The sequence below is a fragment of the Ascidiimonas aurantiaca genome, from assembly GCF_037646345.1.
Lineage (GTDB): Bacteria > Bacteroidota > Bacteroidia > Flavobacteriales > Flavobacteriaceae > Ascidiimonas > Ascidiimonas aurantiaca.
In genome coordinates this window covers 173,015-222,246 of the sequence record NZ_JBBEWR010000009.1, presented here as the reverse complement: position 1 = coordinate 222,246, position 49,232 = coordinate 173,015, and the positions used below count along the sequence as shown (strand labels likewise).

The following is a 49,232-nucleotide window of genomic DNA, read 5'->3' as shown; positions in this document are numbered from 1 at the left end:
CCCTACGTAAAAGGTACTATTGAGAACCCGGTATATTATTTTAGGAACGTAACCCAAAAAAAACTCTATGAGCTCGACCTGTTGTTACTAACACAAGGCTGGAGTAAATATGACTGGAATGTGATTACCTCCCAATCGCCCGAACAAAAATATGCGTTTGAAAGAGGTGTCTTTCTAAGAGGAGGTATGAATATAGACGTCAACTCCCAGATCATTATGCATGCCAGCCGAAACCATTCTTCGCAAACTATTGATGTAACCAAACCCGATAACACCTTTATTATTAAAGAATTCTTTCCGGAAAACGGAGAAATGTTATCATTTTCTACATCTAAAAAGAATGGTGATCTCGTACAACCTAATATGTACATAAATCTGAAATCTGAAAATCAAAAAGACCGGTTACAAAACACCTGGGAATACACAGATCTGTACAGTGATCTGCCTGCTAAAAGCAATGAAAAAAAAGATACTATTTTCACATTAGTTTTACCGAACAAAACTATTGAACTGGATGAAGTGATAGTCACCGAAGATAAGTGGCAAAAGGAACAGGAAGACGATAGTTTTGTTCCAAAATTTTATAGAAAAAAGCTTTTAAAAGTAACTAAAAATACTGTTTTTCAGTATCCTCTTGTTACAGATCTCATTCAATCCCGGGGGTATGAGGTATTTATTGGCCCGTTGGGTGTAGATATTTTAAACAGACTTACCCAATCGGTCAACCTGGGCCCGGGAGGCAGGGCCCGACCCATCATTTATTTTGATGACGTCCCACTATTAGGTGACTTCTCTATTTTGTTTAACCTTCCCACTTCACAGATACACGGTATTTTTATTGATAAATCAGGTGCCAGCGAAGGCTTGAGGGGAGCCGGAGGGGTCATAAGAATATATACCAATCGCGGCAAAGAGATCCTTCCTTTTGCGTATGATGGAGATAAAAAAAGACCTGTATTTACTTATGAAGTAAAAAACGGGTTTGAACAAAGTAAAAAGTACTACGCTCCCAAATATACAAGTTACCAGAGCCGGGTATTTAAAGAATACGGGGTAGTGTATTGGTTGCCCGAAATAATTACGAATGAAAAAGGAGAAGCTTCTTTTACCATTCCTAATACAGGTGTAGAAAATATCACGTTTTTTATTGAAGGTATGGGAGATGATGGAAGCCTTTATTCAACTGTAAAAACACTTCGCATACCTTCTAAAAGTATGGTTCCCTGAAAAGGAACAGATCGCGCTGAAATTAAAAAATGCGGTTTTCAAGTTGAAAACCGCATTTTTTACGTTAACAGTTCTGCAAATACTATTTTATAGTTGTAAATGCGAAAGGGATATCCCAGATCTCCACAACATTGTCATTTGCAATTCACCACACCAATACCACATGAATCTTCTTTCCGTTTTCATTGAGTACAAGCAAATTTTGTGTATGCATAGCCAAAAGTTCATTACCTGCAGGCTTTATCATAAAAGGGTTATCAACAAAAAACCCTTTGGGGGTTAGCTACAACTGACGTATTAAAAAATACCAGATAACATCTTCCGAAAGCACATCTTAAGCTTGCGATATGTTTCCTGGTTCTATTTTCTTTAATAATACAATATTTGGATGTTTCTATTGCATATGTGATATCTACGGTTTATTTAAAAACACTATGATCTCTTTTAATGATATTCCCCGTTTCTACAAATTAAAGTACGCAATAAGTCGTTCAAGTATTTTGTCAAAAAGCACCTATTTGAAAACTTCACCATGTATATATAATAGTATTTATTGAGGCTTTATTAAACACTATATTTGAGATAAAAACTATGGTTTATATAAACCAAAAGAGGGGCCTCTTTAAAAAAGACAGCCCCCCCCTCTCATTTAACCAAAGGATGAAAGTTCTTATTATTGTTTTATCTTCCAATTGTTACTTTATCAACAGTGAATGCATGGTTTAAAAGACTTTGTTCAAGAGTAAATTCAAAAGTATCGGTATGGGAAGCTACCTGGATAACAGAAATAAGTTGCTCCTCTGGTCATCATAAATTCATTCGGGATACTAGCTAAGCTTCAGGGATACCCTAGTGAATAGTCCAAAAAGGTATCCCCAAAAGCATAAAGAGCTACATTGTAACCGGAAGAATATAGCGAAGGTTATTATTCTTCACTGTCATCTTCTACAATGATTACATCTACTACGGAAAAAGCAGAGCCTCCACCCAACCCAACAGCTGTATCAGCAGAAGAAAGTGTAATTTCCAGTTCACTGTCACCCTCTACTTCATCATTGTCAATAGGTTGTATGAAATAAGAAGCGCTTAATTCTCCCACGGGTATAGTGATCTCCGTACCCGGGCTTAGGGTGAAGGTTCCCGCAGGCGCATCGGTTTCAATGTTTATGGAAACAGTTACCCCATTAGGATTACTATCTGCCGCCAGTAAAACACGTACTTCTAATGCTTCTGTTGAGTTCTCAGGTATGCTCAATGCTTCTGAGGCAAATTGCACCCATATATCGTCTCCTGCACCAAACCTTTGGGTTTCAATCTCGTCATCGCTCTCGCAGGAAATAAAAGCAATGCCCATTAATAATATAAAAATTCTTAGTGCTTTCATATGTATTGTATATTAACCGGCATAACCGGGAGCCTGGGTTATATTTCTATTATTATTAACTTCTTCAACAGGAACAGGGAAAAGCCAAAAGTTGGAAGATGCCGGAACGGTAAATTCACAGTTGGCGCCGGAACAATTCTCATCCTGTATCCTTACCATATCTAAATTCCATCTTTTCAGATCATGCCAGTAATGTCCTTCAAAGGCAAGTTCTCTACGTCGCTCTGCACGAATTTCATCGCGTAAAGCTATACCTGATAATGAAATGGTTGATAATCCTCTGCTGCCTCTTAGCAAATTCAGATCAGAAAGTGCCTGTGCCTGCTGACCGTTCTCATAATAGGCTTCGGCTCTGTTTAAAATAACCTCTGCGTAGCGTAAAGGCATGATCTCTACTACTCCTGCCAAACCTATAGCAGGATTATCAGGATATTTAACCACTGTTGTGCGTACTTGTCCGTCTGCGCCAGAAGAAGCCAGATCTGCATAGTACACATCAGATCTAAAATCGTTTACTTCATAAGTAGAAAGAAATTCTGCCGTAGGTATATAATCCTGCCGGTTTCCGTTCACTCCAAAATTATATATCCAGCCAAATGGAGTTCCTACGTCATCAACTTCTGTAGTGGCAATTTTAAATATAAGTTCAGGTCCTTCAGAGTTTAACCAAAAGTCTCTAAAGTCTGATTCGTTGTTTATTAAAGAATATCCACTAACCCTATTAGCTGCTGCAATGGCATTCTCATAATCTGCCCGGTACAGATACACACGTGACAGAAGGGCATTTACGGCATTGGTATTAAAACGAGCGGTATTACTGTTGTCTTCATCCATAAGTGTTAATGCCGTATTGAGGTCATTTAATATATATTCATATACTTCATTTACGGAGCTTCTGGGTAATTCTGCAGTAAAATCGGGATTAACCAATGTTGCAGGTATGGGTACTCCAAACTCTGAATTACTGGTAAAACGATCTCCATACACACGCATAAGATCGAAAAAAGCCAGTGCTCTTATAGCATACGCCTCACCCAACACCTGATCCTTTTCCTCAATATCAGGATCTTCTATATTATCGTATTCAGGCATAGCCGCGATAATAGGGTTTACGCTTCCAATAATAGAATAGCAACGAATCCATATATCGTTTACATCCTGAGTAGTTGAGTTATAATCATACCGGTACATGAAAGCAAATCTTCCAGTATTTACAGCAGTAATAGATGCATTACCGGTCATAATATCTCCCAACCCTGTGAGGGTTCCTGTATAGTAAAGATCGTCTAATAATCGGCTATAGGCCCCAAAAAGCGTAGCACGAGCATTACGCACATTGGCAACCGCTTCCTCATTGGGTATTTGATCTGAGGGCTTCGTGTTCAAAACATCCTCATTACAAGAGAAAAGAACCAATGAAACCACTACTAATACTATTTTTTTCATTATGCTTCGTTTCATAGTTTTTTAAAGTTTAAAGTTTACTCCGAAAAGGAATGAAGTTACTACCGGATACTCATAACCGTCAAACCGGTCGTTAAGTTCGGGATCGAAACCTTTATAATTGGTCCAGGTGATCAGGTTCTGGCCCTGTGCATATATTCTTAAGCTTTTAAAAGGGGTTCTGTCAAGAAACCTTTGTGGGAAATTATAGGAAAGCGTTACAGACCTTAAACGTAGAAAAGAAGCATTTTCCAGGTAACGCGTATCAAATTGTGAACCTATCCCGTTTCTGGGTACATCGGTAACATCTCCCGGCTGTTGCCAAATGTTCAACTGTGTAACGGATTGATTAAATCCGGGAAAATTAGTATTTTCATTAAAAAACCGCGAGTTATTAAGTATGTACTTATCAAATTGATACGAAAAACGCGCATCAAGATCAAAACCTTTGTATTTAAAAATACCATAAAAACCACCATTAATAGGTGCAAAAGGTGATTTTCCAGATAAGATCACTGCATTGTTATCTTCATCAAATGTATTGGTCAGATTTCCGTTGGCATCGTACCAAAGAGCATCTCCATTAGCAGGATTAACACCTGCATACCGTACAAGATACCATGTTCCGTTCAATTCACCATCACCAAACCACTCATTACCAGCATTTACATTAGGGCGCCCTTCACCTTCAATGGTATTACGGTTATATGAAAAGTTACCTCCAATAGTGATCCCTTCCTGGGCATTCCCTAAAACATTATAAGAAAGATCTACTTCAATACCTTTGTTAACTACGCTGTAATCATCGGTATTGGTAAGTATCTGGCCATCTTCGGGCTCACCTCCAGCAATGGTAGTACTGGGGGGTAAAGGGCGTTGAAAAGTTAACTCGGTGGTTTCTTTATAATACGCTTCCACAGTACCTTTTACCTTTTTAAAGAGCTCAAAATCAACTCCTACGTTATAACCCGTTACCACTTCCCAACCTACGCTGGGGTCATTTAGGTTAGAAACACTCAATAAAGCAGCATTTCTGTTGTATTGGTCAATGGTAAGGAAGTTACCACTGGCATAGAGGTCAGCACTTTGGTTGTTACCGGTTACCCCATAAGAAGTTCTCAATTTCAGATAATCAATCACTTTTGAATCTTTAAGAAAACCTTCTTTTGATAATAACCATGAAAAACCAAAACTGTAAAAAGCATCAAAACGCTCTAATGCATTAAAATCACTATCTGCGCCATATGAGAATGACCCTGTAAAGAAGTATTTATCATTTAAAGCATAGTCAGCATTAAAAAAGTAATTTATAAAGGTAGCATTGTCTCTTTGTCCGGTAATGGAGTTAAAGTTGGTACCTGCATCAGGAACACCTAATGGGAAATCGAAGTTTTGTACTTCAACATCCAAATCTGTGTCTCTAAAACGCTCAAACTCCATACCTGCTAAAAGTGTAAGCTTATTATTTTCATTGATTTCAAGATCATATGTAAACTTACTATTGTGATAAAAAGTAGCATCTACGTCTCCGGCAATAATCAATCTTCCATTATCTCCCTGATTACCCAGGTTAGTACCTGGCCTGAAAAAGCGATCTCTTCGGGTATTGTTGTAATCCATACCCAAACTTAATTCATATCCGAGGTTTTCTGAAAAGCGAACTTTGGCAAATATGTTACCTACTATCTTGAGGTCTGAACGGTCATCACTGTTTATACGGGTTTGTTCTAAAGCGTTAAAACCGAGAGTCTGAGCAGTATTAATCGTGCCATCCGGATTAAAAGCAGGAGTATCTGGCCTATTTACATATGCCTGAAGAATAGGGCTATTGGTATTTACACCAAAGTCGTCTGCCAGTTTTTCGGTAGCATATCCTAAAGTTAAATTGGTTCCAATAGTTAACCATTCTTTCACATCTCCGGAAACGTTTACACGCAAGGTAGTTCTTTCAAGGCCTGACCTTTCTATAATACCATCCTGGTTAAAATAAGAACCTGAAATAAAATAGGACATCTTTTCAGATCCCCCGGTAAATGAAAGTTGATGATTGGTAGTGGTTGGGTTCCTTAAAAATACATCAAACCAATCTGTTGAACTATTTCTCGCTTCTTCGATCTCGGTATCGGTAAATGTACCTGGAGAAAGTATGTTCCGGTACCTCCTGTATTGTTCAGCATTCATTAACTGATAGTTTGGATTATCCTGTAATGCTGAAAAACCGGTAGTTCCTGAGTATTCAATGGTAGCTTCCTGGTTTCTTCTACCTTTTTTAGAAGTAATCAGGACGATCCCGTTTGCTCCCCGGGCTCCATATAGTGCTGCAGAAGCAGGATCTTTCAGGAAATTAATATCTTCAAAATCATTGGGGTTCAATGCACTAAAAATAGCAGAGGTTATTCGTACACCATCTAAGAGATAAATGGGTTCAGAACCTCCCGTAGGGCTGTTTACACCACGGATGAATACCTCAGACCGCGCACCGGGGTTACCGTTGGTTGCCGTGGCACTAATCCCGGCAACGTTCCCCTGAAATAACTGATCTAGTGAGGCCACGGGCACCTGTTCTATTAGTTTTGTATCTACGGCATCAGTAGCTCCGGTTACTGCCTCTTTTTTCTGTACACGAAAGGCAACCACTACTTCTTCCAGTTGTGACACCATAGGAATCATGTTTACGACAAAACTTTCGCGGTTGCCTACAGGCATTTCTTTCGTTTCGAAACCCTGATAACTAAACACAAGGGTTTGGTCACTGTTTACCTTTAAAAGAAACTTTCCGTCAAAATCGGTTTGTGTTCCTCTAACGGTTCCTTTAATAATAACATTCGCGCCAGGCAATGGTAATCCCTGATCATCGTAAACTATTCCCCTTACAGTTTTCTCCTGTCCAAAGGCTTGAATAGACAGAAAACACATAAGAAATAATGTAAATGTAATTTTCATAAAATGTTAAGACGTTAGTTAGTAATAATTGAAATCCAACCGTAGTTGGTAAAGAGATTGCTAATAAAGAGTCTTTTTGTTAACTTTGAGTTCTTCTCGATCGAGGAGAACTATTTTAACAAAAGAAGGGGGCGAAAGTTAATGAGTGACTAAATCAATTAACTAAATATGAAATGTGTAGTATATGCCCCCCTCAATTTACTTTTAGGGAAAATAGTTTTCTTCCTTTCTTTTGGTAGATCTGCGATACTGTAAAGGTGTCTTTCCAGTGGCCCTTTTAAAAGCATTGTAGAAACTGGATTTGCTAACGAATCCCACCTCGTACATAATTGTTTTTATATTGAGCCTTTCTTGGTTTTCTATAAGTCGCTTACTCTCTTCTATACGACAACAATTGATCAACTGATAAAAATTTTTATTAAACTCCATATTAATTGCCTGGGAAACCTTATGACGGTTGCTATTCAGTCTATCAGCCAATTCCTGTAGTGACAGATTTTCATTCTTATAAATCTTCACATCATACAAAAGCACCTGAATAGCTTCAATTAATTGCTGAAATTCCTTTTTCTTAAGATTGGAGTTTTTATATTTTGAAAACTTACCATCTTTCATAATCTGCATAAATTCATTTTAAAGAATAACTACGGCATATTGAAATGAATCAGAAAGCTTAAGTTTCCCCAAAGATCCCTCTGTATTCAAGTGGATAAGCCTGTAGCTATTTCGATCTGCAATTTCTTTCAACATTCACATCCTCAACGGCTAAAATGAGGCAAAATTCTTCCTGATCCAGACCTTGTTATTATAGTCCTCACCAGTTTGTACTGTAAAATGGCATTGGCAATACGGGTGTTCACACTACACTTTTACAATACGGTTCACCGTAAACTATTCTCCTTATGAACCTGTCTTTTTAAGGTAAATTTTCGAAAGAAAAAACACCAAAAACAGCACAAATAATACATTTATACGTTTCAAGACATTAGCTAATAAAGGCTAACATTTAATTCTAAATTGATAAATGGGAATACTAAGAAAAAGTGTTTTTACCAACTTTAGGTTCATCTCGATCGAGAAGAACTACTTTGTGAAAAAGTATGTAAATACTACCTGACTGATGCGCCAGAAGATTAGAACAAAAACAAAGAGTAAATACTATTTTAAAAACAAACTATAGAAAATAATTAACAATAGTTGAACGCTTTTTTCTATAATTTAAGAGTGAAATTACGAATAATACTATCCTTTACTTATTTACAGAAAGAAGCTTTTCTTTATGGTTTATAAAACCGTAATTTCTTATTACAAATGTATTTTAATATAGATTTTGATCTCCCTTAAGAGAACGTTAACTCCAAATGTTTTGCGTAATCACTGAGCATATCGTGACAATATAAAGTTGATTACTAATTAAACTTAATCTTAGTTGAGGACGATTGTTATCTGTAAACATGGTCAGATAACAATCCAAATATAATTAAAGAAACTTAATAATATTCTGTTAATTATCTGATTTTTTAGACAAAATTTCATTTTAAGTGTTAATAGTAAGAATAATCTGCAATTAAATATCATATAAATACTTTTTTATCATGGGCCATCTTCATAACAAAATTGCATAAACAAGGATATTAGCGAACACCATATTGGTAATTTATAGAGCTTCGAGGTTACTTTTCGTGCCAAAAAAAGTTATACGTTAAGGTTAGATGTATGAAGATGGGTCTTTTTTACAGATAAACCTGTAGTGTAAGAACAGCTATAAAGATTTTATCCTGCTTTTACATAAAGTATTTTAATATGAATGTTATAATGAAATATATTAGTAAACCTATATTATGATTACCACCTACATTTTATGTCTCTACTTTGGTGAATGAAATGGAAAGAATACTAAGAAGGGAGCACAAAATTAATTAGTAATCTAAATCAGCTAACTAAATATAAAATGCGTATTCATTGTACACCCTTCTTTTTCGTGTACAAAAGATAATGCTACTTATTTTTAACCAGGTTTCGGTACTCTAAGGGTGTTTTTCCTGTAAGACCTTTAAAAGCAGCATAAAAACTAGATTTGCTAACAAAACCCACCTCGTACATAATGGTTTTTACAGAAAGTTCTTTTTCATTTTCAATTAATTCTTTACTCTCTTCTATGCGGCAACTATTAATAAGCTGATAAAAACTTTTATCAAATGCCGTATTAATAGCCTGAGAAGCTTTATGGCGATTTGTATTCAGTTTATCTGCCAGCTCTTGTAGTGACAGATCTTCATTGGGTATATTTTCATGTCATTCAAAAGCATTTTTATGGTTACTATTAAATCATCATACTCTGTTTTTTTCAGATTGGAATTTTTATATTTCAAAAATTTCTTATCCAGCATAGATTCATACAATTATTTTAAAAAAGAATGACTTCGGGAACTCTCCAAAATTAGTATCATAAGAAGGTGTCTCCCTGTAACATCTTGCTATTTTAATTGCTTCATACCAAAAAAATGCTGTTTGACTGTGCTGTTCATCCTTTTATAGGATAGGCTGGTATCATTGGTTCTACTTGTGCATTTATAAAAATTTGTTAATAGCAAGAATGCACAATAAAACAAGAAGTTATTCACTAATTTAGTCTGCATGGAAAAGCTTGGAATCAAAGAATTATACAAAGGGAATTTTGGTAGCATTCGGGAGTCTAACCTTTATGATTTTGAAATGGCATTTCAAAGAAAAGAGGCTATTAGTATAAAAGGAGTTTATGAAGGAAGCGAAAACTATCAGATCAATAACCGCTACTATAAGGTAACTCCTCACTATTTACTCCTTTTTAATGAAGGGTTTCGCTATATTGCCCAGAATAACAGCCAGGCCAGCGGTGTTTGTATTGACCTGAACCCTTCTTTAGTGGCATCTGCAGAAAAGGACATTTTTGAAGAAGAAAAGCTTTTCGATCTTTCACAGGAGTTTAGTGTTTTAAAGATCCCTGTGGATCAATACGGTTTACAGTCTGGCCTATTATATCTTAAAAACACAGGCACTCACTTATCCAAACTACAGTTAGAAGAAAGTTTTTCTCCTTTTTTGGAAGCGCTTCTTCTTATGGAGTCTGACTTTAACCAAAAAATACATGCGCTTCCGGCTTTAAAAGCAAGTGTAAAAAAAGAGTTATTTCGCAAACTCCTCCTGGCAAGAAACTATATTCATGACCATAGATTTTCTAATCTTTCCCTTCATGAAATTGCCTATGCAGCAGGATTGTCTAAGTTTTATTTTCAACGCCTGTTTAAAAAGGCATTTAAAACATCTCCGGGGCAGTATCTGGAAAATCTGAAAATGCAGGAAGCTCAGGGGCTTCTCAGGAAAAACACACTCAATATTACAGAAGTTGCCTATTTTTTAGGATACAATGATGTTCAATATTTCTCGAATCGTTTTAAGAAATATTATGGTATGAGTCCTTCGTTTTGCCAAACGAATTTGCAGAAAGGTGATGAATAACATTTCTGCTTATAAAAAGATAAGGTGAGCCACACGGTTATGGCCTTACACTAATTTCTAAGTTTACTTCTTTATTAAAACTCTTTCGAAATAAGGATTATTTGATATTATCCAATATAGACTGCATCCAGTTTGTAAGCATTTCGGGATATGCCTTATTAAATTGTTCCGTAGCTATTTTTAGGTATGTTCCCTGCTTTTTGTGACGAACACCATTTGCTTTTGAGCCTGTTTGAATAAGTGCATGATCGGTGCCTTCAATGAGTTTGAAGATTGCTTTACCCGGATGATCATTATTTACGATACGTACTATCCTGTTTGCACCGCTGGCATCCAGAGCCTCTATATCTGCTTCCCCATACATAGCAAGGACAGGACAGGCCACTGCAGACCAGTTGTGAGCTATATTTTGCGAATTCAGATCCTGCCAGAATTGATAATGCCTGCCAAATATATGGTCTCTCCCATCGTATTTTAGAATATGTGTAAAAAAGTTGCGTGCATCTGGTTGGTTTTGAACAATCTCAAAAGGAGTATTTTTAGCTATAAAAAAGTCAAACAGTGCTTGTCTGTTACTTTTTAAAAGACTTTCTGCATCTGTATATGAAATACCAAATAATGGCAGTTGTTGAATAATGAGTTTACTTATGTAATCATACCAGGACTGCCCACTTACACCGTAAACCATAATTCCCGAAGGTTGAAATGTCTCTACCAGTAAAGGGGCATGTGCTCCACCCAAAGAATGCCCGTAAATAAACACTTTTGAAGTATCAACTTCTCTGAGCTTTAAAAGCTGTTGGTATCCCGCTTTAAAAGCTTCTGATTCTTTACCAAATGAAATTTGATCGCAGGGTTCGCGGTTAACACTATCGCCCATGCCCGGTTTTTCTATTTTATACACTATAAAACCATGGCGCACCCAAAAATCTGTCAACTTTTTAAAAGGATTGCTGTCATTAGGGTATTCTACGGAACTACACGGATATCCCTGTATATAATAAACAACAGGAAAAGGCCCTTTTCCTTTGGGAATGTGTACTATGCTTCTTAAATACCCTCCATCAAAAGACACTTCGGTATAGTCTACCCTACTACCCACTGTATTTTCAAAGGGCCTACTCTGTATGATACCCTTGAGAACTTCAAAACGGTTTTCTCTAAATACGGTAAAATGAATAGAATCCCCTCCCCTCAGGCGTTGTGAAAATTCTTTAAGATCTGCCGCGTTTTGTATAGCGGTTCCGTTTAAACGTACTACTATATCATGTACCTTAACACCTGCATTTTCTGCGGTGGCACCAGTTACCAATTGCTGTACCTGCGCTCCCCTTATACTTTGAGAAATACCGGTACTTAAAGAGTCTTTTTTAAAATCAGAAGGGTAGATCCCCAGGTATCCTTTACGAGCCAGATGTTGTCCGTTTAAGTGTATATGGGCAACCACACATAGCAGAACGTACACGTAATAACTTCGTTTCATAAAATAGTTTTATGCAATATGAGAAAGTGCAACATCCCCGGCTTGTGATATCTTGCTATTTTTAGGGAGTTTTAAAATTAAGAAGGAAGCCTTCATGTTTTTATACTACTGAATATGCGACAAAAGTATATTTTGTAAAGTTATAACGGTTTGTGCTAAAATATCTTTTTTATAACATGGTAGTCCAGTCTCTGAGGTAAAACGCAAAGAAAAAGAAAGTGTCTCAATACTTCTTTAACCTCCCTGAGATCTGAATATTTGAGAACCGTTCTCCGAGGAGTTCGAGAAAAAAAGAAAAGAAGCCGTTTCAATGAGTTTTGAGACGGCTTCTTGTTGCAAACTATGTAAAGCGTTATAATATAAGAATGTTTAACTTAAAACAATACTAGCTCTGAGTAGATGCCGAATAATTTAATTGAGGAGCAACGCCACCCGTTTCACAAGGGCTTTGATTTTGGATCCTCACAATGTTTGGGTTATCCTGTGTCGGGACAATTACTGATTTTGAATTTCCTTTGGATAAGGTATCTGAACTTATCATATCTCCGGTCAAATTATTATAAATTGCATATGTAACACTGTTATAGCTCATATTAGTTAAGGCTATAAACAGGGCAGTGCGAGGATCTGTACCAATAGGTGGAGCAGCACTTTGACAATTAATAACGCCTGAGACGACAGCATGGGAACTTATGCCCAAAAAATCTTTACTTAAAGTTTCTGTACTCATAATTGTAAATAATTAAGTTTATCCTACTCTTTTAGGGTTTTTCGGATACGCCTTTGTAATCAAAACAATGGTAGCTACATATTTAATGATTTTTCAAATTTATGAAAATAAAATCTTATATTTAAAGGTAAAAAAACCTGTATTTATGATCGTATAAATACCTGATTTCATATAAAAAACTGTTGTAATGTAAAGTGTGGTGTCCCTACTTATGCCTAGAAGATCAAAAATTAAAAGCAACCGATCTATTTTTGGGACTTTTTGACAAATGTAATTCCATTATATTATCTGGTCTTACCCTACAGGTATTTACTGAAAAATTTTAGAATAAAACCTTTATTAATGTCGCTGCCTTTATTGAAAAATGGAATACCAAAAACCGGAGCACCAACTATATTTTGGCTTTTAACGGCCAAAATAGCTTTAAAATACCCTAAAAAACAGGGTCTAGCGCTAAAAAATTTTAAAAAAACAATTGGTTTGATCTTCAAAAAGATAAAGAAATCAAGCAACAGCTTATCGGCTAATATATATTTCTTATCAACCGGTACTCAACGAAATTTTGAGATTAATTATACAAAATCAAAAAAGGGCTTTTATCTTTAAAGCATTAAGAAATTCAAAAAAAGTAAGCGTATCACCTTTTTTCAAACCAAATGGAATATATAATAGCTACAGAGTTTGGTCGCGTACAGATTTCTGTTGCAGGTAATGGAAAACCCATACTATTCCTTCACGGAGGCCATTCCAGTTGTAACGAGACTTTATTTCACAAAGGATATGACACCCGTCATTATCAGTTAATAACCCCTTCCCGCCCGGGGTATGGGGGTACACCTTTACAAAACAAAAAAAAGCCCGAAGAAGCCGCGCAACTTATGGCTGCATTGCTCCAAAAACTGGCTATTAAAAACGTGATTGTTATTGGTATTTCTGCTGGCGGATTAACCGCACTGGCACTGGCTGCTTTGTATCCTGAAAAAGTAGAAAAGTTAATTCTCATTTCAGCAGTAACCAAGAGGTGGCTGCTGCCTTTTGATGCTATGTATATAAAAGGAAAAAAACTATTTTCTCCCCGCAGAGAAAAAATGAGTTGGGCCCTGTTTCGTTTTTTCTTTCATCTCTTCCCCGGTATCATGGCACGTATGCTTTTTAAGCAATTGTCAACAAAAAAAAATGCCCGTATTACCCGGGAAGAAATTCTTGAAATTAAAGATATGACTTTCCGGCAACGCTCGGGAGAAGGTTTTGTAACCGATCTGGATCAACAACTGGATGAACACCTTATCAGTCAAATTCAATGCCCCGTACTTATACTCCACAGCAAAAATGACAAATCAGTTTCTCCTGAAATGGCTACTTACGCCCGTCAAAAAATAAAAAACGCCACTTTAAAAATGTATGATAATACCTGGGGGCATTTGCTTTGGGTAGGCGAAGAAAGTAAATACCCTCAGGCAGATGTAAACAGCTTTATACAATCGTAAGCCTCTTTTAAAGAAATTTCTCTTAAAATCATAAAACAACCTGCATTTTGACTTCTTAATTAAAGATCTAACCATTTATTTTTTAAGTATATATACATATGAAAAGTTGTTTTACGTGTTTACTTTTTATACTCTTTTTAGCACCTTGCCTATCTGCACAAATAGCAGCATACCCTTCACACTGTAATACTCCCTAATACTTAAATTCATGTTTATTTTACATATCCAGAGAAAAAGTTTATACAAGGGGTCACGGGGAAATAAGACACATGTAAACGGGGAGCATCTCACATAGCTAATCTGCCACTTTTGCCGGATTTGGTGTACGGGCTACCAGTTTAGTTTAATCCCTCCGTTTACCACAAAACCATCGACGGGTGCATAAATATCCCGAAACTGCGGATCGTTGATATCACCGGTAAAAATTGTATCAAACCCGGTTTGTCGTGTATCCAGGAAGTTCTCAAAATTCACAAAAACCGAAAAATGATCCCCAAATTTCTTCTCGGTCATCAACCCTGTGATCCAGTAAGCCTGGCCGGTACTGCCGTCACTTAGTTGCTGCGGACTAAAATAATAAGCTTCCAGGCCAATCCAGAAGTTCCCGTGTTTTTCATACATCAGTACATTGTTAAGCCGGTGTTCTGCCACTAAGGGAAAAGTGGTTCGCTCCCCATCGTAATGTTCCAGAACACGTGCATGGGTGTATCCTATAAACAATTTAAAATCGCCATAGCTCCATTTCATGTTTACTTCAGCTCCTTTGGTGTCAACAAAACCATCTGGTTGTAAAAAAGCAAAACCATTACCGGTATCGGTCAGCAATAACGGATCACGGATCTGGGTATAAAAAAACAGCACGTTGGCAGAAAGCGTCAGGGCATCGCCGACCGCTGTACGATAATTGATGTCAAAATTCCCTCCAAAAGAGCGTTCGGCTTCACGTTCATCAGGGTCTATAGGCAGTATATTGCGAAACTGCAGGCGCTCTGCCTCTTCAGAAAAAGTAGTAGGGGTTTTATAGCCCAGTCCGCCGCCTAAACGAAACGTAACCGCATCGGTAGCTTTGTATAGTAATGAAAAACGAGGCAATGCAAAAACACCGTATTCATTTTGGTAATCCAGTCGAAAACCGGTTTCCAGTGTCCATTTAGGCTGTACATTCCAGGTATTTTGAACAAAAGCACCTATCGTATTTTCAGAAAAGCCCAGATCCTGGCCTGTGGTGCCCACATCCTGTGTAAACTGGTCGGTCCACAGGTTGAGTCCTGCGATCCATTCCATTTTTTGGGTAGTGCGGTTTATGTTAAGCTCTGTAAAGGAAGAAAGCTGATTTCCGGAGAAATTAAAATCGGGGATCTCTATGGCGCGTTCAAAGAGGTTAAAACTGTTTTTAAACTGTAGGGTAGTCGTACTGTCTATTTGGTGTGTAAACTGTAGTTGGGTAGATATTCTATCGGTATTGTTTCTTTCAAAATAGGCATTCTCAACTGTTTCACCCTTTACAAAATCAATATTACCTCCCAGGCGTTTTTCGGTTACCATATTCACCCCGGCATTTAAGGTGGTTTTTTCACTTAAATAGAGAAAAAGGCGCGGATTAAGGGTAAACCGGTCAAATTCGGGAATGGCCGTAAGCCCTATATCTGCGGGATCATAGGCCGTACCCCGGTTGTATGATCCAAATACGGTGAGCCCTACTTTTTCATTGAATTTTTCGGAGTAAAAAATGCTGTTATCCAGCCCCAGGGCAGACGTACCGTTGAGCATAATGGCCAGCTCGGGCGATTCTTCGGGCGTTTTCGTGATAAGGTTTACCAAGCCCGCTATCGCTCCCCCTCCGTATAAGGTAGATGAAGCTCCTTTAATCACCTCTACCTGCTTCAGGTCTAAAGGTGCAATTTGCATAAGGCTCAAACCACCGGAAAAGCCCGAATATAGTGGTAACCCGTCTCTTAGTAACTGGGTATATTTACCATCCAGTCCCTGTATCCTGATACTTGAATTATAACTGGTAGCTGAGGTTTGCTGGGTCTGGATACCGGTACTTTCATTGAGTAGCATCCGTATGTCACCCGGTTTCATATTTCCCTTTTCGGCCAGTTCCTCCCCGGCAATAAACTCTACTCTGGTGGGAATATCTTCTATGGTACGGGTACTACGGGTAGAACGTATGATCACCTCGTCCATTTCTTCATGCGAATGATGCAGCTCAATACTTTGTCCCTGTTGCTGTGCAGAAAGCGGAAAACTTCTTTTAAGCCGCAGGGTCTCATAGCCTATATAGCTAAAAACAAGGGTATAGTTGCCGTTTGGTATGTTCTCAAGAGTTATGTTCCCGTTTACATCAGTAACCCCTCCCAGTGAAAGCGAAGCTATATACACACTTACACCCGCCAGGGGTTCATCAGACTCATGATCGGTTACGGTAGCTTTAAAGGTGTTTTGTGCCCATGCCAGGTATGATAACAGGAACGCACATCCTGTTAGTATGAATTTAATTTTCATCAATAGGTATTTAAGTTATTTTACAAATACAAGTTCACTGCCTGAGGAGGCAGTTAGGTGGCTATACTAAGCAGAAAGTACCGGTATGGGAGGTTTTAGAATAGGCCGTAAGTGCCCGACTGATTTTGGAAGGTGATAATATAGAGGAGTGGCTTCTTTAAAAATGTAAACTATGGCACCTGCGGTAACACTACCTGTATGTGAAACAAAACCGGTACAACTGTTACAGTTATAAAAAGGAGAACAGGGCGCATCTGTACAACACCCCTTTTCTTCATCGGGGTGGTCGTCACAACCAGTGTCGTGCATTTCATGTTTTACCGGGTCGTTCCCTTCAAAACACGGTACCAGTGACAGGCACAGTACCCAAAAAGATAATAAAACGGCTACATATTTCACGGGCATAAAGATACTGCATATTTTGTAAAAAAGAGATATTGGCTAAAGTACAGAGCCTGTAGTTACAAACCAGGTATATGCACCGGCTTCCAGAGTATGCTAAAATACTTTTCTTGCTTTAAAAATGGCAAGTTATTCTTTGGTTTCCCAAGTCACAAATATGGGATAAGGGTACTTCCAGGGCCTCGCTTATTCTAAACAAGGTGTGAATGGTGGTATTGGTTCTCCCCTGCTCTATTCTGGAAATATTGGTGGTGTCAATTCGTGCTTTAATTTTACCAACCAGATCTACCTGTGTTAACCCCTTTTCCAACTGAATTCTTTTTATGTTTTGTCCTATAATTTTTAAAACTTTTGATTTTTTCATGGTTGTGAGTAGTCAAGTTGGGGTCAGTAATATTATGTAAGGCTCTATTATTCCCAGATGTTATGGGTAGCGGCTTTTGTTCGTTATGGGTTGTCTTCTTTTATCAGCATATAGTTCGCAATCCATTGAAATGCTACAAATCCAAAAATAAATACAACTGCCATTGAGTTAAATATTTTACCGGTTATAAAAGTCAATCCTATGGCAATAAGACCTGCAACCGCCAGGGCAATAGTGTAAATTAAGAGTGCATATTTATTTTTTGAAGGAGAAAACATAGTGCTGAGCGGTAGCATCATTGCAAATCCGAACACAGCAATAGTCAGGAACCTCTCGTCTGATAAAACAAAGTATGCTAGCAATCCTGCTGTAAATACTGCTAAACTAGCAGCAACAAAGCTGGAACTCATTTTTTCGTTTTTGTTAAGTAACAACTGTCCGTATTGGCTAAATCTCAGGAATAAGTTACTAATTGGGCCAATTACCCAGGTTGAAAAGGCAATTAAAGCAAGGGCAATAATTAAAGGTGTTAAATAGGGCTTCAATGCTTCGTTATTGCTGGCTACTGTTTTTATTGCTCTAAAACCAAGATAAAAACCAATGATGACCCCCCATTGATATTTGGCAGTAAGATTGCTCATCCAAAATGAATACTTCAAAAATACCCGATACACAGGATTTGCTGCTTTTAAGGCTTCAAGCATCCCTGATTGTGCATACTCAAAAGTGGGGTCGTTTGATAGTGATTCTTTAAAATGTTCCAATGCTTTTTTATGGTCTCCTTTTTCCAATAGGCCCCATCCATAATTTGAATGAGTGTATGCATTATTTGGGTCTTCTCTTAATGCACCTTCAATAGTTTCAAAGGATTCTGCACTTCTGTTTAACTTGTTTAAGGCTATACTTCTTATATTTAAGGCCAACAGGTTTTCAGCATCTATTTCTAAAGCTTTATCTGCAATTTCAAGTGCTTCATTAAACTTCTTTTGCCCTAACCTGATATTTGCTAACAATGCAAAATGATCTGCATCATAAGGGTCTAAGGCAATTGCCTGATTTATGTTTTTCTCAGCTTCTTTTAAAAGGTCCTGTTGAATGGCAATACGGGACTTGGTATAAAACAAATGTGAGACATCGGGTGATAATCCAATGGCATTATCAATTAAGGTTGTAGCATTCTCAAGTTTGTCTTGTTGAAAATTTACTTCGGCAAGTAATGACAGAAAGTTAATGTTGTTTGGATCCTCTTTTAATAAATCTAGAAGAATTCTTTCGGCTTCCCGAAATTTCTTTTGTTGAATGAGAATTTCTACTTTCGAAAGTATGCTATTTTCTATCATATTACTTGTTACTTTTCAAATAGGTTAGAATGTCATCATAAAGTCCTGAATCATTGGCAAACATGGCAAAGTTTTTGGCTGTTGAAAACCACTCCTGGGTACTTGGTTTATGCTTCTTTAAAGCAATCATTAAATCACTTGTTTCCAGTGGCTTGGGAACTCCATCACTAAATGAGGATTCAAGTTTTTGCTCAATAGCAATATCAATGATTGCGTCAATATCTGCACCTGAATAATGTCTGGTTTTCCTGGCTATGGCTTGCAGATCAATATTTCCTGTGGGTTTGTTATTGAGTTTTAAACTTAAAATAGACTCTCTCGTGATCCTGTCAGGTGGAGAAACAAACACTATCCTGTCAAACCTTCCCGGGCGTCTGAATGCGGGGTCTAAATTCCAGGGGGTGTTTGTTGCCCCAATTATTAAAACACCATCGTTTGCACTATCTATTCCGTCAAGTTCTTGTAAAAACTGATTTATCAGATGTCTGCCGCTTGATTGTTTCATATCGCTTCTGCTAGCTCCTAAGGCATCTATTTCATCAATGAACAATACGCATGGTGTATGGTCACGTGCTAAATCAAAAATTTCATGTAAATTTTTTTCGCTGTTACCAATCCACATATCCAAAATGTCGTTGAGACTAACATTTATAAATTTAGCATTTATTTCACCGGCTGTCGCTTTGGCAATGAAGGTTTTACCACAGCCTGGTGGGCCATAAAGTAAAATCCCTCCTCCTGCTTTTTTACCATAGGCCCGGTAGAGTTCTGGGTGAAGAAGAGGCTTAATAATTTTTAACTCAATCTCTTTTTTTACTTCTTCCATACCACCCACGTCATTAAAATTAATGTTAGGTTTTTGCAAAAAACGATGGTCTGGTTCTTTTTCGTTGTTTGCTATCTCATTATTATTTCTTTGTCGCAATTGATGGTCAAGTTCTTCATCAAAGTAATTAGGATCGATAGCCAATACCTGTTTATAGGCTTCAATGGCTTTACCTATTGAATTTTCTTTTAAAAGGCCTTTTGCATAAAGTGTAAAAACCCCTATATCATTCGTCCCGTCATCAATTACCTCTTCTAAAATCACGTTACAGGCTGAAAAGTTATTCTTTTTAAAAAACACAGTGGCTAACCCTACTTTTGCCTTGCTGTCATTGGCAGATTTAAGAACTGTTGAATACTCTGACTCAGCCTCTTCAAGTTTATTAAGTGCCAGCAAATTATCAGCCAATAAAAGTCGTAAAGGGACATTATCAGGTGAATGTTTTAAAGCCTCACGTAAACTATTAATTGTATTATCATTCATATTTATAATATTACCTTACGGTGCTAAAATTACTGTTTTTCGAATGTTCCGCTATTCTATTTTTAAATAAGACTGCATGATTTTTAAAACTTTTGATTATTTATGGCTATCATCTTTAAGACTAAATGATCTCTATTATTGGTTATAACTTTTATGAATTAGGGCTTTTTTTCCTCGGCTCAACGGCCCATAAATATATCAATGTAGTAATAGGTTGTAAACAGAGTATCATCAATAAAGTCCATGTCCACTTGGTATTTGTTGATTCTGACCTGTTTTTCCATAATGATACCAATATGTAAACAAGTCCCATTAAATACAAAGTTTGGATTATAAGTGATGCTTTAAATATGATATCATATTCCTGCGCGTTTAGGTCGGCAAAGAAGTTGTATAGAACTACGAAGAGAATTAAAAATGAAGGTATGCTAAGGAGAATTTTCAGATTTTTATTCATATTAGTTTGATATTCTATACATAGAAAGCTTATAACTATTGCCTTTTACACTTGTATCTTAAAGCATTTATTCATGACTGTACCGTTCTACAATTTAAACTTATAAAAAAATACAGGGAGTACGTAACATTTTTGTTGAAATACCTGTTTTATGGAGCAAGATAAAAAACACGTTGTAAAATGTTTGCATAAATCTGTAAGTGTTTTTAGTAAAAGACACAATGGGTTATACAAAATGTACCTCTATTACTCCAATAAAGCCGCTACAAGGCCTTCCTGGAAGGATCTTATAATAAAAACTGAGTTGAAAAAAAGGTGATATTTTGACTTTAATTTTTACAGACAATTATTTTGTTTTACAAAACATTATATTATGAATATTTTGTCTTGATAGTTTACACCCTTTTACATTTCCATCCTTATCAAAATAGAAATCTATTTCTCCAAAGGCACTGTTCTGCGTGTAAAAAACAGTTCCCGAATACATGGTCAATTCCACATTATTAAAGACAGGGTGCTTCACAATCAGTTGACCGTTCATCAGTACCAGTTCAAACGAACTCTCATGTTGAGCATTTTTATAAGTACCTACGTACCTGCTCAGGTCAATATCCGGGTTTTTCAACACGGGTGGTATAACACGCCTGGCAGTATAGGTGAAATCTACAAATCGCAAATCAAAACTGTCCCGGTGAAATGTCAGTTTTGAAAAAGGCCATATAAAACTAAACGTATGCCTGCTTTTTTGTGGAAGGAATGTTTTTTCCTGTGTACGATAGGTACCAAAGTACAGAGAATCTTTCTCGGCCCAGACAGAAAGATAGAGACTGGAGTTCAATTTATATGTACCTTCGTAAGCGGTAAGATCAGCCGTTTTCAAAAACGGTTGTTCTTTTTCCATAAACGAATGCAACAATATCTCGAGTGAACTGTATATAATATCGTACCCGGCAATACCTCCGGTATTGGATAGAAAAACAAATGATAGTTTGTGTTTGGGCACATGTAATATATAGGAACGATAACTTTCGGTCCCGCCCCCGTGAAAAACTATATCAATACCTTTGTAGTTCTCAAACTGGATACCCATACCGTATTCTATGACTTTTCCTGAGGTTAACATGGTGGGTTCCTGCATCTTCTTTAAATGTCTCTTATAAGGATGATCGGTTTTTATAAAGTTTTGACACCATTTTATCAGATCATCCAGACTCGCATACACTCCCGAAGAACCCATTGTACTAAGCTTTACGGGATTGTTTGCATAACCCTCTCCTACAGGAACGTATGAATAGGCTTTATTTTGAATAACCTCAGTATAGTCTCCTACCGACTCACTATCGTTCATACCCAGTTTATCAAAGATCTTTTGCTGTAACTGTTCGTTATAAGGCTTTTTCCCTACACGTTCTATAATTTGTGAAAGCAGCACATAGCCGGTGTTACTATATTGATACGCACCCCCCGGGATAAAATTAAATTGCCTGATGTTAAACAGCATATTCAGCACCTCATTGTGCGTCATTCTGTTAATTCCTTTTATTTGGGCCAGTTCATCTACATTGGGCAACCCGTGGGTGTGGTTGGTTAACTGTTTAATGGTAATTTTATGGGGTAGATCCTTTAATTCCGGAAGATACATTCTAATATCGTCCTGAAGCGATAATTTACCTTCTTCTTCTAAAATCAGGGCCAATAAGGCAGTGAACTGTTTAGAATTGGAAGCGATATTAAAAACCGTTTTACCCGATGCCGGTACCCGGTGTTCTATATTGGCCAGCCCTGTAGTTTTCCTGAATATCACATCGCCGTTTTTAATTACGGCAAAAGCACCTGCGGCTATGTTGTCATTATAATGGGAAGTAAAAACAGAATCTACTTTTACCAACATCTTATTGGTAAGAGATTGTGTATAGACGTAAACGCATTGTGTAATGAGAAATAAAGCTGTCAAAATGTTTTTAATACTACTTTTCATCTGAATTGAATTTTTGTTTCAGGGCAAATTAAAAGTACCGTACGGGATAAAACGTTTGAGAAAAGAAAGTCGAACCTTTTTAGGGCTCAAAAATAGGTTTGAATAAAAGTCGAACCTGTATTTAACTATTTAACATTCTGTATTTTGAAGGTGTGGTAGCGGTATATTTTTTAAATGCTGTATTGAAGGACGACTTTGAGTTAAAGCCTACCTCATACATAATTTGCTGTATGTTGAGCTCCTTATTCTGCAACAGTATTTGGGCCTGTTGTATTCGGTAAGAATTAATGAAATCAAAAAAATGTTTCCCTATTATTTTATTGATGAGAAACGAAAGATGCTTTTCCGGAATTTCGGTTTTTTCAGCTAATTTCTGCAGGGTCAGATCTTCTTCTAAATAGGGTTTCTCATTAATCATGAAATTACGCAGGCTATCTACTTCTTCTTTGTATTTTACCTTTATTTCCTCCGAATCTTTTTCCGGAGGCCGGATGTGTTGGTCAACACCGGTAAATAAACCGGGGGTTCGCATGGTTTTGATAACAAACCAGCAAATAACCACTAATCCAAATAGAGAAATCCCTAAATTAAGCAACGGGAACCCCTTATAATCATACAGCTTCTCGAAAATAGTTCTGATAAGTACAAATGTGTTGCCAATAAGAAACAGAACTGAGGTGGTCATTAACCACATGTACATTTCACTCTGAAACGAATAGTTTTCAAGGTGCAGTTGTTTGTACTTTCTTAGTTCATAAAAAACACCAAAGATGTACACATAATACTGCACCTGCGAAATTATTTTATACCAAACGTAGCTTTGTCCGGACAGGTTGGTGATAAAAAATAAGATCAGAAAGCAAAAAAACGGAATGGCATGTAGTATTTGTTTTGCATCAAACCTGAAATTGTGATAGCATACAGCTTTTACATAAAAGTAAAATAAAGGCATTTGCAGTAAAACCGATGCTACTCTCAGGTAATTCAACGAAACATTGTTTCTGTATATCTCTCCCAAAAACAAAGCCGAAATATCAAGAGACGTAACTATGAGAAACCCTGCAAAATAAATGTTGGGGCGCTTATTCTTTGCCCGGGCCGTAAGTAAAAAAACAGAAAGGAGTATTAGTAAAAATACGGTAATAAGGCCTATATCATTCATTATATTCATTAGGTAAGCTTATCTAAAAGAATGCTGCGTTTTTATATTTTTAAGATATCAATTTCACATTAAAACTAACCTTTGAGCTAATAAAACATTCTGGTAGTTTATAAAATTTCCAGGGAAATATACCCCTTTTAGTCAGGATAGAAAAGCTCATGAGAATACAAATACGAATTTACTTAACAGTTTTAGTGAATTAACCTATAGGGGAGATTCTTTTGTGTCGTATCCCTGTGAAATTCATATAGGGTGGGTAAGAATATAAACTTATTGATTAGTTATTTGCTGGTCTATGTCGAGTTTTCTGAAAAGCTGATTTTTTGCTCTCGACTGTGAAACGAGAAGGCCGGTTATCCGTCCGTAGGTATCCCTTTGAAATTCTACATTTTTCGCAAAGAAACGGGTACTAAAAAAATCATCCTGCCATGCCGGCTCAAGCCTAATTTCTCCATTGTGTAAACTCCATAAATACAATTGCCCGTCTTTGATCTGTACTTTATACAGGGTATGGAGCTCTGCACTAAAATAATCGCCCGTGTAATCCTCAGCGTTTTTTAGCGTGTACACGATATGGTCGCTCACTTTCGGACAAACCATATCGTTATATACCAGATGAGTAACTTTATTACTTTCATTTTTGTAGAAACGCATCGTTCGGTTACCATACGCCTTTATAGAGAATACCGTATCTGACAATGAGGTCATAGGGAATTTCTTTTCATTGGTGGCCCGAGTCCATAATGTGCCGTCTTCTTTTGTTAAATGTACATACCAGCCTTTACCCAGTTTATAAGTTCCGGTATATTCATTTAATACACTTTGGCGTAGATCAACGGCTTTCCTTTTTTCTGCCTGGTCTTTTTTATTTTCAGTATTTGATTCGGGAACATAGAAAGATACAATGTTGCGGGCTATACGATAGGCATTCTTGCTATTATTATTAAGAACTACAACCGACAGATCGTATTCCGGCAGCATCACAAGGTAGGTCCTGAAGGAGGCCCAGGAGCCGGAATGAGCGATCCATGCAGTACCATGAAATTTGGAAACATCAATGCCATAGGCATAAGTATTTTTTTTTCCGTTGGTTAAAGTATCTGTTTGTAACATACGTTCTACCACTGGTTTTAACGTATCTGGCGGGTGCATGATATGGGTAACCCATTTGGAGAGATCATCGGTAGTGGCGTATAGGGAGCTGGAGCCCAACGCCGTTAAGTTATTGGGTGCACTGCGATACGGCACGTTTTCGGTTTGAAAATACCCCATTGCTCTGTTGGGTATAACTTCTCTGTGATTATCCAGAAAAAACGTATTTGGCATTTTGAGAGGTCGAAAAATATGTTGATTGGTCCAGGTTCGAAACGATACTCCGGTAACCCGCTGTACCAGTTCTGCCAGAATATTGTAGCCGGTATTGGAATAGTTGTACTCAGAACCGGGTTCAAAATTCAATGTTTTTTGCCGGTAGGCCATTCGTAGAATATGCTCAAAAGAGATCACATCTTCAAAAGACCTGCCGGCTAAACTTAAAGTACTGGTCCAATCGCGCAAACCACTGGTATGATGTAATAAATGTTTAATAGTAATGGTATGCTCAAACTCCGGAAATTCTGGAATATACTTTCGAATATCGTCATTTTCAGAAATTTTACCCTGCTCCACAAGTAAAGAAATGGCATATCCGGCAAATTGTTTTGAAAGGGAAGCGAGATCAAATACGGTTTTTGATGTAATAGGGATACCGTATTCCAGATTGGCCAGTCCGTACCCTATATTAAGAATGATTTCTTTGTTTTTTACCACCAGTACCGCAGAACCCGGAGCATTTTTTGCCATCCCCCCAAACATGGAATCTACTTTTTGTTGCAGGTCTGTTGATGTTATCTGGGCATTCACACCAATACCGATACATAAAAACAACATCCATATTACAGAAAAAATAGACGTATATAACTTTTTCATAATTGCTGGTTTGGTGTAAAGACCTCAAAAAAAGTAAATTGTTACACTGTTCTTAGTAGTAAGATACTGTTTTTACAAATTACCAGGAGCTTACTTACATGGGTTATTCTCCTTTTAATTAGAAGGCTTAAAAATGCCGCATACATACCATGATTGCCTTTTACCTCTTTTTATATTTGCGCATGCTCGTAATTCTCCCAAGCCCACACAATGAAATTCTTAAAAATATGTAGCCATTTCTCTTTTTGTGTTTCCACATTTTTAAAACCCCGGTCACAATTCACATATACATCAAAGAAAAGGGGTTCCAGCCAGGTCTTATAAACTCGAAAACCTGCTCACTAGCAGACCAAAAATATCAGGCCGAAAATTCACAGCATCCTGAGTTTGTTAAAGGGTGAATTTTCGGCCTGAATAAAACAATAATTAAAATGGTGATTAACGAAAATTAAGGCCTAAGTATATGATCAAAATCCTCTGCATGTGACTTATCGTGCTGCACTACTTTTCTTTCATGTCCGCCAAAACCATCTTCAATACATCGTATCACTACCACATTACAGCCCAGCCTGGTACATCCAACTTTAACCCGCTCACATCCCATGGTGATATCGTTGTTCTGGTAGGCCCAGACGGTATCAATTAAGCTCCCCTCTTCTATTTCGCTGGATTTCTTATAGGTAATAATATTGGCTCTTCTGGCTACATCGGTAGTTTCAATCAGTTCATAATTCAACTCTAAATCGGGTTTTCCTTTTTCAAAAAACTGCCTTTGTAGCACATACAATCCCAGTAAATGATCAACCCCTAACCGGGTTACTTCATTTTTAAAATCTTTAATAAAAGACTGGTTTGTTAAAATACGATGCGAATCATTTTTCATAGAGGGGTCTGATGAATACTCTAAAGGTATTAAGGTATCGGTAAGAGCCCAACTGTTGGGATAAAATCCTTTCCCTACATCTGAGAGTTTGGTAGCCTTTGTGGTTAAGCAATTCTCATTACGGTTTACTTCTTCCCGTTCAAGCATGATTTCATCTTTAGTGATCTGGTTGTGATTGTGTAACAGGCGTAACCCTACCACTTCCTGCAAATCGTGCTTTGCGATTACTTCTAATAACGGATCGAGAATAGTATCTCTACCCATTTTAGTTAACTCTTCATCTGCCTCAATAACATCTGGCAGAGCGTTGTAGTTTTCTGAATATACATTTTTCATAATTGGTTATTTAAATTTCATTAATGGTTTTTATTAGACATTTGAAAAAGGAGTGGTACTTTCCACCACTTTAAGATCTGAAGCTTTTGGAACAATAGAATCTTCTCTGTTAATTAAAGATTGCTCAAACGTTTTCAAAACCTCATCAGATACCAGTAAACTTCTATAATCATTTGATAATATCCCTAATTCCGACCTGATATTTGCAAGTCTGTTTTTCTTTTTTGATAATTCGTTGTTCCAGGCGGTGTCGGGAACCTGTTCTCTCCAGGAATGATCTATGGTTCCGTTACAGGCCGAGCAGGGCATAGATACGGTTCTGGTAACGGTCCTTGTTCTTGTGCTTTCAGGGGTCCAAACCAGCCACGGTTCATCATCTAGTACACTGCCGCTACGAATGTAGCTTTCATTAATGATGGCTTCTGCCTCGCGTGCCAGTGATGTAATGGCGTTTCCTACTATTTTATGCGATCGCTCAACTGCCACTTTTTTGTCTCGTATACCAGACAACACTGCATTAAATAATTTACCATCGGTGGTAGCCAATAAATATTCACCATACCTTGGAAGCTGATTGATTACCCAGGTCTTTTGCTCTTTGTCAATAAGGATATTCCAGGATTGTAATAAGTCTGTAAGCTCATCATGCGAAATAGCGTTTGGCCTGGTATGAAGACTCAGATACACCTGTATAGACGACTCTATACGTGTTCTTGAGATATATAGCGTTTGTTCGTCAATCAGATCTGAAACAATATCCGGAAGCCGTTCTACAAGCTCAAATGTATTTCTTGCTATTTCCAGTATTTCTTCCAGTTGTTTTGAAATTTCTACAAGCTGTTTCTTTATTTCTTCAAATTTTTTCTTATCCGAGAATATCCCCGGGGCAATACTTTCGAGTATTTTATAACCTACTTTTGAGATTACTCCCTTTGCCATTTTTTTGGCGATTACTGATGCTGTTACTGGTTCTGGCATAATTTTGTTTTTAAAGTTTTACTTAATGTATTTGCGAGAATGTACAAACCCTACTAATGATTTTGCTACAACCATATTGGTTAGATCGTAAGATTTGCTAACTTCTTTTTATAACTGACTACGCATATAAAAACCTGATTATCAAAATAAATTCTTCGTTTTTATACCCTGAAATTCAGATGAGTCAAGTTAAATTTTCCAGTTCTCGCAATCAATACCCAACAAGGGGTATAAATTAAGTACCGGCTTAGAAACAAAGCATACTTTATATTTTCTATTTATTTTAATTATGTATGTAGAGGAGGGGGAAGAATGCTATTTAAACCTACAAAAAAATACAGGTATTATCTAAAATTTCTGTTGAAATACACATTTTTTCGTGCAAGAGAAAACAATTTACGGAAATCCGTAAACACCTTATATACAGGCACAAAGAAATGCTGGTTCTTTAGCATGCCATAATAAATGTATACAAAAACAGTTCTTTGCAAAGTTTTTATGGGCTACCAGTTCTACAGAGGCACGCAGCGTTAACGATGAACAATGGCCACAATACGAAGTGGTGCCCCACTTCCGTTTTTAATTTTCATGGGCAGGGCTACTACTTCAAAACCGTTATCGGGTAATTTATTAAGGTTGGTAAGGTTTTCAAAAGCAGGAATATCTTCAGAAAGCAAAATAACATGGCTTTCAAAATATTCTGACTGCCCGTAATCAATACTCGGGGTATCAATACCAATAGCATTGATAGTACGTTCTTCAACAAGCCATTTGGCAGCTTCTTCGGAGAGCCCGGGAAAATGCAATTTTTTAACCGCGTCTTCTCCGCGTTCATCAGTACCCATGTATTTAATTTTATCAGGATAATACTGCGAAAATCCGGTTTCCAATAAAACAATACTTCCATCAGGGATTTTAGTATTTTCCCGGTTTTCCCATGCGGTAAGGTCATCTATTTGTATCTGGTAATCAGGGTTGGAAAGAGCTCTTTCGGAAACATCAATTTTAATAGCCTGTCCTATCAGTCTTTTAAGAGGGATCTCATCAACAGACTGACCATTCTCAGCAAAATGAATAGGTGCGTCTATATGGGTACCTCCATGTTCTGCAGTGCTAAAATTATTGGCACAATAGTAAAACCCTTTATCAGTTTGTCCCTTAAAAACCGTATCCAGTTTAAATTCTTCTGAGGTAACCCAATATACGGTCTCGTGTGAATAGGAATGAGAAAGATCTACCAGTTCCCTTTTGGGTACACCTGTTTCAACTGCACTTTCGATATCCTGTACAGTTTTTTGTTGGTTTACGCATGCCACTCCTGAAAAAAGAAAGGGTAGCACATAAAAAAATATCCTTTTCATCTGTCTGTATTTTAGGTTCCCGATGTTAGATTGTACGCAACGGTACTTTATAAAATGACTCTAAAAAAACCCCGTTTGAATTTTAACACCGTAACGTACCACCTATAAAGCTACTGATTTTTTCCGTAGTACTACCCGTTATAATTTATTGCATTCTTAAACTTTTTAGAGCCAGTACGGTTGTTCCTGTTCCGGAGAGAATAATACACTTAACCCGGTCATCTATTCGCGGGGGCGGATTGGGCGTAATCACTGCGCGGTGGGTAGAAAAATGTACCGGAAAAAGCATGTATAAAATGGTACCGGTTTCCAATTGCCCGCTGGTTCCAAAAAAGCTGACCCGTATTTGATCATCGCCCACATATTCTCTTTTATACACATCAAAATACTGTTTTGTTCTGGGTGTGTTCATCCCCACGTGTTCAAAATACAGGTGGGCCAGATCTTCTTTATACATGGGGTATTCTTCTAAAAACTTTTTCAGGTGATCATCAGAAATATTGTTTTGCGCAAAACCACTCAGAAACCCGAGTGCCATAAGAAAAAGAGTAAGGTAGTTTTTCATTGGTATATTATATTATTTATTCTTTAGAAACGTATAAGTTTATGCACCCCGAATTATCACCCAGCCCGCCTTCCTGCCAGTCATTAACCATCCAGTGTATTTGGGCTCCATTTCTTCCGGCATCATAGGAAAAACTTTTTGGAGCCAGTGTCCACTCCAAAGGTGCCCCGCTTTTAAAATTACAACACATGGTATGATAGCTGTATTGCCCATTTACTCTAACTCTAAAAATAACAGCCATGGCATTTTTATCTGGAAACGGATGTCTGCTATCGTAATGTTTCACACCTGTGGAAGGATAATAACTTCTATTCGATTTCCAGTTCTGATTGGCCTGTATCTTTACAGACTCATACGCATCGAGTGTCGTAACATAGTTCCATCCTTCATTGTTGGCGCAGGCTTCCACAATAAAATCATAAGGATCAATTTGAGGAAGTTGGGAATAGACAGAGGGTACCAGTATAACCGTTACCCATAAAACAAGAAATGCTTTCATGCTATAAACAGATTTGTGATCAAAGGTAACGGACCAATATTTGCCTTACCATACCCAATAACGGGTATAATGACCTGAGTGATGGTTTTGTTTATAACAGTAAGCCCGAGAAAGGAGATGCAGTTTAAATTATATTCCCATGATGAATTATTGCTTTAGTAGTAGTAATCAAAGTATAAAAAGTCTTTATGTATTACTTATTTTTTAAAGGCGGGTTAGTGTCGCCTTTGTCTTCGACAGGCTCAGACACCGGCTGCCCCTTGGTGGTTTCGACAGGCTCAACCACCTTTCTGGGAAACTGAGTATAATTTTTTTGACAATTCCGGTAATTGCCCACAAAAACCCTTAATTAACGCCTCCTTTATCCTGCGACTCCGGCCCTGTACCTGCTTTTCCCTGTAAAAGCCTCATCAATGCGTTGAAATTCTTCAAAGTACACTAAACTGACAGGTAATCGTTTTTTGGTATAGTTTGCCCCTTCCCCCGCCTGGTGCTGTGCTACTCTTAAGGCAAGATGGTAGTACTACCAGTATAATAGCTGCTATCTAAGCATTTTAATATATACATCCAGCCTTTCGATATGTTCACAGTATACTCCTTCATTCCAGTATTTGAGTTTTTATAAGATTAATTTTGGTTTTTAGAATTAATCAGCTTTTCAATTTCAGTTACTCGGCCAGATAAAGCCTTTAATTTCCTGTTTTCCTCTTCAAGTTTTTGGATCTTTTTTTCCTGTTGAATGGTATAAAGAGTTAATTCCTCAATTTTTTGTAACAATTTGGCATCCATTTCGCCTAAAAAGATCCCGTTTTCTTCGACTTCTTTAGCGCTCGGAATATCTTTTAAGTGCCCTTTTTCTTTAATATGGTTTTCTACCTCCTGTAACGTCGGCAATTTATAGTCATCATAGAAAACAAAATCAGACCATCCGGTTTCTACTTTAATTTCTTTAGCTCTTATATTTCCATTTACTGCCAGTTTCCAGCCATTAGTAAGATCTGAAGTGCCTATTCCCACGTTTCCATTAGCACTAAATCGCACTCTTTCATTGTAACCCATACCATCTGTATTACTTTGAAAAATCAGGTCGCCAGATCCCCATGTGCTTTTTCCCATTGACAATATCGTCCATAACTGATATCGGGCCTTGTTATCGGTCGCATAACCGGAAGAGCGAAAAATGATACTTGAAGAATTAACTATATTATTTGCCAGGCTTGCATCTTCAGAATTAAGAAGAAGGTTCCCTAATAGGTCCAGTTTTTGTTTTGGGTTTACGGTACCAATACCAACATTTCCGGTATCCGGAAAAACATTGGTCTGGCTATATGAATATACTGCTAATAAAATGCTGGTAAAAGCTGTTAAGATCTGTTTCATTTTTTGGTTATTATTGGTTAATGCTTACACTAGTTTATAACAAGAATATGCGGTTGTAAAAATTTATAGTAAAAATAGGATAATCAGTACTTTTTCTTGTTGAAAATATGCAATTTTTTGAAAAAACATAAATTGCACTAAACTCTTATTACCATCCATCGCTATATATCCTGCTGCGATTACAGCATTCGTAAACTAAAGGAGTTCTTTGTACATATATTTCAAGCGGTTATTAGATTAGCATTTATTTTTCTTTTTTAAAGGTTGGTTAATATTGCCTTTGTCTTCGACAGGCTCAGACATCGGCTGCCCCCTTGGTGATCGCCCCCTGTTGAGACTTTCATTGGTGTTACCGGTATAGTACCGGGAAATCACATTTTAAAGATACATGACAGAGATACCGTGGGAACACACGATAGGATTATTACATAAATAGAACTCTGATTTATGCCATATCGTAACTAATGCCTACTACTCCGAAACAGTTAAAACAGAACTAAATACATGCTTTAAAAGCCTATTTTACATACTGAAAACACCTGGTCTTAAGCACCGATTACCTGTAAAGTACTTTCCAACTCCTGTTGCAATTTTGTGATCCATGTATGGAGCCTTGCTTCTGTAAGATCGGATTGATTGTCTTCATCCAGTGCCAGGCCATAGAAGGTATTGTCATCCCGCAGTGCTTTAGATTCGGTAAAATCATAACCCTCTGTAGGCCAGGTTCCAATGATTTGGCCGTTATTCTCCAGTACTACCTCGGCTAACATCCCTATTCCGTCCACAAAATATTCATCATACCCGTATTGATCACCCAAGCCAAAAATAGCCACTTTTTTATGGGTAAAATCAATGGTCTTAAACGTTTCGTAGTACTCTTCCCAGTCACTTTGCAGATCGCCATCGTACCAGGTAGAAAGCCCCAGGATCATGAAGTCAAACTTTTGAAAAAAAGACACTTCTACCTTATCAACTTCCATAACTTCAATATCCCAAAAATCACATTTCTGTACAATGACCCGGGTAATCGCTTCGGTAATCCCCGTATCAGAACCATAAATAAGACCTACTTTGATCGCATCTGACCTGTCACGCTCTGTTTCCATTAGTTTAACTGCTTTTTAATTCGTAATCGTATAGTATTCTTTCCTTTTTGTATGTGTATCCTCTTTAGAGACTTTTTGTAAGGTTGCTACTAAAAACACTTTATCTGCTACGTCACCTTTTTTATTTTGAACACATTCGTTTCGGGTACGGATGTCTGCATTTTCAAATCCGCTTTCTACCAGTATATGGACGAATCTGGCGATATCGTACAATTGAAAAGAATCGTTTATGAAAGAAAGGTTCTTCATAAATGTGCCCTCCATAAAGGTTATCACACAAATACCGTTAGGCCTGAGTACCCTGTAAAGCTCTTTTAAAAAAGTGTTGGGGTTTTGCCAGAAATAAATAGTATTCACGGTTAAAATACGGTCAAAAGAATGGTCTGCATAGGGTACATGCAAGCCGTTGTATGGAAAGAAAAAAGCCTGATATCCTGCAATGACTGTGTTGTTTACATTTGTTACCTCATCAATTCTCCTTTGTGAAGTATCCAGTCCAAAATACTGTAACCCCGGAGCCTGCTTAAACACTACAGGAAGGTGTCTGGTACCACATACACCCAACTCCAGTATTTTAAGCTCTTTCTCAATATTCAAAGAAACTATTGATTCTGTGATCATGCCCTTACTGTGGTCGTACATAAGGTTTCCCAGGTTATACTCTTCTGCATTGGCAATATGTGGCTCTACTCCCGTAAAACCTAAAACTTCGGTACTGGTATTTCCAAAAATATTCATCAACCCTCCCGTATTACATTGTGTAACTCTAAAGTTTCATCAACATGCAAAGCGAACAGTGTTCCCTTTATCAGATCTTCAAACGTTTCGCGGTCAGGCCCTTCCAGTTTTAAACAGACATCGATAAGCGGACTTTTACACCATACTTTACTGCATCTTTGATTACCGCACTCTACACAGGAACATGGGTCATCCATCTTAGAAACGATCTTTAAAAGGTGTTTTACATCGGCTCTTGACATAAAAATACCTACGGTATCTACTATTAACTGTATCTCACATAACGGGTTCGGACTGTTTTTAACAAGGTAGGTCGCCCCGTAATTATTTTTATAAATGCATTCCATAAACAGATTTCTTTATATATGCTAAAATACTTATTATTTATATTTGATCTAAATAAATTTAATATAAAGTTTGCTGCAAAAAAATAATACCCGGAAATTCCTTTGTAAATGTTTTACACATACTGTATTACCTCAGTAAAACCGTTAAAAAACCGTTTACGTCGTATAACCGATATTCTTTTTTCAGAATCTATCCTTACATTTACAGAAATACTTAAAACAAACTATCAATACTTTAAAAACATAAATACATTATGAAAATACATGCCTATGCCGCCAGCGAACCAAAGGGCCAACTGACTTCTTTCACTTATGAATTAGACGAATTAGGACCCGAAGACGTAGATGTAAAAGTTGAATACTGCGGTATCTGCCATTCTGATCTGAGTATGATCAATAATGAGTGGGGAATGACACAATATCCCTTAGTTCCGGGCCATGAAATTATTGGCGAGGTTGTTGGCGTGGGAAGTCAGGTAAAAAATGTAAAACCCGGTGACAAAGTAGGTGTGGGCTGGCTGTCCTCATCCTGTATGAGCTGCCATGAATGTATGAGTGGCGACCATCACCTCTGTGCCGACAAAGGCGAGACCATAGTAGGCCGCCACGGGGGATTTGCAGATCATGTACGTGCGCACTGGTCCAGTGCCATACCACTTCCCAAAGGAATTGATCTTAGCAAGGCAGGCCCTCTGTTATGTGGGGGGATCACCGTTTTTAATCCTATCATACTCGCGGGCGTGAAACCTACTGATAAAGTAGGGGTTATTGGTATTGGCGGTCTGGGGCATATGGCACTCAAATTCCTAAAACACTGGGGATGTGAAGTGATTGCCTTTAGCTCCAATCCCGATAAAAAAGACCAGATCCTAGACATGGGAGCCTCAAGGGTAGTGAACTCCAGAGATCCTGAAGAACTGGAAAGTATTGCCGGGCAGCTAAACTTTATTCTCAATACCACTAATGTTACTCTGGACTGGAATGCCTATCTTACAACACTTGCGCCTAAAGGCCGGTTCCATAATGTAGGGGCCGTATTAGAACCCATGGCCATTCCTGCTTTTAGCTTAATCATGGGAGAAAAAAGCCTGGCGGGTAGTCCCATAGGGAGCCCCGAATTAACAAAAACCATGCTTGAGTTTTGCGTACGACACGATATCTATCCAACCGTAGAAGAGTTTTCTATGGAAAACATAAACGAAGCATTGCAACATCTGGAAGAAGGCAAGGCGCGCTACCGAATAGTGCTGAAAGCATAAAACCCATTAAGGGCATCAGTTGCCGGTACTCCTAAGGGAGCGCCGGCCCTTACCCATACCCTATTGCAAAATGAGAACCATGAAAAACAGTATTCTCACCATCACTTTGTTACTGTGCCAGTTTTTCCATGCACAGGAAATCAAAAACTTTGAACCGGTTTTTATTGTGAATGAGAAAATCGTATCCAAAGAGAAAGTAGAAGAATATGCGCGTAAAGGTGCTGTAAAAGCCATGCAAAACGGGATATCTGATGAAAAGTTTCGCGAACTCAAAAAAATACACGGCGATACACTTATCGCAAAAGAATTTGTACTGCTTATAGAAGTATATACCGAAGAAGAACTGAGTGCCAGGACTAAGAAAAGCACCAATGTAGTAAGTAAAAACACAGACAAAAAAACTAAAAAAGAGGATGGCTACCTTTTAAAGGCCGGTGATGCCGCTGCCGATTTTACCATACGTATGACCAGTGGTAAAACGGTGAAACTGTCAGACCTGAAGGGCAAAGTAATATTATTGAATTTCTGGGCCACCTGGTGTGCACCCTGTATTAGAGAGTTTTATGAACTTCCTTCTAAGATCCTGGAACCCTTTAAAGAAGAAGATTTTGTTTTCCTACCCATTGCTAAGGGAGAGGATTTTCAAAAGGTACAAAAAAAACTGGCAGCCCTTCAGGAAAAGGGAGTTATTTTTGATAGCGGCCTTGATCCCGATGAAATCATCTGGAACCAATATGCCCAAGGCGGTATTCCCAAAAACTTTATTATTGATAAAAACGGTATCATACAATATGTAGCTACAGGCAATACCGGAAAAAGTTTAGATACTCTTAAAGAAGAAGCAGAAAAATACCTTCGCGAATAGTAGTTCTAAATCAACATACTCCTATCCTCCTGACGAAAACAGGAAATAGTATAGTAATAAAAAAAAGAAGTTTGTAAAGAGTTAAACATAGATCACTTCTAATTATTTTAATACACCTAAACGAATAACAAGTCTTTACACCTGTTTTTTGTAGTATTATTCGTATTTTACAGAAAATACATTAACTCAAAATAATACTATCATGAAAAAGCATTTTTATTTATTTTTTGCAGTTGTCCTTGCTGTAGTAGCATTAAGCTTCTCGAAAGTAGGAACCGAAGAACTGGAGTATCCTGATTATTTTACACCGGAGCTTAAAGAAGCTTTTGTCTCACAGTATGAAAAAACGATCAGGAATGATGTTTTCTACGAAGCTATTGAAAACCAACTCTCCAGATTTTTTGACAAAGTGATCCGGGTAGATCTTCAATATTCAGAAGAAGGTGGTTTTTATTATCACGCGGTCTATGCAGAAAAGGACGGTGAAAAAATTATTCGCCTCCTAAAACTGGATCAACAGGAAGATTACACTCACGCAGTACTATCCAATTTAGGAGATTGCATACAGGCACCCCCTCCGGGTATATGCCCGAGCCCGGCATTTTGCTGTACAGGCAGGTGTGAAGCTGACAAGCCGGGACAGGAAAATCTGCTGTGTATGGTTTGCGAATGCTAAAGTTGCCATAACATGTGCGGTTTAAGTGAAAAAACCACTATCTAAAAAGAGCATTTTTTCTTTACTATTTGCATTTTTCAGGTTCCTAAAAAAGTAATATGGCTTATTGGCACTTTGCTTTTAAAGAAATTATATAAGCCCTGAAACCAAATGAAAAGAAAAAATGCTTCCTTATTGATTATTACTTTGGCAATGCTTATAATCCTTAAGCGCTGAGGCGAGTATCATACTCTTATCTAACGAGTATAAGGTTACACGCTTATAAACTGCCCTTTCTCTTTTTCACAGTACCAAAATTTACCAGAGCAACACCTCTCACTGTTTTAGCACTACAAAACACTGTAATTTTACATATTATATCTGTTTTCATAAGGTTTTTAATGAAAATTCTTTCAGAAGAAGATGTATTTAGTATATTTATGGAGCGGGCACCTTTCTGTATTCAGTAATAGCGCTGTGTATGAAGGCTGCCAGCCTGTCTGAACCAAAAACCAGCCATGCGTCATACTACCTATTCAACATCAGGAAATAAGAAACAGTCTGCTTTTTCTTCAACTGCTAAAAAACCATTGCATGACACGCCTGCCCTTTCTTTTTTAAACACCTCTCCACAGGCAGTGGTACAAACCAAAATGCAACAACTGGCCAATACAGCGGGAGTGGTAAAGCAGTTAAAGGCCTACCAGGATATGGCCAATACTTACCATAAGCATTCAAAAGCAGTACAATTACAGGCTGCTACCTCACCTACGACCGAACAGTTTCTCGTGCAAAGAAAAGAGAACCGCACCGGCCTACCCGATACGTTAAAATCAGGGATCGAGCAGCTCTCCGGCTATACAATGGATGATGTAAAAGTACATTATAATTCAGCCAAACCCGCCCAGTTACAGGCACATGCCTATGCTCAGGGCACTGATATTCACCTGGCAGCAGGACAGGAAAAGCACCTCCCACATGAAGCCTGGCACGTAGTACAACAAAAACAGGGACGCGTAAAACCAACATTACAACTAAAGGAAACCATTGGTGTTAATGATGACGCAGTGCTTGAAAGAGAAGCTGATGTAATGGGCAGACAGGCTGCACAGTTAAGACAGAAAAACAATTCTCATACACAACTCGCCTCCTTACAAAATTCTCCATTATTTGCAAATGCGCCTATACAACGTGTAATAGGCCCTGACATGCCCCGGGGTTCTAAAGTATTGGATACCAGAACCAAACATATCTATATTATAATTGGATATGATGCTGAGAAAGGATACAAGCTCATTCACTCTGCCATTGCCAGTGAACACCCAAGATTTGTTTTACCCAACAATGAAAATTATAATTTTTTTGCCGGCCCTGAGGTGGCTCCAAAAAAATCCGGTGGACTTTTCAGTATGTTGGGTGGTGGCGCTAAGGAACCACCCACCGTATCCGGTTCGTATGAAAAAGCGAGAAAAACAGAAATTGCTGAGAGATGGCCCAAAATAAAACCTGAGGTACAGGCAATAAAAACGCAGGCACTGGAGCTGGAAAAAGCCAAACCGGGATCAGTAGCGTTTTACAATGCTGCCGGTTTAGGAGCGCATACATTACACAGGGTCATTATGGCCATTTATGAAGTCGTACATGGCATGAATGTTCACAATCATGTATTTTTCAGAGCACCCGGTAATCCTCCGCGCCCCGAAGCTTCACAAGATCCACAAACATTTCTGGCCACACGATCCACTTCAGGCACCTGGAGCGATCATAAAGAAACCGATTCTATGGTGTCTGCCAATATTTCCCTGTCTGCCAACGTAGCCGATGGTGCCGAAAGCACTTTCGACATCTTACAAACCGGCGGATTGTTTGATATGGACGCTAAAAAGATTGTAACGATCGTTGGTAAAATGCTGGAAAGTATGCATATTACCGATGACCATGCTCGTATCATCTTACAGGAAGTTCATGATTTGGCCCGGATCATTGAAAAAATAAAAACAGAGAATCAGCATAGTGGCAAGCGGGAATCAGTTTTATACCAAACTTTTATCCCTAAAGGGCTCATACCAAAACTGGTGTATATTGCCCAAACCAACGGGCACCCCTTAGACTACCATATGTCTATGGTGGAGCCTGACAAGGTATTGGCAGGTATCGCCGCGGCAGGAAAAGAACTGAAAAATGGGGAAATGTTTTCTTTTGGGGCTACGCACGCGGCACAGTTGGAAAAAATGGGAGCCGAAGACAAAGAAAAATTGTTTCACAGCAGTAAGTTTACCCATTACGTGCTGGAAGCTGCTAAAGCCCCTTCATTCTGGGCGGCTATGGGTCACCTCCGTGACCCCCAGGCACGAATACTCATGCACCCTAAAGTATTTGCCGAACCTTCGGGCCTTGCAGAAACGGTAACGCATAACAACCTGTCCCGAAAAACATCAGGTACGTTAGATGAAGGTATGAGACGTATTAAAGGCGCTACTTTAAAAGTGCAGCTTATTAAAAGAATAGAAGATCAGTTTGCGATAGACGGAACTGTTTTTGCCCGTTTTGGCAAACTGGCACCCCGCCTGCCTGAAATGGATATACCAGAGCTAAGGCATCTTTTAGAGCGTACCTCTGCCATGTTGCGAGAAAATGAAGCTTTGGTACAGCACGAGGTATGGGATTTTATAGGAGCGCACCCACAAATTAAAGAAGCTATAGAGGCAGGTTTAAAGGTAGTGTGCCGTGGAAAATCGGTGCCTTTTGATATTGATGTCCCTGCACGTATGCTTCCGGATGAACTGCATACGCTTATAGCATTACTGCATGAGCTAAGTACTACATCCCAGGGGGGTGGCAGTAGTGGTAAAAAGGTTGAAGAAGTCAATTTGCTCGATCTGTAAAATGAGTAAAATTCATATTCCCTTTTTCTAATGAACAGGGGCTTTTACAGATTTATTCTTTGTAAAGGTAGAATGGGAAGGTTATTAAATTCAGTTTCTTTTACAAATTGTATTAAATACGCATAACTTACCGATGTAAATGCCTGTAGTACCTGCTCCAGATACTGTTGATGGATAACCACTTTACCCTCACTGTACCCAAGTGAGAAACGCTTTTTACTTTCTTCTTTTCCCATATAGGTCCAAACGGTTTGCGTTCTATAAGCTTCCGGTAAAAGGTGGGTAATCTCTACCCTGTCATAATTTCGCTCTCTCAGATCAAGAGATGGCAATCTGGCACTATCTATTTCAAATAAAATACCGTTAACCTTTTTTGAGGGATCAAAAACTACGTTTAAAAAGGCCACATATTTTTGGATACGCACACCATTTTCATCCATATAATACTTGTATGAGGGAAGATCTACCAAATTATCCATGGCTACGGACCAGTCTCTTCTTAACCCCTCAATGGTGATGTATTGAAACCGTGGGTTATTCTCTTTTACGTACTTTTTAAGAGTTTCAGGGCTCACAAGGGATCCATATCCAAAAACAAATGCCATAAATAATTAATCTTCAAAAGTGTCCCAACCCAGCCAGGAAGTTGGTTTCTGGTTATAATCCACATGTATGTCTGACCACCTGAATCGTTTTATATCTTTACCAATACTATAAGTTTTTCGCTCTGTAAACGAATTTCCCAATTGCGGAATATCGCCTTTAATGAGTACCCACAATTCATCATCGTAACTGCATTTTTCTCCCTGAATGGAAATAATAGAGAGCGTATCTTCCCCTTTATCTGTATTGAGATCGCGGGCATCAAGCTCTATAAATATGGTTCTGGGTACTTTGGGGATGGCAAAATCCCAGCGTTTGTCACATTGTATCGTACGGTTTATTAAATATGGAGCCCCATTTTTCTCTCGTATCCTCTTGAGCCTTACAATTACCTTAAATTCTAAAGAGGTTAAGTTAAGATTGGTAGCACTGTAGAACCGTATGCAAAGAAAATGCTTTTTACGTGATGTATCGTAATACAGATTAAGGCTTTCTTTAAAAGTTAAGATCTCGGGGTGTAGCAGCAGTTTAAAAATTATGGTTCCCAAAATAATACCGGGAATAAGAATGGCCAGAATTTTATGAATAAGAAAAATAACAATATTAACCGTATTGGTGGTATCCAGGCGTATTTCAAAAACATCGGCTCCAAAAAGCTCAAAGAACGAAATACTTATATGTTCAAAATACGATTTTCCTGGGGCCAGCTCGTTAAAATAATATATACTACCAAAGAACAATGATAAACCCACACAAAATACCAGATAGTAAAAAAGTAGCCGTTTAAAGGAATAGGTAGCAATAAAGACCCTGATATGATCTTTGGTAATGGGGTGTTTTTTCATTCTTTTCGTGGTGGTATTCTAAGTTATGGTTACACGAATTTCTTCTGGAAATGTGTATACCCGGTTTCATTATAGCTTAAAGATAGTAAATTACCGTAAATCATAGCTTATGCTGTATCAGAACGTTATACCTGTTTTTTAAGTTTAATTCCCTGTAATGGTTACACAATCCCATAAGCCTTAGAACAAAGCCCTTTTGAGTTACTTACAAAAAAATATATTTGAAAGAATATTAGAAAGCTCATTTAAACATGTAAAAAAATATGGAGTTTAAGGAGAAATTATCGGAAGTGATTTTACGATTTACTTTTTTACGGATAATAAGCCTTCAGGCAATTTTATGGCCCTGGAATTGGCCGAATGGTTGACCTGTATAATCTGGAAAGAAATAGATTTGAAAATCACAGTAGTTAACCAAAAGTAAAGATTATATACAAACGCTACTTGATTCAAAAATAACAATTAAAATGCACATAGAAGTTCAAGAATTGACCGTTGATGACATCAATTTTGTTGCCGATTATTGGCTGACTGCTGAAAAAGATTTCTTGCTTGCAATGGGAGTCGATCTATGTAAATTGCCAACCAAAGATGGTTTAGAAAAAATGTTAACTGACCAGATAAATACTCCCTATCCAGAAAAATCTTCACTGACCATGATTCTCAAGGTAAATGGACAACCTTCAGGGCATTGTAACGTGAATGAAATTAAATATGGATATGAAGCCAAAATGCATTTACATCTTTGGAAACCAAACATCAGAAAAAAAGGACTCGGGACCACTATGGTTTTAAAATCTCTACCTAAGTTCTTTGATAAGTTAGACCTTAAGGTAATCTATTGTGAACCAAATACTCATAACCAAGCCCCAAATAGAACACTTGAAAAGGTGGGGTTTGAATTTGTCAAAAGGTATGTAACAGTCCCGGGACCACTAAACTTTGAACAAGAAGTAAACAGGTATAAATTGACAAAAGCAAAATTAGAAGAAATAAAAAACATACAACAACAAGGTGTATAATACCATAGCACCTTACGGGGTGCTGCGACACTATTTAAAGAAAGTTGTCAAATACGGTAAAATCTGGGCTGAATGCCAATTTTTATTTACCCCATAATTATGTTTAAGGCTAACTATGGCCTAATTCTTATCGGACTTTTCATTCTACTAATTGGGGTTTTAGTACCAAACAAGGCTTAATCTCAAATTGACATGACCAGGGAGGGGAGAAAAGTGAAGGTGGAAATTATCGAATCAACATCATACTGTGACCGAATTAGAAAGCGCGGTGGCTTTTGTAAATTAAAATTTAACAACAAGATCTTCAATAAAAAAACCAAACATACATTTTGCAGCCTGGTAGAAGGTAAAAAGGGTATAACTATGCTTACAAATGCAGATAAAGATAACTAAAGATGCTTTTTTAATTGTTTGGCAAATACATCCGGTTGATCGATCCATAGATCGTGTCCCGCATTCCTGATAATGGAAAGCTCTATACGCGGTACTTCACTTATACATTGTTTATTCTATGCTATCCCAAATTTCATCTCCAGGTTTTTTACCTGTAAGCATTTCCAACAGGGCGAATATATACTCATTTTCATCATAACCGCTATCTTCCTGCATTCTTTTAAAAGCCATTTCCGCTGTAGAAAAAATAGAGGTCAGATCAATTTTCCAGCTCCCGTTTTCCTTATGAAAATCAAAATATAAAGGCATTTCCCGCCCCCGGGTCACTAACTGCCCTTTGGCAAAAGACCCCTCTACTTTAATGGTACCCAGGCTATTATTAGCAATACTGTTCTTACCTATCATTCCTTTTTCAATGGCATATACCAAAAGGCCTTCTCCATCAAATTGCAACAGCTCTTCTCTGGTGGCTTGATGACGTATGGAAAACACCATAAGTTTATCCATAACTCCCAATGCATTGATCTCTGCAGCATCTGCTTTTTTAGTGGCTTGAAGAATCTCTGTATAATAGGAAACGGTACGGCTATCTACATAGGTAACTGCTTCTTTCCCTTTGTCATTGAGTATGGCCGATTTGTACTTTTCAAAACTTTCTTTTATACGCGCTTCTTCTGCATTTTGAGATATACACAGGTTAAAAGCTAACGTAAAAAGGAGCATAAGGGGGTGTGTTTTATTCATTTTTTTGTATTTGGGTTTAACAAAAGTAAAGGTACTAAAAACTAAATATGAATATTCGCAAAATCCAGAAAACAAGCAGTTATGAGTGAATGGTTATTTATACTGAAAATAGCAACTACTAACTTTTTTTGAGATGCTTACAGATATAAACACCTATTCAGTCTTGTCTGTTCCCGAACCGCTGATCCTTTGATCAACAGCCAAAACATGAAGATCAATTCTCCCCAACCTAAAATAAGGCTGTACGTAACTTCAAAGTCAGGAGAAAGAAGTTTTCCTGTGTAGTCTATTAAATAGCTTGCTCCAGTTACCATAAGCAGCAGGCCTATAACTTTAGGAACATAGCTGGCTTTAAAAGCCAGATACCCCAATAGTGCTAAATGAAAACCAAAAAAAATAAGTCCGAAATGCCAATCGCTGTAAAAAGAATGAATAGATAACATGATCTCGGCATTTAATACGTCTATTTGAAACACTTTTAGGTAATCGGCCTCATTTGTAAGTTGTAAAATATCCAGATAATTGAGCAATGCGATCCCTAAAAAAAGGGTATAGACCAGTCGTAACCAGGCCGCGAACAATGAAATACTCTGATTTACGGGTTTGAAAAAAAAATACAGTGCCCAAGCCACTGCCAAATCGCAAAAAACAACTATCAAAAGACCGAAGATACCCATACGGAACTGTATTGTATTTGCCCTTATATTGTTCGCAACTTGTGTTACATTGTCTAACGCTGTGAGCTTCTGAAATACCAGATAATCGGCACTTAGCCATGAAAGCGTCATCACCAATAACCCGAGACCCGCGAATATAGCCGCTTTTTTTAAGGACATTTTTACATAGTTACATACCGTGTTACTATAAAAATAGGCATTTTAAGTTTCTCTGCATACATTCCTTTTACCAACAGGTGGCATATGATTACTTTTTGAGGGCTAGCAGTTTTTCAATTTGGGTCACCCGTTCCACTAAAGATCTTAGTTCCTTATTCTCTTTTTTTAGTTTTTCAATTTCTTTATTTTGAGATGTTAGTTTCTTTTCCTGCTGAATTGTATATAATGTAAGTTCTTCTATCTTTTTCAGCAGATCCATATTCATTTGTGCCAGCATTACACCGTTTTCTTCAAATTCTTTAGCCGATGGTATTTCAGGTAAATGACTGTTTTCTTTAATGAAAGTTTCCACCTCTTCAATACTTCGTAAGGGATAGTTCTCTTTAAAAACATAATCCGGAGCCGGAACATTGAGATCTACTTTTACCTCTTCTGTATGTATTTTTCCCTTTACCGTTAGCTTCATATCCGGGGTTGTTGTTCCAATACCAACTAACCCATTATCACTAATTGTTATTCCATTAACAGGATTATTCCCTTTGCTCAAATGAAATGTCTTTTCCTGATTATTGATCCAAATTCTTGATGTGGTTTCTCCTGATTTGGTCCATAGATTGATACCCTGATCTGGCCCGTTTCCATTTACGTGTAATTTTCCATGTTCCGCATTCGGTGTGCCAATTCCTATACTTCCATTATTTTTAATATTAAAATATTCTGTGCCAGATGAAACTCCTGCCTGAGAATTACCTTTAAAAGATAACCTGTCTCCTTCTTTCATAATAGTAAAACTATTGTTCTCCTCTCCTAAATTCTCAAAAAACAGCCTTCCGCTATTTCTGTTGTTTGATTGATTTCCCTGAGAAATAACAACTCCTGAGGCTGAGTTATGATCTGTGGTATGAACATCTAATGTACTCGTTGGGGATGTAGTGCCAATTCCTACGTTTCCTGTGGACTCAATTTTATTGTTTTGAGCGTTTGTGTTTAAAATCACTCCCGTAAGTGCAAGTAGTATTATGTTTTTTTTCATTTATAGACTTTTTTATACATGATTTATGGTAACGTTGTTGTTACAGCTTATTTGAATTATATAATTTTCAAGTTAAAAATAATTATTATTCCTTAGTTTCGTACATACAGAAAACGGTTTCTTTAGTAACTCTCTTACAGTTTTTACTAACGATGGAACGTTATGTTGTATAACTAACTCTGGTTATGAGTTTTAAGTATTTTGCAGGAGCTATCCTGGCTTTTCCCTTATTACCCATCATGTATTTTCAGGGAAAAAAGATACGTGAAAAGGTACCCCGGCTTCCGGAAGCCCGGGGAAAAGAAGGTTTTTGCCGCTACTCTAACGCTACAAATACCCTGAACCTGCTAACCCTGGGAGAAAGTACCATTGCCGGCGTGGGAGTAGCCACTCATGATGAGGGTTTTACAGGCACCATTGCCCGAGAACTTTCTAAACAATACCATATTAACGTCAACTGGAAAGTAGCCGCCAAAAGCGGATATACAGCTAAGCACCTACGTACTAAAATGTTGCCCAAACTAAATGTGTCTTCGGCAGACCTTATCGTGATAGGGCTGGGTGGTAATGATGCCTTTACCTTAAATACACCCAAACGATGGAAACGGGATATACGCGAACTCATTGTACAATTAAGAGTATTGTACCCCAATGCGATTATCGTATTTTGTAATATGCCACCTATAAAAGAGTTTCCGGCATTTACCCCGTTAATACAACGTATAGTGGGAAACCTGGTGGAAATACTGGGAGAGGAACTCACCAAAGTAACAGCCTCTTTTAAAAATGTATATTTTTATTCCCGAAAGATCACATTAACTGATTGGATACATCGTTTGGGGGTAAACGCTACAGAAGCCAACTTTTTTAGTGACGGGGTACATCCCTCTCCCCTCGCCTACCAGACCTGGGCAAAGGATGTGGCACGTGAGATCTGCGAACAGTCGCTCTTACCGGTAACCAAAAATAAAGATACCTCTGCCGGGCCTGTTTAAAAACAATAGGCCTTTTATTTACGAATATCGTTTTTTCGGGTTTTACTAACTCATATTCTATAGTATATTTGAATACGCTAATCAACGTTTTTTTGTTTTGAGCGAATTACTTTTACTGGTGTCAGCCGGTCAGGGTCTCCTTCTGAGCCTCGCCCTGATGAGTGCCTGGTTTAAATCGGATTATTTCCGGTTTTTTCTGGGGCTGGTTTTTTTTGTGATTTCCATAGAATTATGGACATACTGGGGGATTGCCACACAGCATATACAAAGTAATCCCGCTTTTCCCTACTGGATACTTAGCTCATACCTGCTTGTTGCCCCTGCGGTACAGTGGGTGTTAAAACTCATACGAACTCCTGGGGCCGTCCCCGCAAAAAAGGACTATTTGTTATTTGTACCGGCACTGGTAGAGGTCGTCCTGACATGTATTCGATACTACGTTTACTATTTTTGGGAAGTACAGTGGTTCCCCGTTGATCTTTTTATCTGGGTATTTTTTACACAACAACTGCCCATACTATGGCTTGTACTGGTTTTAATACGAGCCTTCACCTACCCGGCCTCTACCAGGTACTACCTGGCCTATGCCTTATTCTCTCTTTTTGTATTACTGTGGATGGTAGATTATGTTTTCCCAAACCGTATATTTACTATAGTAGAGGCTATTTTGGTAAGTTCGCTGTTTGTTTTTGGCTATCTGGCCTATTTGTATCCCCGATTTTTTGACAGCACTGCACCTTCGGCAAAACTGGAACAACAGTTCAAAAAACACAACCAGAAACAAGATCTGGCGGCTTTTGAAAAAATGATTGTTGAAAATAAAGGGTTTACCAAACCAGGGCTGTCACTTTCAGAAGTATCTGCTTCTCTGCAACTGTCTCCTAAATATCTTTCGTACCTTATAAACAAACACTATAAAACCAATTTCAGGAGTTTTATTAACCGATTGCGTGTTCAGGAGGTTATTACAAAAGTAAATGCCGGAGAACACCAACACATGACATTGCTAGGTATTGCTTTAGAAGCCGGATTTAATTCCAAGTCCAGTTTTAATGCCATATTCAAAGCCGAGACCGGTAAAAGTCCGTCGCAATACTTCCAAAAGTAAAAAACAGTATACTTTTCCGCCTTTTTTTATATCCAGAAACCGGTAACTGGACGATCATCCGGTTTTTGCACCTTTCTTTTGCCTTAAAATCAATCAAAAATGAAAAAAACAGTAATCGTACTCACATGCATGCTGGGGGTGAAGTATTTTGCACACGCTCAGGAAAAGCTAAACGTTTCATTTAATCAAAACATAGAATTTATAGGACTGGTTTATACCATTATCTATGAAAACCCCAATAATCCGCTCTTTGACGACCAGACTGAAAACTGGCCCTACGGACAACAAATTCTAAAAGAATACGGACGTTTTGGAAAGAATGCCACATTAAATGCTTTATTGCCCCGTATTGAATATTTGTGGATTAGTGATTTTAATTATTTACTGGCGCATATTCCCGATTTTCCAAATGCCCGGCTCCCGGAAAACTTTAATATAAACCGCATTATTCATTTTTCCCAACGCAAAGATCCGGCAGAAGCTAAAGAGAATGTTACCTTTTTTCTGGAAACTATGAATGCTTTTTATAAAGAGGTACAGTTTGACCAGTACATGAAAAAAAACGCCGTCTATTACAAAGCAGTTGTCAGAGAAATTAAAAAACATTTGTTTTTACGGGACTTTATCACACCTATGGAAGCATTTTACAACTTTTCATTTGAAAAGTATCAGGTGATCCCTTCGCTTACTCTTCCGCCAGGTATGGGCTTTGCCACGCAAGACGGTAGTAAAATAGCATTTAATGTGATCTCGGCTGTGAGTACACAGAATCTTCCTGCACTACAAATGGGATTTGATGATCCTGATGCGCTCAGGGAACTGAATATACACGAATTTGCGCACTCGTTGCTGGCTCCTTCATTTCAGCATATTCCCAAAACCCTTATGAAAAGTACAGAGTACCTGCATGAACCCGTCAAAACCGTTATGCGCAAACAGAATTATTTAACATGGAGCGCCACTCTTAATGAGCATCTTGTAAGGGCGGGAGAAGTACTGATAGCCCGTATATTAAACGATCCTGAAAGTGAACAACAATTGCTTACCACCTACAAAGATCAAAAAGATTTCAGATATCTTCCCATAATCATTCCAATATTATATGAAAATTTCCAAAATAGGGTTTCTTATAAGGAAGGAATGCTAAAGGCAGTAAGAGCCCTAGAAGCAGTAAAAAACAGGCCCAAAACATCTGCCCGGTCTGGCCTGATCCTGAAGGGTGTGGTACGATCTGCAAAATCCGGAACTCCTATTCCTTTTGTAAACATTGGGGTTTTTCACAAAAACTTTGGAGTAATCTCCCGAGAAGACGGCACTTTTGAAATTGATCTGCGCCAGGCAAAACCCGAGGATCGGCTTTCTTTTTCTTCTTTGGGGTACACCACCTACAACCTACCCATAAAAGACATACAGAATTCTTTTCTTACAGTTCAATTAAAGGAAAAAACCATACAGTTAGAAGAAGTAGTGGTACGAGATAAAGAGATATTCAAGACTAAAAAACTGGGGCGGGTAAAACCTTCAAAAAGAACCCTTGGAGAGAGTAATTCCACACATTATGGTAAAGGGGGCGAATACGGCATACGTATTGTACATGCCCAAAGGTATATGTTACAGGATGTAAATTTTCATATGCGGTTTAATACTACGGACAGTATTCTCTTCAGGATCAATATTTATAATGTTAAGAATGACTTACCACACACATCTCTTTTGCAAAAAGAACTGTTTATGAAAAGTTATCGTGGCCAGAAATGGATACACAAAGATTTTAGTGACCAAAACATTGTAATTGATAAAGATGTAATTGTTACCTATGAGATCGTTAAGATATGGTATAGCAATAAAACTTATAATAACATCTTTTTCACCTATGGCAAAGGGTATGAAGAGGGAAGCAAATACCGGCGTACTTCCAGCCACGATCGTTGGCAAACAGAAGAAGGCGCCATTCCTATTACTTTATACCTTACGGGAAGACTTTTTTAGGTACTGATCAAAAAAACATAACTCTATAAAAGAATTTTTATTACAATAGGTTTTTTAATTATATTACATATATATAAACCCAATTTGATAAACATTACACTTTATTATGCAAACAAAAACTACA

At 37.8% G+C, this 49,232-nt stretch carries 41 protein-coding genes and 1 pseudogene (1 of these 42 cut by a window edge); 13 read left to right on the top strand and 29 right to left on the bottom strand.

The window, feature by feature from the left end:
- Positions 1-1,227, top strand: a pseudogene (locus tag WAO84_RS10930) (hypothetical protein); the annotation flags it as partial.
- Between the two features lie 925 nt (positions 1,228-2,152).
- On the opposite strand, the gene WAO84_RS10925 reads toward WAO84_RS10930, so the two are convergent.
- The 5 genes from WAO84_RS10925 to WAO84_RS17215 all read right to left on the bottom strand — a co-directional run bounded on the left by WAO84_RS10925 (position 2,153) and on the right by WAO84_RS17215 (position 9,241).
- A complete protein-coding gene (locus WAO84_RS10925) occupies positions 2,153-2,611 on the bottom strand; it encodes a hypothetical protein (RefSeq protein ID WP_340065753.1) in 459 nt (152 codons plus the stop codon).
- A 12-nt stretch (positions 2,612-2,623) separates the two neighbouring features.
- Positions 2,624-4,072, bottom strand: a complete 1,449-nt coding sequence (locus tag WAO84_RS10920; protein ID WP_340065752.1) for a RagB/SusD family nutrient uptake outer membrane protein — start codon at positions 4,070-4,072, stop codon at positions 2,624-2,626.
- A 6-nt stretch (positions 4,073-4,078) separates the two neighbouring features.
- Positions 4,079-6,997, bottom strand: coding sequence for a SusC/RagA family TonB-linked outer membrane protein (locus WAO84_RS10915; RefSeq protein WP_340065750.1), 2,919 nt, complete (start codon positions 6,995-6,997; stop codon positions 4,079-4,081).
- A gap of 204 nt (positions 6,998-7,201) precedes the next feature.
- On the bottom strand, positions 7,202-7,621 hold the full coding sequence (locus WAO84_RS10910) for a helix-turn-helix domain-containing protein (protein WP_340065749.1): 420 nt from the start codon (positions 7,619-7,621) through the stop codon (positions 7,202-7,204).
- A 1,374-nt stretch (positions 7,622-8,995) separates the two neighbouring features.
- A complete protein-coding gene (locus tag WAO84_RS17215; protein ID WP_422614486.1) occupies positions 8,996-9,241 on the bottom strand; it encodes a helix-turn-helix domain-containing protein in 246 nt (81 codons plus the stop codon).
- 393 nt (positions 9,242-9,634) lie between these two features.
- On the opposite strand from WAO84_RS17215, the gene WAO84_RS10905 reads away from it, so the two are divergent.
- Complete coding sequence (locus WAO84_RS10905) at positions 9,635-10,495, top strand: helix-turn-helix transcriptional regulator (RefSeq protein WP_340065747.1); 861 nt, start codon at positions 9,635-9,637, stop codon at positions 10,493-10,495.
- A gap of 97 nt (positions 10,496-10,592) precedes the next feature.
- Here WAO84_RS10905 and WAO84_RS10900 read toward each other — a convergent pair whose 3' ends face one another.
- Both WAO84_RS10900 and WAO84_RS10895 read right to left on the bottom strand, forming a co-directional pair.
- Positions 10,593-11,978: a PDZ domain-containing protein gene (locus WAO84_RS10900; protein WP_340065745.1), complete on the bottom strand. Its 1,386-nt coding sequence runs from the start codon at positions 11,976-11,978 to the stop codon at positions 10,593-10,595.
- 385 nt (positions 11,979-12,363) lie between these two features.
- Entirely contained in the window at positions 12,364-12,708 is a 345-nt protein-coding gene (locus WAO84_RS10895; protein WP_340065744.1) for a hypothetical protein, read from the bottom strand.
- Between the two features lie 342 nt (positions 12,709-13,050).
- On the opposite strand from WAO84_RS10895, the gene WAO84_RS10890 reads away from it, so the two are divergent.
- Positions 13,051-13,314 (top strand): hypothetical protein, encoded by a 264-nt coding sequence (locus WAO84_RS10890; protein ID WP_340065742.1) that lies wholly within the window; start codon positions 13,051-13,053, stop codon positions 13,312-13,314.
- Between the two features lie 50 nt (positions 13,315-13,364).
- Positions 13,365-14,195 (top strand): alpha/beta fold hydrolase, encoded by an 831-nt coding sequence (locus WAO84_RS10885; protein ID WP_340065741.1) that lies wholly within the window; start codon positions 13,365-13,367, stop codon positions 14,193-14,195.
- Positions 14,196-14,525: 330 nt separating this feature from the next.
- Here the strand turns inward: WAO84_RS10885 and WAO84_RS10880 are convergent, their stop codons facing one another.
- The 17 genes from WAO84_RS10880 to WAO84_RS10800 all read right to left on the bottom strand — a co-directional run bounded on the left by WAO84_RS10880 (position 14,526) and on the right by WAO84_RS10800 (position 33,876).
- Positions 14,526-16,703 (bottom strand): TonB-dependent receptor, encoded by a 2,178-nt coding sequence (locus tag WAO84_RS10880; RefSeq protein WP_340065740.1) that lies wholly within the window; start codon positions 16,701-16,703, stop codon positions 14,526-14,528.
- A 66-nt stretch (positions 16,704-16,769) separates the two neighbouring features.
- The gene (locus WAO84_RS10875; protein ID WP_340065738.1) at positions 16,770-17,108 is read right to left on the bottom strand and encodes a DUF6660 family protein; all 339 of its coding nucleotides are present in this window, start codon (positions 17,106-17,108) and stop codon (positions 16,770-16,772) included.
- A 112-nt stretch (positions 17,109-17,220) separates the two neighbouring features.
- On the bottom strand, positions 17,221-17,469 hold the full coding sequence (locus tag WAO84_RS10870; protein WP_340065736.1) for a helix-turn-helix domain-containing protein: 249 nt from the start codon (positions 17,467-17,469) through the stop codon (positions 17,221-17,223).
- An 83-nt stretch (positions 17,470-17,552) separates the two neighbouring features.
- Positions 17,553-18,809 (bottom strand): tetratricopeptide repeat protein, encoded by a 1,257-nt coding sequence (locus WAO84_RS10865; protein ID WP_340065734.1) that lies wholly within the window; start codon positions 18,807-18,809, stop codon positions 17,553-17,555.
- A gap of 1 nt (position 18,810) precedes the next feature.
- A complete protein-coding gene (locus WAO84_RS10860) occupies positions 18,811-20,118 on the bottom strand; it encodes an AAA family ATPase (RefSeq protein ID WP_340065733.1) in 1,308 nt (435 codons plus the stop codon).
- 803 nt (positions 20,119-20,921) lie between these two features.
- On the bottom strand, positions 20,922-22,553 hold the full coding sequence (locus tag WAO84_RS10855) for a serine hydrolase domain-containing protein (protein ID WP_340065732.1): 1,632 nt from the start codon (positions 22,551-22,553) through the stop codon (positions 20,922-20,924).
- 121 nt (positions 22,554-22,674) lie between these two features.
- Positions 22,675-23,724, bottom strand: a complete 1,050-nt coding sequence (locus WAO84_RS10850) for a helix-turn-helix domain-containing protein (RefSeq protein ID WP_340065731.1) — start codon at positions 23,722-23,724, stop codon at positions 22,675-22,677.
- A gap of 261 nt (positions 23,725-23,985) precedes the next feature.
- The gene (locus WAO84_RS10845; protein WP_340065729.1) at positions 23,986-25,683 is read right to left on the bottom strand and encodes a serine hydrolase domain-containing protein; all 1,698 of its coding nucleotides are present in this window, start codon (positions 25,681-25,683) and stop codon (positions 23,986-23,988) included.
- Between the two features lie 448 nt (positions 25,684-26,131).
- Positions 26,132-26,902 carry a hypothetical protein gene (locus tag WAO84_RS10840; RefSeq protein ID WP_340065727.1) on the bottom strand — a complete coding sequence of 257 codons (771 nt, stop codon included), beginning with the start codon at positions 26,900-26,902 and terminating at the stop codon, positions 26,132-26,134.
- Positions 26,903-26,935: 33 nt separating this feature from the next.
- On the bottom strand, positions 26,936-27,880 hold the full coding sequence (locus WAO84_RS10835) for a hypothetical protein (RefSeq protein WP_340065726.1): 945 nt from the start codon (positions 27,878-27,880) through the stop codon (positions 26,936-26,938).
- Between the two features lie 530 nt (positions 27,881-28,410).
- Entirely contained in the window at positions 28,411-29,241 is an 831-nt protein-coding gene (locus WAO84_RS10830; RefSeq protein WP_340065724.1) for a cyclase family protein, read from the bottom strand.
- Positions 29,242-29,386: 145 nt separating this feature from the next.
- Positions 29,387-29,806 carry a hypothetical protein gene (locus tag WAO84_RS10825; RefSeq protein WP_340065722.1) on the bottom strand — a complete coding sequence of 140 codons (420 nt, stop codon included), beginning with the start codon at positions 29,804-29,806 and terminating at the stop codon, positions 29,387-29,389.
- Between the two features lie 16 nt (positions 29,807-29,822).
- Positions 29,823-30,305: a hypothetical protein gene (locus WAO84_RS10820; RefSeq protein ID WP_340065720.1), complete on the bottom strand. Its 483-nt coding sequence runs from the start codon at positions 30,303-30,305 to the stop codon at positions 29,823-29,825.
- A gap of 627 nt (positions 30,306-30,932) precedes the next feature.
- Positions 30,933-31,685: a hypothetical protein gene (locus tag WAO84_RS10815; protein ID WP_340065719.1), complete on the bottom strand. Its 753-nt coding sequence runs from the start codon at positions 31,683-31,685 to the stop codon at positions 30,933-30,935.
- A gap of 545 nt (positions 31,686-32,230) precedes the next feature.
- Complete coding sequence (locus WAO84_RS10810) at positions 32,231-32,791, bottom strand: flavodoxin (protein ID WP_340065717.1); 561 nt, start codon at positions 32,789-32,791, stop codon at positions 32,231-32,233.
- Positions 32,792-32,806: 15 nt separating this feature from the next.
- Positions 32,807-33,529: a class I SAM-dependent methyltransferase gene (locus tag WAO84_RS10805; RefSeq protein WP_340065716.1), complete on the bottom strand. Its 723-nt coding sequence runs from the start codon at positions 33,527-33,529 to the stop codon at positions 32,807-32,809.
- Positions 33,529-33,876, bottom strand: coding sequence for a hypothetical protein (locus WAO84_RS10800; protein ID WP_340065714.1), 348 nt, complete (start codon positions 33,874-33,876; stop codon positions 33,529-33,531). The genes WAO84_RS10805 and WAO84_RS10800 overlap by 1 nt, the downstream gene beginning before the upstream one ends.
- Before the next feature lie 254 nt (positions 33,877-34,130).
- Between WAO84_RS10800 and ahr the strand changes: the two genes are divergently transcribed.
- From ahr to WAO84_RS10780, 4 genes are all read left to right on the top strand, one after another.
- Positions 34,131-35,135: an NADPH-dependent aldehyde reductase Ahr gene (ahr, locus tag WAO84_RS10795; protein ID WP_340065713.1), complete on the top strand. Its 1,005-nt coding sequence runs from the start codon at positions 34,131-34,133 to the stop codon at positions 35,133-35,135.
- 79 nt (positions 35,136-35,214) lie between these two features.
- Positions 35,215-36,000 (top strand): TlpA family protein disulfide reductase, encoded by a 786-nt coding sequence (locus WAO84_RS10790; RefSeq protein ID WP_340065712.1) that lies wholly within the window; start codon positions 35,215-35,217, stop codon positions 35,998-36,000.
- 202 nt (positions 36,001-36,202) lie between these two features.
- Positions 36,203-36,676 carry a hypothetical protein gene (locus WAO84_RS10785; RefSeq protein WP_340065710.1) on the top strand — a complete coding sequence of 158 codons (474 nt, stop codon included), beginning with the start codon at positions 36,203-36,205 and terminating at the stop codon, positions 36,674-36,676.
- A gap of 497 nt (positions 36,677-37,173) precedes the next feature.
- Positions 37,174-39,540 (top strand): eCIS core domain-containing protein, encoded by a 2,367-nt coding sequence (locus WAO84_RS10780; RefSeq protein ID WP_340065708.1) that lies wholly within the window; start codon positions 37,174-37,176, stop codon positions 39,538-39,540.
- Between the two features lie 44 nt (positions 39,541-39,584).
- On the opposite strand, the gene WAO84_RS10775 is transcribed toward WAO84_RS10780, so the two are convergent.
- The gene (locus tag WAO84_RS10775) at positions 39,585-40,145 is read right to left on the bottom strand and encodes a gamma-glutamylcyclotransferase family protein (RefSeq protein ID WP_340065707.1); all 561 of its coding nucleotides are present in this window, start codon (positions 40,143-40,145) and stop codon (positions 39,585-39,587) included.
- 6 nt (positions 40,146-40,151) lie between these two features.
- On the bottom strand, positions 40,152-40,988 hold the full coding sequence (locus WAO84_RS10770) for a hypothetical protein (RefSeq protein ID WP_340065706.1): 837 nt from the start codon (positions 40,986-40,988) through the stop codon (positions 40,152-40,154).
- Positions 40,989-41,455: 467 nt separating this feature from the next.
- Between WAO84_RS10770 and WAO84_RS10765 the strand changes: the two genes are divergently transcribed.
- Complete coding sequence (locus WAO84_RS10765; protein ID WP_340065704.1) at positions 41,456-42,010, top strand: GNAT family N-acetyltransferase; 555 nt, start codon at positions 41,456-41,458, stop codon at positions 42,008-42,010.
- Between the two features lie 504 nt (positions 42,011-42,514).
- Here WAO84_RS10765 and WAO84_RS10760 read toward each other — a convergent pair.
- The 3 genes from WAO84_RS10760 to WAO84_RS10750 form a co-directional block, all read right to left on the bottom strand.
- Positions 42,515-43,147, bottom strand: coding sequence for a hypothetical protein (locus tag WAO84_RS10760; RefSeq protein WP_340065703.1), 633 nt, complete (start codon positions 43,145-43,147; stop codon positions 42,515-42,517).
- Positions 43,148-43,284: 137 nt separating this feature from the next.
- Positions 43,285-43,983 carry a DUF4386 domain-containing protein gene (locus WAO84_RS10755; RefSeq protein WP_340065702.1) on the bottom strand — a complete coding sequence of 233 codons (699 nt, stop codon included), beginning with the start codon at positions 43,981-43,983 and terminating at the stop codon, positions 43,285-43,287.
- An 88-nt stretch (positions 43,984-44,071) separates the two neighbouring features.
- The gene (locus WAO84_RS10750; RefSeq protein ID WP_340065701.1) at positions 44,072-45,016 is read right to left on the bottom strand and encodes a hypothetical protein; all 945 of its coding nucleotides are present in this window, start codon (positions 45,014-45,016) and stop codon (positions 44,072-44,074) included.
- A gap of 185 nt (positions 45,017-45,201) precedes the next feature.
- On the opposite strand from WAO84_RS10750, the gene WAO84_RS10745 reads away from it, so the two are divergent.
- The 4 genes from WAO84_RS10745 to WAO84_RS10730 all read left to right on the top strand — a co-directional run.
- On the top strand, positions 45,202-46,011 hold the full coding sequence (locus WAO84_RS10745) for an SGNH/GDSL hydrolase family protein (protein WP_340065698.1): 810 nt from the start codon (positions 45,202-45,204) through the stop codon (positions 46,009-46,011).
- Between the two features lie 97 nt (positions 46,012-46,108).
- Positions 46,109-47,119, top strand: a complete 1,011-nt coding sequence (locus WAO84_RS10740; RefSeq protein WP_340065697.1) for a helix-turn-helix domain-containing protein — start codon at positions 46,109-46,111, stop codon at positions 47,117-47,119.
- A gap of 99 nt (positions 47,120-47,218) precedes the next feature.
- Complete coding sequence (locus WAO84_RS10735; protein WP_340065695.1) at positions 47,219-49,108, top strand: DUF4932 domain-containing protein; 1,890 nt, start codon at positions 47,219-47,221, stop codon at positions 49,106-49,108.
- Between the two features lie 106 nt (positions 49,109-49,214).
- Positions 49,215-49,232, top strand: partial view of a hypothetical protein gene (locus tag WAO84_RS10730; RefSeq protein ID WP_340065694.1) — the start only. It continues 834 nt past the right edge of the window; only the first 18 of its 852 coding nucleotides appear in the window; it begins with the start codon at positions 49,215-49,217; the stop codon falls past the right edge of the window.

Bases quoted from the DNA above. Each gene is read 5' to 3' on its own strand.
- WAO84_RS10825 (WP_340065722.1), bottom strand. From the start codon at position 29,806: ATGAAAAACTACCTTACTCTTTTTCTTATGGCACTCGGGTTTCTGAGT.
- WAO84_RS10835 (WP_340065726.1), bottom strand. From the start codon at position 27,880: ATGCCAGAACCAGTAACAGCATCAGTAATCGCCAAAAAAATGGCAAAG.
- WAO84_RS10915 (WP_340065750.1), bottom strand. From the start codon at position 6,997: ATGAAAATTACATTTACATTATTTCTTATGTGTTTTCTGTCTATTCAA.
- WAO84_RS10885 (WP_340065741.1), top strand. From the start codon at position 13,365: ATGGAATATATAATAGCTACAGAGTTTGGTCGCGTACAGATTTCTGTT.
- WAO84_RS10800 (WP_340065714.1), bottom strand. From the start codon at position 33,876: ATGGAATGCATTTATAAAAATAATTACGGGGCGACCTACCTTGTTAAA.
- WAO84_RS10815 (WP_340065719.1), bottom strand. From the start codon at position 31,685: ATGAAACAGATCTTAACAGCTTTTACCAGCATTTTATTAGCAGTATAT.
- WAO84_RS10900 (WP_340065745.1), bottom strand. From the start codon at position 11,978: ATGAAACGAAGTTATTACGTGTACGTTCTGCTATGTGTGGTTGCCCAT.
- WAO84_RS10770 (WP_340065706.1), bottom strand. From the start codon at position 40,988: ATGAAAAAACACCCCATTACCAAAGATCATATCAGGGTCTTTATTGCT.
- WAO84_RS10870 (WP_340065736.1), bottom strand. From the start codon at position 17,469: ATGAAAAAATCAAAAGTTTTAAAAATTATAGGACAAAACATAAAAAGA.
- WAO84_RS10760 (WP_340065703.1), bottom strand. From the start codon at position 43,147: ATGAATAAAACACACCCCCTTATGCTCCTTTTTACGTTAGCTTTTAAC.
- WAO84_RS10910 (WP_340065749.1), bottom strand. From the start codon at position 7,621: ATGCAGATTATGAAAGATGGTAAGTTTTCAAAATATAAAAACTCCAAT.
- WAO84_RS10780 (WP_340065708.1), top strand. From the start codon at position 37,174: ATGCGTCATACTACCTATTCAACATCAGGAAATAAGAAACAGTCTGCT.
- WAO84_RS10925 (WP_340065753.1), bottom strand. From the start codon at position 2,611: ATGAAAGCACTAAGAATTTTTATATTATTAATGGGCATTGCTTTTATT.
- WAO84_RS10750 (WP_340065701.1), bottom strand. From the start codon at position 45,016: ATGAAAAAAAACATAATACTACTTGCACTTACGGGAGTGATTTTAAAC.
- WAO84_RS10830 (WP_340065724.1), bottom strand. From the start codon at position 29,241: ATGAAAAGGATATTTTTTTATGTGCTACCCTTTCTTTTTTCAGGAGTG.
- WAO84_RS10865 (WP_340065734.1), bottom strand. From the start codon at position 18,809: ATGATAGAAAATAGCATACTTTCGAAAGTAGAAATTCTCATTCAACAA.
- WAO84_RS10765 (WP_340065704.1), top strand. From the start codon at position 41,456: ATGCACATAGAAGTTCAAGAATTGACCGTTGATGACATCAATTTTGTT.
- ahr (WP_340065713.1), top strand. From the start codon at position 34,131: ATGAAAATACATGCCTATGCCGCCAGCGAACCAAAGGGCCAACTGACT.
- WAO84_RS10840 (WP_340065727.1), bottom strand. From the start codon at position 26,902: ATGAAAAATGTATATTCAGAAAACTACAACGCTCTGCCAGATGTTATT.
- WAO84_RS10785 (WP_340065710.1), top strand. From the start codon at position 36,203: ATGAAAAAGCATTTTTATTTATTTTTTGCAGTTGTCCTTGCTGTAGTA.
- WAO84_RS10790 (WP_340065712.1), top strand. From the start codon at position 35,215: ATGAAAAACAGTATTCTCACCATCACTTTGTTACTGTGCCAGTTTTTC.
- WAO84_RS10755 (WP_340065702.1), bottom strand. From the start codon at position 43,983: ATGTCCTTAAAAAAAGCGGCTATATTCGCGGGTCTCGGGTTATTGGTG.
- WAO84_RS10735 (WP_340065695.1), top strand. From the start codon at position 47,219: ATGAAAAAAACAGTAATCGTACTCACATGCATGCTGGGGGTGAAGTAT.
- WAO84_RS10880 (WP_340065740.1), bottom strand. From the start codon at position 16,703: ATGAAAATTAAATTCATACTAACAGGATGTGCGTTCCTGTTATCATAC.
- WAO84_RS10905 (WP_340065747.1), top strand. From the start codon at position 9,635: ATGGAAAAGCTTGGAATCAAAGAATTATACAAAGGGAATTTTGGTAGC.
- WAO84_RS10845 (WP_340065729.1), bottom strand. From the start codon at position 25,683: ATGAAAAAGTTATATACGTCTATTTTTTCTGTAATATGGATGTTGTTT.
- WAO84_RS10820 (WP_340065720.1), bottom strand. From the start codon at position 30,305: ATGAAAGCATTTCTTGTTTTATGGGTAACGGTTATACTGGTACCCTCT.
- WAO84_RS10805 (WP_340065716.1), bottom strand. From the start codon at position 33,529: ATGAATATTTTTGGAAATACCAGTACCGAAGTTTTAGGTTTTACGGGA.
- WAO84_RS10875 (WP_340065738.1), bottom strand. From the start codon at position 17,108: ATGCCCGTGAAATATGTAGCCGTTTTATTATCTTTTTGGGTACTGTGC.
- WAO84_RS10860 (WP_340065733.1), bottom strand. From the start codon at position 20,118: ATGAATGATAATACAATTAATAGTTTACGTGAGGCTTTAAAACATTCA.
- WAO84_RS10850 (WP_340065731.1), bottom strand. From the start codon at position 23,724: ATGAATATAATGAATGATATAGGCCTTATTACCGTATTTTTACTAATA.
- WAO84_RS10895 (WP_340065744.1), bottom strand. From the start codon at position 12,708: ATGAGTACAGAAACTTTAAGTAAAGATTTTTTGGGCATAAGTTCCCAT.
- WAO84_RS10775 (WP_340065707.1), bottom strand. From the start codon at position 40,145: ATGGCATTTGTTTTTGGATATGGATCCCTTGTGAGCCCTGAAACTCTT.
- WAO84_RS10745 (WP_340065698.1), top strand. From the start codon at position 45,202: ATGAGTTTTAAGTATTTTGCAGGAGCTATCCTGGCTTTTCCCTTATTA.
- WAO84_RS10855 (WP_340065732.1), bottom strand. From the start codon at position 22,553: ATGAAAAGTAGTATTAAAAACATTTTGACAGCTTTATTTCTCATTACA.
- WAO84_RS10810 (WP_340065717.1), bottom strand. From the start codon at position 32,791: ATGGAAACAGAGCGTGACAGGTCAGATGCGATCAAAGTAGGTCTTATT.
- WAO84_RS10890 (WP_340065742.1), top strand. From the start codon at position 13,051: ATGTCGCTGCCTTTATTGAAAAATGGAATACCAAAAACCGGAGCACCA.
- WAO84_RS10920 (WP_340065752.1), bottom strand. From the start codon at position 4,072: ATGAAACGAAGCATAATGAAAAAAATAGTATTAGTAGTGGTTTCATTG.